At 42.1% G+C, this 57,671-nt stretch carries 48 protein-coding genes and 6 tRNA genes (1 of these 54 running past the window's edge); 39 read left to right on the top strand and 15 right to left on the bottom strand.

All coding sequences use genetic code 11. From position 1 onward, the window contains the following. From ABMY41_RS03040 to ABMY41_RS03030, 3 genes are all read right to left on the bottom strand, one after another. A protein-coding gene (locus tag ABMY41_RS03040) for a sensor domain-containing diguanylate cyclase (protein WP_349274114.1) crosses the window boundary here: on the bottom strand, positions 1–56 show its 5' end (the start). Its footprint begins 886 nt before the window's first position; only the first 56 of its 942 coding nucleotides appear in the window; its start codon is at positions 54–56; the stop codon falls past the left edge of the window. Positions 57–386: 330 nt separating this feature from the next. Then, the gene (locus ABMY41_RS03035) at positions 387–704 is read right to left on the bottom strand and encodes a helix-turn-helix transcriptional regulator (RefSeq protein ID WP_063527559.1); all 318 of its coding nucleotides are present in this window, start codon (positions 702–704) and stop codon (positions 387–389) included. A gap of 3 nt (positions 705–707) precedes the next feature. After that, a complete protein-coding gene (locus tag ABMY41_RS03030; RefSeq protein WP_130166543.1) occupies positions 708–1,112 on the bottom strand; it encodes a hypothetical protein in 405 nt (134 codons plus the stop codon). 338 nt (positions 1,113–1,450) lie between these two features. On the opposite strand from ABMY41_RS03030, the gene cysE reads away from it, so the two are divergent. Together cysE and ABMY41_RS03020 are read left to right on the top strand one after the other, a co-directional pair. Then, complete coding sequence (cysE, locus tag ABMY41_RS03025) at positions 1,451–2,275, top strand: serine O-acetyltransferase (protein WP_054560835.1); 825 nt, start codon at positions 1,451–1,453, stop codon at positions 2,273–2,275. 86 nt (positions 2,276–2,361) lie between these two features. Further along, complete coding sequence (locus tag ABMY41_RS03020) at positions 2,362–2,952, top strand: hypothetical protein (RefSeq protein ID WP_175080302.1); 591 nt, start codon at positions 2,362–2,364, stop codon at positions 2,950–2,952. Between the two features lie 11 nt (positions 2,953–2,963). Here ABMY41_RS03020 and xseA read toward each other — a convergent pair whose 3' ends face one another. After that, positions 2,964–4,298: an exodeoxyribonuclease VII large subunit gene (gene xseA / locus ABMY41_RS03015; RefSeq protein ID WP_349274113.1), complete on the bottom strand. Its 1,335-nt coding sequence runs from the start codon at positions 4,296–4,298 to the stop codon at positions 2,964–2,966. A gap of 134 nt (positions 4,299–4,432) precedes the next feature. Here xseA and guaB point away from each other — a divergent pair, with 134 nt between their 5' ends. From guaB to rimI, 5 genes are all read left to right on the top strand, one after another. Beyond that, entirely contained in the window at positions 4,433–5,902 is a 1,470-nt protein-coding gene (gene guaB / locus ABMY41_RS03010) for an IMP dehydrogenase (protein WP_054551225.1), read from the top strand. Between the two features lie 100 nt (positions 5,903–6,002). After that, positions 6,003–7,580 carry a glutamine-hydrolyzing GMP synthase gene (gene guaA, locus ABMY41_RS03005; RefSeq protein ID WP_175080299.1) on the top strand — a complete coding sequence of 526 codons (1,578 nt, stop codon included), beginning with the start codon at positions 6,003–6,005 and terminating at the stop codon, positions 7,578–7,580. A 146-nt stretch (positions 7,581–7,726) separates the two neighbouring features. Further along, positions 7,727–7,803 (top strand) — tRNA-Trp (locus ABMY41_RS03000). Between the two features lie 68 nt (positions 7,804–7,871). Further along, positions 7,872–8,174, top strand: coding sequence for a hypothetical protein (locus tag ABMY41_RS02995; RefSeq protein ID WP_175080297.1), 303 nt, complete (start codon positions 7,872–7,874; stop codon positions 8,172–8,174). Continuing rightward, on the top strand, positions 8,161–8,607 hold the full coding sequence (rimI, locus tag ABMY41_RS02990; RefSeq protein ID WP_252948980.1) for a ribosomal protein S18-alanine N-acetyltransferase: 447 nt from the start codon (positions 8,161–8,163) through the stop codon (positions 8,605–8,607). Before ABMY41_RS02995 ends, rimI begins: the two co-directional genes overlap by 14 nt. On the opposite strand, the gene ABMY41_RS02985 is transcribed toward rimI, so the two are convergent. After that, positions 8,604–11,258: a hybrid sensor histidine kinase/response regulator gene (locus tag ABMY41_RS02985; RefSeq protein ID WP_252948979.1), complete on the bottom strand. Its 2,655-nt coding sequence runs from the start codon at positions 11,256–11,258 to the stop codon at positions 8,604–8,606. The two genes, rimI and ABMY41_RS02985, sit on opposite strands and share 4 nt — an antisense overlap. Positions 11,259–11,509: 251 nt before the next feature. Here ABMY41_RS02985 and prfC point away from each other — a divergent pair, with 251 nt between their 5' ends. The 4 genes from prfC (at position 11,510) to ABMY41_RS02965 (ending at position 16,803) form a co-directional block, all read left to right on the top strand. After that, on the top strand, positions 11,510–13,093 hold the full coding sequence (gene prfC, locus ABMY41_RS02980) for a peptide chain release factor 3 (RefSeq protein ID WP_349274112.1): 1,584 nt from the start codon (positions 11,510–11,512) through the stop codon (positions 13,091–13,093). A 61-nt stretch (positions 13,094–13,154) separates the two neighbouring features. After that, complete coding sequence (gene argS, locus ABMY41_RS02975; protein ID WP_349274111.1) at positions 13,155–14,897, top strand: arginine--tRNA ligase; 1,743 nt, start codon at positions 13,155–13,157, stop codon at positions 14,895–14,897. A gap of 493 nt (positions 14,898–15,390) precedes the next feature. Next, positions 15,391–16,029, top strand: a complete 639-nt coding sequence (gene pdxH, locus ABMY41_RS02970; RefSeq protein ID WP_055020972.1) for a pyridoxamine 5'-phosphate oxidase — start codon at positions 15,391–15,393, stop codon at positions 16,027–16,029. Beyond that, positions 16,030–16,803, top strand: a complete 774-nt coding sequence (locus tag ABMY41_RS02965; RefSeq protein ID WP_349274110.1) for a TatD family hydrolase — start codon at positions 16,030–16,032, stop codon at positions 16,801–16,803. Here ABMY41_RS02965 and ABMY41_RS02960 read toward each other — a convergent pair. Further along, a complete protein-coding gene (locus tag ABMY41_RS02960; RefSeq protein ID WP_054560826.1) occupies positions 16,770–17,390 on the bottom strand; it encodes an AhpA/YtjB family protein in 621 nt (206 codons plus the stop codon). The genes ABMY41_RS02965 and ABMY41_RS02960 overlap by 34 nt on opposite strands. Before the next feature lie 125 nt (positions 17,391–17,515). Here ABMY41_RS02960 and serB point away from each other — a divergent pair, with 125 nt between their 5' ends. Then, positions 17,516–18,535 carry a phosphoserine phosphatase SerB gene (gene serB / locus ABMY41_RS02955; protein ID WP_252948977.1) on the top strand — a complete coding sequence of 340 codons (1,020 nt, stop codon included), beginning with the start codon at positions 17,516–17,518 and terminating at the stop codon, positions 18,533–18,535. Here the strand turns inward: serB and ABMY41_RS02950 are convergent. Beyond that, complete coding sequence (locus ABMY41_RS02950) at positions 18,518–20,998, bottom strand: PilZ domain-containing protein (protein WP_252948976.1); 2,481 nt, start codon at positions 20,996–20,998, stop codon at positions 18,518–18,520. The two genes, serB and ABMY41_RS02950, sit on opposite strands and share 18 nt — an antisense overlap. 353 nt (positions 20,999–21,351) lie before the next feature. On the opposite strand from ABMY41_RS02950, the gene radA reads away from it, so the two are divergent. Together radA and ABMY41_RS02940 are read left to right on the top strand one after the other, a co-directional pair. Then, on the top strand, positions 21,352–22,737 hold the full coding sequence (gene radA / locus ABMY41_RS02945) for a DNA repair protein RadA (RefSeq protein ID WP_175081021.1): 1,386 nt from the start codon (positions 21,352–21,354) through the stop codon (positions 22,735–22,737). A gap of 50 nt (positions 22,738–22,787) precedes the next feature. Continuing rightward, on the top strand, positions 22,788–23,720 hold the full coding sequence (locus ABMY41_RS02940) for a hypothetical protein (RefSeq protein ID WP_252948975.1): 933 nt from the start codon (positions 22,788–22,790) through the stop codon (positions 23,718–23,720). 27 nt (positions 23,721–23,747) lie between these two features. Here ABMY41_RS02940 and ABMY41_RS02935 read toward each other — a convergent pair whose 3' ends face one another. Further along, positions 23,748–24,086 (bottom strand): BON domain-containing protein, encoded by a 339-nt coding sequence (locus tag ABMY41_RS02935; RefSeq protein WP_175081023.1) that lies wholly within the window; start codon positions 24,084–24,086, stop codon positions 23,748–23,750. A gap of 221 nt (positions 24,087–24,307) precedes the next feature. Next, a complete protein-coding gene (gene srmB, locus ABMY41_RS02930; RefSeq protein WP_349274109.1) occupies positions 24,308–25,540 on the bottom strand; it encodes an ATP-dependent RNA helicase SrmB in 1,233 nt (410 codons plus the stop codon). A gap of 76 nt (positions 25,541–25,616) precedes the next feature. Here srmB and ABMY41_RS02925 point away from each other — a divergent pair, with 76 nt between their 5' ends. Then, positions 25,617–26,315 carry a methyltransferase gene (locus ABMY41_RS02925; RefSeq protein ID WP_349274108.1) on the top strand — a complete coding sequence of 233 codons (699 nt, stop codon included), beginning with the start codon at positions 25,617–25,619 and terminating at the stop codon, positions 26,313–26,315. A gap of 3 nt (positions 26,316–26,318) precedes the next feature. On the opposite strand, the gene ABMY41_RS02920 is transcribed toward ABMY41_RS02925, so the two are convergent. After that, entirely contained in the window at positions 26,319–27,002 is a 684-nt protein-coding gene (locus ABMY41_RS02920) for a hypothetical protein (RefSeq protein ID WP_287245111.1), read from the bottom strand. A gap of 57 nt (positions 27,003–27,059) precedes the next feature. Beyond that, positions 27,060–27,494: a hypothetical protein gene (locus tag ABMY41_RS02915; RefSeq protein ID WP_175082923.1), complete on the bottom strand. Its 435-nt coding sequence runs from the start codon at positions 27,492–27,494 to the stop codon at positions 27,060–27,062. Positions 27,495–27,598: 104 nt separating this feature from the next. Between ABMY41_RS02915 and ABMY41_RS02910 the strand changes: the two genes are divergently transcribed. Beyond that, positions 27,599–28,027, top strand: a complete 429-nt coding sequence (locus ABMY41_RS02910) for a DUF2147 domain-containing protein (protein ID WP_175081026.1) — start codon at positions 27,599–27,601, stop codon at positions 28,025–28,027. A 42-nt stretch (positions 28,028–28,069) separates the two neighbouring features. On the opposite strand, the gene fldB is transcribed toward ABMY41_RS02910, so the two are convergent. Further along, entirely contained in the window at positions 28,070–28,591 is a 522-nt protein-coding gene (gene fldB / locus ABMY41_RS02905; protein ID WP_054551247.1) for a flavodoxin FldB, read from the bottom strand. Between the two features lie 92 nt (positions 28,592–28,683). Here fldB and xerD point away from each other — a divergent pair, with 92 nt between their 5' ends. The 19 genes from xerD to ABMY41_RS02810 all read left to right on the top strand — a co-directional run bounded on the left by xerD (position 28,684) and on the right by ABMY41_RS02810 (position 45,900). Beyond that, positions 28,684–29,607 (top strand): site-specific tyrosine recombinase XerD, encoded by a 924-nt coding sequence (gene xerD / locus ABMY41_RS02900; protein WP_289097737.1) that lies wholly within the window; start codon positions 28,684–28,686, stop codon positions 29,605–29,607. 59 nt (positions 29,608–29,666) lie between these two features. Further along, a complete protein-coding gene (gene dsbC / locus ABMY41_RS02895) occupies positions 29,667–30,401 on the top strand; it encodes a bifunctional protein-disulfide isomerase/oxidoreductase DsbC (RefSeq protein ID WP_287245118.1) in 735 nt (244 codons plus the stop codon). A 77-nt stretch (positions 30,402–30,478) separates the two neighbouring features. Next, positions 30,479–32,200 carry a single-stranded-DNA-specific exonuclease RecJ gene (gene recJ / locus ABMY41_RS02890; protein ID WP_289097735.1) on the top strand — a complete coding sequence of 574 codons (1,722 nt, stop codon included), beginning with the start codon at positions 30,479–30,481 and terminating at the stop codon, positions 32,198–32,200. A 143-nt stretch (positions 32,201–32,343) separates the two neighbouring features. Further along, a protein-coding gene (gene prfB, locus ABMY41_RS02885) for a peptide chain release factor 2 (RefSeq protein ID WP_105181232.1) occupies positions 32,344–33,442 on the top strand; the annotation gives its coding sequence in 2 pieces (ribosomal slippage) (positions 32,344–32,418 and positions 32,420–33,442; 1,098 coding nt in all). A 26-nt stretch (positions 33,443–33,468) separates the two neighbouring features. Then, positions 33,469–35,004: a lysine--tRNA ligase gene (gene lysS / locus ABMY41_RS02880; RefSeq protein WP_054560811.1), complete on the top strand. Its 1,536-nt coding sequence runs from the start codon at positions 33,469–33,471 to the stop codon at positions 35,002–35,004. A 252-nt stretch (positions 35,005–35,256) separates the two neighbouring features. Continuing rightward, complete coding sequence (locus tag ABMY41_RS02875) at positions 35,257–35,454, top strand: hypothetical protein (RefSeq protein ID WP_055020963.1); 198 nt, start codon at positions 35,257–35,259, stop codon at positions 35,452–35,454. Between the two features lie 112 nt (positions 35,455–35,566). Beyond that, positions 35,567–35,659, top strand: a tRNA-Ser gene (locus tag ABMY41_RS02870). A 38-nt stretch (positions 35,660–35,697) separates the two neighbouring features. Next, positions 35,698–35,774: transfer RNA gene (locus tag ABMY41_RS02865), tRNA-Arg, on the top strand. Between the two features lie 81 nt (positions 35,775–35,855). Continuing rightward, positions 35,856–35,932: transfer RNA gene (locus tag ABMY41_RS02860), tRNA-Arg, on the top strand. 141 nt (positions 35,933–36,073) lie between these two features. After that, a tRNA-Arg gene (locus ABMY41_RS02855) sits at positions 36,074–36,150 on the top strand. A gap of 98 nt (positions 36,151–36,248) precedes the next feature. Next, positions 36,249–36,325: transfer RNA gene (locus ABMY41_RS02850), tRNA-Arg, on the top strand. A gap of 398 nt (positions 36,326–36,723) precedes the next feature. Beyond that, positions 36,724–37,971, top strand: a complete 1,248-nt coding sequence (locus tag ABMY41_RS02845) for a hypothetical protein (RefSeq protein WP_349274106.1) — start codon at positions 36,724–36,726, stop codon at positions 37,969–37,971. Between the two features lie 21 nt (positions 37,972–37,992). Beyond that, positions 37,993–39,369, top strand: coding sequence for an SH3 domain-containing protein (locus tag ABMY41_RS02840; RefSeq protein ID WP_289098808.1), 1,377 nt, complete (start codon positions 37,993–37,995; stop codon positions 39,367–39,369). Positions 39,370–39,377: 8 nt separating this feature from the next. Then, positions 39,378–40,490, top strand: coding sequence for a dipeptide epimerase (locus ABMY41_RS02835; protein WP_175080990.1), 1,113 nt, complete (start codon positions 39,378–39,380; stop codon positions 40,488–40,490). Then, positions 40,487–41,236: a L,D-transpeptidase family protein gene (locus ABMY41_RS02830; RefSeq protein ID WP_175080989.1), complete on the top strand. Its 750-nt coding sequence runs from the start codon at positions 40,487–40,489 to the stop codon at positions 41,234–41,236. Before ABMY41_RS02835 ends, ABMY41_RS02830 begins: the two co-directional genes overlap by 4 nt. An 80-nt stretch (positions 41,237–41,316) precedes the next feature. Continuing rightward, positions 41,317–42,885: a sodium:solute symporter gene (locus tag ABMY41_RS02825; RefSeq protein ID WP_349274104.1), complete on the top strand. Its 1,569-nt coding sequence runs from the start codon at positions 41,317–41,319 to the stop codon at positions 42,883–42,885. After that, the gene (locus ABMY41_RS02820) at positions 42,886–43,797 is read left to right on the top strand and encodes a BadF/BadG/BcrA/BcrD ATPase family protein (RefSeq protein ID WP_287244612.1); all 912 of its coding nucleotides are present in this window, start codon (positions 42,886–42,888) and stop codon (positions 43,795–43,797) included. Further along, positions 43,787–44,722, top strand: a complete 936-nt coding sequence (murQ, locus tag ABMY41_RS02815) for an N-acetylmuramic acid 6-phosphate etherase (protein ID WP_054560801.1) — start codon at positions 43,787–43,789, stop codon at positions 44,720–44,722. The genes ABMY41_RS02820 and murQ overlap by 11 nt, the downstream gene beginning before the upstream one ends. Beyond that, positions 44,722–45,900, top strand: a complete 1,179-nt coding sequence (locus ABMY41_RS02810) for a DUF1343 domain-containing protein (RefSeq protein WP_349274103.1) — start codon at positions 44,722–44,724, stop codon at positions 45,898–45,900. The genes murQ and ABMY41_RS02810 overlap by 1 nt, the downstream gene beginning before the upstream one ends. An 82-nt stretch (positions 45,901–45,982) precedes the next feature. Here ABMY41_RS02810 and ABMY41_RS02805 read toward each other — a convergent pair whose 3' ends face one another. Beyond that, the gene (locus ABMY41_RS02805) at positions 45,983–46,828 is read right to left on the bottom strand and encodes an SIS domain-containing protein (protein WP_289098815.1); all 846 of its coding nucleotides are present in this window, start codon (positions 46,826–46,828) and stop codon (positions 45,983–45,985) included. A gap of 365 nt (positions 46,829–47,193) precedes the next feature. On the opposite strand from ABMY41_RS02805, the gene ABMY41_RS02800 reads away from it, so the two are divergent. From ABMY41_RS02800 to ABMY41_RS02785, 4 genes are all read left to right on the top strand, one after another. Then, entirely contained in the window at positions 47,194–50,049 is a 2,856-nt protein-coding gene (locus tag ABMY41_RS02800) for a TonB-dependent receptor (protein ID WP_287242743.1), read from the top strand. Positions 50,050–50,125: 76 nt separating this feature from the next. After that, a complete protein-coding gene (locus ABMY41_RS02795; RefSeq protein WP_289098816.1) occupies positions 50,126–51,622 on the top strand; it encodes a tryptophan halogenase family protein in 1,497 nt (498 codons plus the stop codon). A gap of 20 nt (positions 51,623–51,642) precedes the next feature. Then, on the top strand, positions 51,643–54,081 hold the full coding sequence (gene pbp4b, locus ABMY41_RS02790; protein WP_349274102.1) for a penicillin binding protein PBP4B: 2,439 nt from the start codon (positions 51,643–51,645) through the stop codon (positions 54,079–54,081). Positions 54,082–54,175: 94 nt separating this feature from the next. Continuing rightward, entirely contained in the window at positions 54,176–55,552 is a 1,377-nt protein-coding gene (locus tag ABMY41_RS02785; RefSeq protein WP_054560796.1) for a Na+/H+ antiporter NhaC family protein, read from the top strand. 342 nt (positions 55,553–55,894) lie between these two features. Here ABMY41_RS02785 and ABMY41_RS02780 read toward each other — a convergent pair whose 3' ends face one another. After that, entirely contained in the window at positions 55,895–57,031 is a 1,137-nt protein-coding gene (locus ABMY41_RS02780; protein WP_349274101.1) for a PQQ-dependent sugar dehydrogenase, read from the bottom strand. Positions 57,032–57,232: 201 nt separating this feature from the next. Continuing rightward, the coding region (locus tag ABMY41_RS02775) for an IS3 family transposase (protein ID WP_349274100.1) at positions 57,233–57,671 on the bottom strand (439 nt) is incomplete at its 5' end.

Below are 57,671 nucleotides of genomic sequence, written 5' to 3'. Positions count from 1 at the left end.
ATATGTTTTGAGATCGTATCGAGTATTGATTTTAGAAACTCTTTTGATTCAACCACATTAGTTCCTAGCCATTATCACTTTTTTAAGATTAGCAATAAATGCTGGGTTTTCACCGTGGTTTACATAAAAAACAATTAATAAGGTATTGTCTTTTACTTATAGCTTGGCTATTAGAAAGTAGATATCTACAGGTATTTGTAGGTGCTGATATGAAAAAACTGCCAGCACCTAGCTCAACGCTCAGTTCTGACAGTTATATTTTATTTATATGCTTAGAAATGCTAAAGCATTGCGCCAATTTTAACTGCTAGCGCAAATAGCATGGTTGCTATTACAAAGCCTATAAGTGTAGCGTAGCCGCGTTGTTCTTTAGTCATCTATCACTCCTAAAAAATAACAAATACCGTTGCCATACCAAGGGCAAAACTGACAAACGAAGAAGCCGCTACTATTGCAGCGAGATTTTGCTTACTCACTGCATGTGTTGTGCTTTGTTCTGATACTTCGTCATCGAGCTTAATAAGCTCACCTTGGCGCACTTCAAAAACTGCGCATAGGCTCATGGTGGTTTCTTTTGATGCCGCACCTTCTTTTTCAACTCGTTGAATGGTACGTAGGCTTACATCACAGGCATCGGCCAATTGCTGCTGCGTCCAATCGAATTTAAGTCTAAGTGCTTTTATTGTATTGGGGTTCAGTTGCATTACTTACTTCCCAAGAAATGGTTCAATAAAAGTAACAACTGCATAACCCGATATTGCCCCACCAAGAAAACAGCCTAAGGTAACCAAAGCTACTTGTTTTGGATTATCAGTAAGTGAGGTTTGTGTGCTCTGTTTAACTAATTTGTCAGCTTTATAAAACGAACATTCAAGCTTGCCTGTGAGTATATTTTTCATCTCGAATTTGACTGCATAAGTATTACCTTGGTAGCTAAAGTCATGATGACTTTTAAAACCGAAGCTGCGTTTTTCACTTACCAATTCGTCGTTTACATATACTTTTTCTTTACCGCTCATGATGTGACCAAAGCAAGCGATTTGGTTGTCACCATCTTGAAAGTAAAATTTATAACCTAGCTTGTGTGAGTTTAGTACGTCGTTTTTCATCATCGTTTCCTTGTTAAGTTGATGATGTAAATTTAATGATTATTTTTGTTTTTTACGCCGTCAGCGATATGCCAGTTCCTATTTTGGCATATGACAGGCAAGATGTCATATCTGTTTTGTCATTGAAAAATAAGCACTTTAATTAAGTTGCTCGGCTAGAGTTAGAATTTGCTACTGTCATATGCGATTGGCAAAAAAGCACAGCAAAAAGAGTAAAAATAGGTATTGTTACTCTGGTTATTAGATATAACCAGAACAAATAAACAACGGGTTAGTACATCTTGCTACAAATCCGTTAAACTTAAGGCTTAGCAGTTAGGTACAACCAGAAAGGCAATATTATGCGTCATGAAATTTGGCAAAAGCTTCGAGATGAAGCAAACGAAGTCGTTTCCCGTGAACCGCTTTTAGCAAGTCACGTTTATTCGTGCGTGTTAAATCATGAATGCTTAGGTTCGGCGCTGAGCTTTATTGTGGCAAATAAACTTGCAGATGCGGTGGTATCAGCATTTACTATCCGTGAATTGTTCGACCAAGCCTTTGTTAAATGTGATCTAATGCTGACGCATGTGGCTCATGACATAAAAGCAGTTAAAGATCGCGACCCTGCGGCCGATAGTTACTTAACTGTTATTTTGAACCTTAAAGGCTTCCATGCAATACAAGCACACCGACTCGCAAATTGTTTATGGCAACAAAACCGAAAAGAGCTTGCTCGCTTCATTCAGAGCAGAACCTCAGAAGTATTTGGCGTTGACATCCATCCTGCTTGTAAAGTTGGTCATGGTATTATGTTTGACCATGCAACTGGGATTGTAATAGGTGAAACAGCAGTTATTGAAGATAACGTATCGATTCTACAATCTGTAACCTTAGGTGGTACAGGTAATGAGCAAGGTGACCGTCATCCAAAAATTCGCGCCGGTGTATTGATTGGTGCGGGTGCAAAAGTACTAGGTAACATCGAAGTGGGAGAGGGGGCACGTATTGGTGCAAACTCTGTCGTGTTAAGTGCGGTTCCAGCACACACAACTGTGGTTGGGGTACCTGCTAAAGTGGTCGGCAAACCGAGCTGTCCCTGTCCAGCAGAGAGCATGAACCAAAACTTTTTAGATGATGGTACGACTACCGCTAGTAATGCCTCCCACACCAGTGCTATGTTGTAGTTTTACACTTTAAAAGAGCAATGGAATTGTCTAAATTATCCTTCGGATTAGCTGTTACAGCGTCATTTATTTGTGGCGCTGTCGCTATGTCACTTTTTCAATCAGACCCACAACAACAGCCGCAAACTTATCAGCAACAGCTTGTTGAAGAGCAAATAGCTCAAGCACCAGAGCAGCAAGCCACTGCTATAGCGCCTGTTATTAATAAACAAGTCGCTGAAGTCAATTCAAATAGTTCAGCAGCTGTTAGCAAAAGCGAGCTTGAGCAACAAGTAGCAGAGCTGAAGTTACAAGTCGAAAACCAACAAGCAGTGATTGCCAGTTACCGATCAAGCGCGATACCTCCGCAGCAAATCGACTCACACCTGGATGAACTTTATACCTTGTTAGAAGAGCAATCTCGGGATGAGGCTTGGGCCTACCAAGTTGAAACAGCTATGAGTGATTTTTTAATCATGGCCGATTTACCAGTGCAACCACAGCTTAGTGTCTCAACATGCAAAAGCTCTGTGTGTCAGTTTAAGCTATTGCAACCAGAGGATGTTGATGATTTGCCAAGCCATTATTGGCGTAATATGACCGATAAAATGATGGAGCAAAGCTGGTGGAAACAATTCAAATTTACCTCCACCACCTCAAGTGACGATAGTCTAACAATCATCGCAAGCACGCAGTGATATCAAAGATATCAAAAAACTTTTGATTGTAGCTGCCCATCTGCAAGCTCGGTGGTTATAAGCTCACCAGAACTTACATCGTTAACCGATTTCACTACGCCACCTTGTTGGTTTTTAGTAATACTATAACCACGCGATAACACACTGAGTGGGCTCACAGAATCTAAACGGCTCGCTTGTAAAGAAAGCTGGTTTCGAGAACTTGAAAGTTGCTGTTGCATCGCTTGTGTGAGGCGGGCATGCAATTGAGCCAGTTGATGCTCGCTTTTCGCTAACTGCTTTTCAGGAGAACGTTGCATTAAGCGTGGTGTTAGGTTGGCAAGTACTCGCTCATATCGCTGGATTTTGCCACTCATTGCGCTGTGTAAGGCCAAACTAAGCTCATCTAGTTTTTGCGCTTGTTGATTGAGTTGATTACGGGGATGGCATAGCTGCAAGCGATGCTCAAATTGAGTGGCAGTACTGCGCTTTACAGCTAAAGCGTGTTTAAAGGCATGATTTAAGTGCCTAACTAACTGCGTAACTTTGTTATGTAGCTCTTCGGTATTTGGACTAACTAGCTCTGCGGCTGCAGAAGGTGTTGCGGCGCGAATATCGGCAACATAATCACTAATTGTGGTATCGACCTCGTGACCAACAGCGCTAACAATAGGTAAGCGACTTTCAAAAATAGCGCGAGCTAGTTGCTCATGGTTAAAACACCACAAATCTTCTAGTGAACCACCACCGCGACCTAATATAAGCACATCTACTTCGTTACGCTGATTGGCGATGTTTATTTTTTCTATTAATTGGCTGTGTGCATCTGCGCCTTGCACCATAGCTGGGTAAATCACGACTTCTAGCTGCGGAGCACGGCGTTTAAGTACCGTTAGAATATCGCGTATAGCCGCACCAGTGGCTGAGGTGATCACCCCAACGCGATTAATATTGGTTGGTAATGGTTTTTTATGGGCTGAGCTAAATAGACCTTCGGCAGCTAAGCGCATTTTTAGCGCATCGAATTCTTGTTTTAATAAGCCTTCGCCAGCAGGGGCCATATGCTCAACAATCAGCTGATAATCACCACGAGGTTCATATAAAGATACGCGGGCACGCACAGTTACTTGTGCACCATTGCTCGGGCGAAAAGTTTGGCCGCGATTATTGCCGCGCCACATTGCCGCTTTTACCTGTGCTCGGTCGTCTTTTAAAGTGAAGTACCAGTGTCCAGATGCAGGGGCTATAAAGTTAGAAATTTCACCATTTAAGATAAGCGATGAAAAGCCTTGTTCTAAAACATGGCGAATTTCCTTATTTAGGCGCGAGACCGTGTAAACAGGCTGTGTTGATTGCGTAAAAGCCATTAAAAACCCCAGTAAAAAATTCTCTGTGTACTTTAACACAAATAAATGAATAATTTTATTTACTCGTGCTCACAACGCTGATAAAATTTGGCCGCAATTCCTTATACTCAGATCCACATGTGAGAAGTTGCACTATGCTAAGAATCGCTAAAGAAGCTCTTACCTTTGACGACGTACTTTTAGTACCAGGTCATTCTACTGTTTTGCCACACACGGCAAATATTTCAACTCGCTTAACGCGTGGTATCAATCTTAACTTGCCGCTAGTTTCAGCATCTATGGATACTGTAACAGAAGCACGCTTAGCGATTGCTTTAGCGCAAGAGGGCGGTTTAGGTTTCATCCACAAAAACATGACAATTGAAGAGCAAGCTAAAAACGTTCGTAAAGTTAAAACTTACGAAGCTGGCATTGTTTCTTTCCCTGTTACTGTGACTGCGGATCTTACAATTGCTGATGCTATCGCGCTTTCAGAAGACAAAGGTTTTTCAGGTTTCCCTGTAACCGACGCTGACAATAACCTTGTTGGTATTGTGACAAGCCGTGATATGCGTTTTGAAACGAAACTTGAGCAACCTGTTTCTACAGTAATGACGAAAAAAGAATCGTTAGTGACTGTTAAAGAAGGTGCAGACCGTGATGAAATCTTAGGTCTAATGCACGAGCACCGTATCGAAAAAATTCTCGTAGTTGATGATGCATTTAAACTCAAAGGCATGATCACTGTAAAAGATTATCAAAAAGCACAAGACAAGCCGCATGCATGTAAAGACGAGCAAGGTCGTCTACGTGTAGGTGCAGCTGTTGGTGTTGGCGCGGGTACTGATGAGCGTATCGCAGCACTTGTTGAAGCAGGTGTTGACGTATTACTTATCGATACATCACATGGCCACTCACAAGGTGTTATCGACCGTGTTGCACAAACACGTCAAGCATACCCAGATCTACAAATCGTAGCAGGTAACGTTGCAACAGCTGAAGGCGCGATTGCTCTTGCTGATGCGGGTGTTGATGCTGTTAAAGTTGGTATCGGCCCTGGTTCTATCTGTACTACTCGCATCGTAACAGGTTGTGGTGTTCCACAAATTACTGCTATTTCTGACGCAGTTGAAGGCTTAAAAGGCCGTGATATTCCTGTTATTGCTGACGGTGGTATCCGTTTCTCTGGTGACATCGTAAAAGCACTTGTTGCTGGTGCATCATGTGTAATGGTGGGTTCAATGTTAGCCGGTACTGAAGAAGCACCGGGTGAAGTTGAGCTATATCAAGGTCGTTACTACAAATCATACCGTGGTATGGGTAGCCTTGGTGCTATGGACCAAAAAGAAGGTTCATCAGACCGTTACTTCCAAAAATCGAACGAAGCAGACAAGCTTGTTCCTGAAGGTATCGAAGGCCGTGTTGCTTATAAAGGTCCTATCGCGACAATCATTCACCAACAGGTGGGCGGTCTTCGCAGTGCAATGGGCTTAACAGGCTGTGCAACAATTGAAGAGTTAAATACTAAACCTCAATTTGTTCGCGTAACTTCAGCTGGTATGGGTGAGTCACACGTTCACGACGTGCAAATCACTAAAGAAGCGCCAAACTACCGCTTAGGTTAATTACCTTAAGGTATTGAAATTACATGGGCTAGCATCTGCTAGCCCTAATTTATTGATCATCTCCCTTTGGGAGAGCAGTTCCTGACTAACGAGATACTCCATGAGCAAAGACATTCACGATTCACGAATTCTCATTTTAGATTTTGGTTCGCAATACACACAGTTAATCGCACGTCGTATACGTGAGATTGGTGTTTACTGTGAGCTATGGGCATGGGATGTAACTGAAGAGCAAATCCGCGAATTTAATCCACAAGGTATTATTTTGTCGGGTGGCCCTGAGTCTACAACACTTGAAAACAGCCCACGTGCTCCTGAGTATGTATTTAACGCAGGCGTTCCAGTACTTGGTATCTGTTACGGCATGCAAACAATGGCAACGCAACTAGGTGGTAGCGTACACAGCTCTGATAAGAAAGAGTTTGGTTATGCGCAAGTTGAAAAAGTAGGTAACTGTGCGTTATTCGATGCTATCGAAGACCACATTACTGACGGCGGTGCAGGCGTACTAGACGTTTGGATGAGCCACGGCGATAAAGTGATGGAAGTACCAGAGACTTTCAAAACAACTGCTAAAACTTCAACATGTCCACATGCAGCAATGTCTTGGGAAGAAAAACGTTTTTACGGCGTACAGTTCCACCCAGAAGTAACTCATACTCACCAAGGTTTACGTTTACTTGAGCGCTTCGCGATTGATATCTGTGGCTGTGAAAAGCTATGGACACCAGCTAAAATCATCGACGATGCTATTGATCGTATTAAGGAAACTGTAGGTGATGACGAAGTTATCTTAGGTTTATCAGGTGGTGTTGATTCATCTGTTGTTGCCATGCTTATTCACCGTGCAATCGGCGACAAGCTAACGTGTGTATTCGTTGATAACGGTCTTCTTCGTTTAAACGAGGGTCAGCAAGTTATGGACATGTTCGGCAATAAGTTTGGCCTAAACATTGTTAAAGTAGATGCTGAAGATCAATTCTTAGCAGATCTTGCTGGTAAACATGACCCAGAAGATAAGCGTAAAGCGATTGGTCATACCTTCATTAAAGTTTTTGACGAGCAAGCTAAAAAGCTGAAAAGTGCTAAATGGTTAGGTCAAGGTACTATCTACCCAGACGTAATCGAATCTGCTGCATCAGCAACAGGTAAAGCACACGTAATCAAGTCTCACCACAACGTAGGTGGTTTACCAGACGATATGGAAATGGGTCTTGTTGAGCCGTTACGTGAGTTATTCAAAGATGAAGTACGTAAAATTGGTCTTGAGCTTGGTCTACCATACGACATGCTTTACCGTCACCCATTCCCGGGGCCTGGTTTAGGTGTTCGTGTACTTGGTGAAATCAAGAAAGAGTACTGTGACTTACTACGTCGCGCAGATGCTATCTTCATTGAAGAGCTACACAAAGCAGAGCTTTATCACAAAGTAAGTCAAGCCTTCACTGTATTCTTACCAGTTAAATCGGTAGGTGTAATGGGTGATGCGCGTAAATACGACTGGGTTGTATCGCTACGTTGTGTAGAAACAATCGACTTTATGACGGCACGTTGGTCACACTTACCTTATGAGTTCTTAGGTGTGGTTTCTAACCGTATCATCAACGAAATCGATGGTATCTCACGTGTTGTTTACGATATTTCAGGTAAGCCACCGGCAACAATCGAGTGGGAATAATTTTATTATTCTGACCTGAATTGGTACAAAAACGGCGAATTAGCTTGCTAATTCGCCGTTTTGTTTATTTAAGAAGCAGTTAAACTAAAAACTGTGTTTTTTTACTTTACCTTTGAAAAAAGCTCTATATAATTCGTCGTCATTGCAGGGGCGTAGTTCCAATTGGTAGAACAGCGGTCTCCAAAACCGACGGTTGGGAGTTCGAATCTCTCCGCCCCTGCCATTTCTTCCTTCTTTACTTTAATCGCAAATCTCCCTATATTACTTGCTCTTAATCATGATTGAGTTGTTATGAATCCAAGTTACGCTGCGATATTCTCTGTACAATCTTTAGAGTTGAATCAACACTATCGAACTGCGCCTGATACTTCTGGCGAACAGATACCAAACACTCAACAAGAAACACTGACGCTTCCGTTACAGTTTCACCAAGACCTCGAAAAAGCATTTGCGCCGTTAGTTATTACTCAAATCGTTAAAACAGCAAATATTAGCTGGCAAGAGGGTTGCTTAGGCTTACCAAGCGATAAGCTCAATGGCGAACAGAAAAAACAACTTTGGTCTTTAATCGGTGAACAACTTGATAAGCTTTAAACCTGTAGATGCAACCTATATTAGCCAGTTAATGGCTATCGAAAACGCCTGCCATAGTCACCCGTGGACAGAGAAAACTATGCTGTCGTGTTTAGCTGGGCGTTATTTTAACCTAGCCGCTTTTCAAGGTGATGAGATGCTAGGTTTTTATATTGGTGAACAAGCGGGCCCAGATTACACTTTAATGGATATTTGTGTTGCGCCGAAGTACCAAGGGCAGGGCATTGCTAAGCAGTTGTTAAATGCATTTATTGAGCACGGCGAGCAGTACCAAGCTGAAAACCTATTCTTAGAAGTGCGTGAGTCGAATGCACCCGCTATTGGCCTGTATGAAAGTGCTGGCTTTGCACATATGTCGGTGCGTAAGAACTATTACCCAACCGCGACAGGCAACGAAGACGCTATTTTGATGGGTATGAGCTTTAGCCTTTAAGATGCTTCTTCAAGGGCATTGATAAGTGCATCGTAGCATTGTTCAACTTGCTCTGTTTGATTACTGCGTAGCGCATTTTCAAGCTGACCTGCAGTCTTGTGAATAGCTTCAAAACTAAAACACCCCGCACTGCCTTTTAAGCTGTGTGCTAATGAACGTAGCGCTTCCCATTCTTTAGCGCGATACAACTGCACGACTTGGCTTAAATAATCAGGTAGTTTTGAGCGATAGTTGTCGTTAATCTGTTGGAACTTTTCACTTTTTAGTAAGTTTTCCCACTTGTTTTGACTGTCTTTTTCAATGTGTAAGTAGCTTACAAGCACTTGCTCTAGAGCATCTTTGTCGATTGGTTTGGCGAGTGCTTCATCACAGCCAGCCTCTATGTAGGTGTCAACATCAGTTTTCATTACATTGGCTGTAAGCGCAATGATAGGGCCATCATAGGCTGCGTGACGTAGCATTTGCGTTGCTTCTAAGCCGCCCATGACAGGCATCTGCATATCCATGATGATCAGCTGATAATCATTTACCAATGCCATTTCTACTGCTTCAGCCCCATTTTTCGCGATGTCAGGCTCAAGCCCCCAAGTTTGTAACAGTAGTTTGATCAGTAACTGGTTATCTGGGTTATCTTCGGCTACCAGAATATTGGCATCAAAGCTATTCGCTGCGAATGACAGCTGAACGTCTTTACTTGGTGAGAGCTGCTCATAGCTATGAATAAAGCCTTCATTTTGTAACTGCTCGGCATTTAAATGAGCAGCAACTTGTATGGTAAAACAACTGCCGTTTCCAGGTTCACTAATAAGCTGTACATCACCACCCAATAACTGGGCTAAGTTCTTCGATATACACAAGCCAAGACCCGTACCACCAAAGCGGCGAGTTGTCGTCGCATCGGCTTGTTCAAACGGTTTAAATACCCGCTCAACTTCGCGCTCAGACATACCGATACCGGTATCTTGAATCGCAAATTGTAAATGTTGTTTTTCGCTGTTGTAACTAATATCAATCGAGATACTGCCTTTCTCAGTGAACTTAACTGCATTACTGGCAATATTGATCAAGATTTGTTTTAAACGTGTGGTATCGCTATTAATAGTTTTGGGTATTGGTAGCTTGTAGTTGATATTAAACGCCAGTTGCTTCTCATTAGCCAGTGGTCGAATAATCGAATCAATATCATGAATAAGCTGCACTACATTACATGGCCCGCGCTCAACGGCGAGTTTTTCAGCTTCAATTTTTGATAAATCAAGAATGTTATTGATGAGCTCAAGCAAGTGCTTAGAGTTACGTAAAATAGTGCTTAAATGCTGCTCATCATTCACCGCATCTTTGTTGTGCAGAAGTTGCTCTGTGAAGCCCATAATTGCGGTAAGTGGAGTACGAATTTCATGACTCATATTCGCTAAAAAGCGGCTTTTCAGTTGGTTTGCTTGCTCAGCTTGCGCAATTGCTACTTCTAGCTTGCTATTCATTGCTTCGAGGGCTTTAGTACGGCTTTCAACTTTTTCTTCTAGGTGATGTTTATATTCTTCAAGCTCGTCTTGGTAATGACGAATTTGGTTCACCATGTGGTTAAAGTCGTTGAAAAGCACACCTACTTCATCATTTGTATGGGCGGGCAAATACACCGATAAATCACCATCACCAACTCGGTGACTTGCAGCCCCTAATAATTCGACTGGGGTAAGTAGTAAGTTGCGCACCACAATGTAGATCAAAATAGGCAGTGAAATTACTGAAATAATAACAATTAATGCAGTAATTAAACTGATGGCTTTACCAGACTGATATAGCAAATCTTTGGGAGTGGTAGAGATAAAATAATCACCGTCGGTCATTTGTACCGCGTAGATGATGCGCTCTTCTTTGTCGATACTCGACAGCTCAATACTGGCTAGTTTGCCGTAATCGGCCAAACTCTTAATTTGTTCAAGCTCGTATTCACTTAGGTAACTGCCGCGTAGGTCATAGTCCGAGCTAAATAAAATTTGCCCTTTAGTGGTCAAAAACAAATTTAGAGTGTTATTAAATGGCGCTTCTAAAATACTGGCATTTAATATCGATGGTTCAACATGAACAACAATAAACCCAAGTTGCTGCGGCTGTTTTAAGTAGTAATCGATATTATAAATTGGGTGCACAAAGTACAGGCTAGTTGAGCCATCTTCTTTGGAGATCATAAATTGCTGTTGGCGCAAATTTGATTGCAGTACTTGATCAAAAAACGGGTAACTTTTCGGCGCAGGGGTTAATTGGCTTGAATAAAATGCATCGCTTTTACCGTCTGGGGCAACATAGTTAATACTTACAATGTCAGGATAAGCTTCTGAATAGCTTGCAAATACATTCATTAACTCGCCAAGGCGTTCAATGTATTGGTTTTTTGATTCAGGTTCGCGGGCTAAAAAGTCTGCCAATACAGGGGAAGTCGAAAGCAACCGGGTAATCGAGTGAAATGAGTCAATGTAATTGAAGATTTTTTGCTGCTGTTGCTCAACAAAGCGACTGACAATCAGCTCAGCTTGTTTTTTTGTTGAATTGGTCACATTGGTTAACGTAAAGCCACCTAAAAACAACAAAGGTAAGATCACTAATGGTGTGATATACCATAATAATCGAATACTGAGCTTACTGGTTTTCATGACCTAAATTGATATCCCTCCGTGCAATTTATCAATAGTATGCGTTACAACTTGATTACACAAGCTTAGCAAAAAAGTGAACAACGAAAATCCTCAACGAAAGGTGAATAATTACTTACAATCGCTGCTTTTTTGGCTAAGACAAACAAGGTATAATGCTCGGCAATTCTATTTTATTTTTACAGTGCGCACCGAGCTTTATAATTTATAAGGCAGTTAAGTGCGCTTTGTTATGACTAAAAGCAGCTTACATGTCTAATTTAACTACCGAAATTAATAAACGACGCACCTTTGCGATCATCTCGCACCCGGATGCGGGTAAAACCACTATTACAGAAAAAGTTCTGTTATTCGGACAAGCGATTCAAAAAGCCGGTACCGTAAAGGGTCGTGGCTCAAACCAGCACGCAAAATCAGACTGGATGGAAATGGAAAAAGAACGTGGTATCTCGGTAACTACGTCTGTTATGCAATTTCCTTACAACGAGCGTCTAGTTAACTTACTTGATACTCCAGGACACGAAGACTTCTCTGAAGATACTTACCGTACACTGACTGCGGTTGACTCATGTCTAATGGTCATCGACGCAGCGAAAGGTGTTGAGGATCGTACTCGTAAATTAATGGAAGTAACACGCTTACGTACCACACCTATCGTAACTTTTATGAATAAGTGTGACCGTGATATTCGTGATCCAATGGAGTTATTAGACGAAGTTGAAACTGAGCTAAACATTGCCTGTGCGCCGGTAACTTGGCCGATTGGTTGTGGTAAAGAGTTTAAAGGTGTGTACCACATTCACCGTGAAGAAACGATTTTGTACAGCACAGGTCAAGGCCACACAATTCAAGAAGTGCGCGTTATTAAAGGTTTAGATAACCCTGAGCTTGATACTGCGATTGGTAGCGAACTTGCTGAGCAGCTTCGTGAAGAGCTAGAGCTTGTCATTGGTGCATCACACGAATTTGATTTAGATCTGTTCTTAGCTGGCGAATTATCACCAGTCTACTTTGGTACAGCACTTGGTAACTTTGGTGTTGACCATGTTCTTGATGGCTTAACTGAGTGGGCTCCTGCGCCATTACCACGTGAAACAGAAGACCGCCAAGTTGCGGCAACAGAAGATAACTTCTCTGGTTTCGTATTTAAAATCCAAGCGAACATGGACCCTAAACACCGTGACCGTATCGCCTTTATGCGTATTGTATCTGGCAAATATAGCCAAGGTATGAAGATGAACCATGTGCGTATTGGTAAGCAAGTGAGTATTTCTGATGCGGTAACCTTCATGGCCGGTGACCGTGAGCGAGCGCAAGATGCTTACGCAGGTGACATCATTGGTTTACATAACCACGGTACAATTCAAATTGGTGATACCTTCACGCAAGGTGAAAAAATGAAGTTTGGTGGTATTCCTAACTTCGCACCAGAATTATTCCGTCGTATTCGCTTAAAAGATCCATTAAAACAAAAGCAATTATTAAAAGGCTTAGTTCAGCTATCTGAAGAAGGTGCTGTGCAAGTATTTAGACCGCTTATCAATAACGACCTTATCGTAGGTGCGGTCGGTGTACTACAGTTTGATGTGGTTGTTGCACGCTTAAAAGCAGAATACAACGTTGATGCGATTTACGAAGGTGTGAGTGTTAACACTGCACGTTGGGTAGGCTCAGACGATACCAAAAAGCTTGAAGAGTTTAAGCGTAAGTGCGAAAGCAACTTAGCGCTTGATGGTGGCGATAACCTTACTTATATCGCGCCAAGCCGTGTAAACCTAAACTTGTCGATGGAACGCTATCCAGATATCAAGTTTAACCATACGCGCGAAAACTAATACGCTAAGTCTGCTTCAAATTTAAGTGCCCGTACAGCGGGCCATAAAGGTAAAAATTACAATGAATATTCGTACTCTTTTAATCGACAAAGCAATTGCTGCTATGGTTGCAGCTGGGTTACCTGAAGACACTAATCCAGCGGTAACACAAAGCACACGTCCACAGTTTGGTGATTACCAAATCAATGGCGCAATGGGCGCGGCTAAAAAATTAAAATCAAACCCGCGTGAACTTGCACAAAAAATTATCGATAACCTAGACCTTGCAGATATCGCTGAAAAAACTGAAATCGCGGGCCCTGGTTTTATCAATATTCACCTAAAGCCTGAGTTTTTATCAGCTAGCTTAAAAGCAGCAAACGAAGACGAAAAGCTAGCAGTTGCGCCTCATGCAACAGCGCAAAAAGTGGTTGTTGATTACTCATCACCTAACCTTGCAAAAGAAATGCACGTAGGCCACTTACGTTCAACCATCATTGGTGATGCAGTTGTTCGTGCTCTTGAGTTCCGTGGTGATGAAGTTGTTCGTCAAAACCACATGGGTGACTGGGGTACTCAGTTTGGTATGTTAATCGCGCACTTAGAAGATCAAATCAATCAAGGTGTAGATTTAGAGTCTGTAGCGCTGGCCGATCTTGAAACCTTCTACCGTGATGCGAAAAAACGCTTTGATGATGAAGAAGGGTTTGCCGACAAAGCCCGTAATTACGTTGTTAAATTACAAAGCGGCGACGCACACTGCGAAAAGTTGTGGAAGTTATTCATTGCCACTTCTGTAAAGCACTCTGAGGAAGTTTATAAGCGTCTAAACGTAACACTTACGCAAGATGACATCATGGCCGAAAGTGCTTACAACAGCGAACTTGCAAACATCATCGCACTATTAAAAGACAAAAACATTGCCGTTGAGTCTGACGGTGCGCAAGTGGTGTTCTTAGACGAGCTTGCTAACAAAGACGGCGAGCCTTCAGTATTTATCGTACAGAAATCAGGTGGTGGTTTCTTATATGCGACAACTGACTTAGCTGCTTGTGATTACCGCTCAAATAAACTGGGTGCGGATCGCATCTTAATCTTTGTAGATGCACGTCAAAGCTTACACTTCAATCAAGTTGAGCTAACAGCACGTAAAGCAGGTTTATTACGTGATGAAACAAGTTATGAATTCTGCCCATTCGGCACCATGATGGGTGAAGATGGTAAGCCATTCAAAACTCGTACTGGCGGTACCGTTAAACTTGCTGACTTACTTGAAGAGTCTATCACTCGTGCCGCAGCTAAGCTTGCTGAGCGTGAGTCAGACTTAAGCGACGAAGAGCGTAGCGAAATTGCCCGTAAAGTAGGTATTGGCGCAGTAAAATATGCAGATCTCTCTAAGCACCGTACTAGCGACTATATCTTTAACTGGGACACTATGCTGAGCTTTGAAGGTGCGACAGCGCCTTACCTACAATATGCATACACACGTGTTCGCAGTATTTTCCGTAAATCAGGTATCGATGCAGCGTCATTAACAGCAGATATTGCAATCAACGAGCCACAAGAAAAAGCGCTGGCACTTAAACTTCTTCAGTTAGAAGAAGTACTCGATCTAATGATCAGCGAAGCGACACCGCACGTATTATGTGGATACCTATACGAACTAGCAAGCCTATACATGACGTTCTACGAAGCATGCCCTGTTCTAAAAGAAGGTGTAGAGCCAAGTGTTCGTGACAGCCGTTTAGTACTGTGTAATTTGGTTGCGAAGACACTGAAATCAGGATTGGATCTTTTAGGTATCGAAGTCATGGAGCAAATGTAATCTGCTTCGTGTAGTTCGCTTTGACTACGTTGTCGTGCTTTTTTAACCGAAGTCACATACAAAACACGTATGCTCCTTGGTATAAAAAAGCACATCGCCTTGTCAGCACTCCTACACTTGCAGAACGTTTAAGAACCCTTAGGGATAAGTCGGTTTTCCGCCTTGTCTTAGGCTAAACTACTTAGGTGAATTCTGCTTCGTAGGTTGGGTAGAGCGCAGCAAAACCCAACATAAATCGAAGGCCCTAGACTCTAGGCGCTAGGGGAGTAGCTTGTAGAACCTAGAGCATCGAACCTAGAACCTAGCTTCGTAGGTTGGGTAGAGCGTAGCGAAACCCAACAAAATTGACAGCTCAATAACCTTGATTAATCTTTAGCTGATAGCTGATAGCTGATAGCTGATAGCTGATAGCTGATAGCTGATAGCTGATAGCTGATAGCTGATAGCTGATAGCTGATAGCTGATAGCTGATAGTAGCGATAGAGGGAATTTTATGAAACTTGAAGATATTCGCCGTGAATATTTACAGGATGGTTTATCTGAAGACATGCTTGATGCGTCTCCAATCAAGCAGTTTGAAAAATGGCTTGAGCAAGCTGTTGCCACTAATTTGCCTGATCCTACGGCGATGGTCGTCGCAACGGTTGATGAACATGGTCAGCCTTCGCAGCGTATTGTGCTGTTAAAGCATCTTGATGAAAATGGCTTTGTGTTTTTTACCAATACCGGCTCGCGCAAAGCGCAGGAGCTTAAAGGTAATAACAAAATTTCTCTGCACTTTCCGTGGCACCACATGGAGCGACAAGTCATTGTCTATGGTGAAGCTAAACCATTACCAACAACGGCTGTGGCTAAGTACTTTTTATCGCGCCCTAAAGAAAGCCAGTTAGCTGCATGGGCATCTCAGCAAAGCCGTCCTGTGTCATCGCGTAAGGTGCTAATGGAAACATTTGCGAAAATGAAGCAAAAGTTTTCTGAGGGTGAAATTCCACTGCCTGATTTTTGGGGAGGCTATTGTGTTGAGCCTACAAAAATCGAATTTTGGCAAGGTGGGGCACACCGCTTACACGATCGCTTTATGTATCAACGCCAAGCCGACGGTAGTTGGCAGTTTGGTCGTTTAAATCCGTAAATGCGTTTTATCGATTCCCACTGCCACCTTGATTTTAGCGAATTTGATGAAACTCGCACAGAGCTCATCAAAGCATGCAAGCAAGTAGGGATTGAGCATTTTATTGTGCCGGGTGTGAGCTTGGCACAATCTACAAAACTATTCTCTTTTGCTAAATCAGAGCCAAGTATTTCAATTGCTTTAGGCTTACATCCTTATTTTTTATCTGATCACCAAACTCATCATCTCGCTGAACTGGAGCAGTTAGCGAAAACCCATTCAGGGCAGTTTATTGCCATCGGTGAGTGCGGTCTTGATCGCAGTATCGACAACCTCGATAAACAAACGCAGCTTTTTGAAGGGCAGATAGAGCTTGCCAACCAACTCGCTTTACCACTGATTGTACATCACAGACAAAGCCATGACTTAATTGCTCGCTCATTTAAGCGCTGCAAGCCAAAGTATGGAGGTTTTATTCATGCCTTTTCAGGTTCAGAGCAACAAGCTCAGAGTTATATTAAACAAGGGTTTAAGCTTGGTGTTGGGGGCGTGATTAGTTACCCGCGCGCTGCTAAAACTCGTAAAGTTATCAGCACAATTGAACCCCAGTATTTAGTGCTTGAAACCGACTCGCCATCAATGCCGCTAGCTGGTTTTCAAGGGCAGATTAATACACCACTAAAGGTGCGCGATGTGTTTGCTCATCTATGTGAGCTTAAAGGCGTTACAGGCGATACAAAGCAGAAATTGGCTGCTGAACTTTATGATTCTTGCTCTGCGCTTTTTTTGATGTAACGGTTGATTTGCCAGTGTTTTAAGCCGCGTCCTAGTTGCCAAGTAAAAATACAGGTGATCACTAACATTAATAACACTTGGCGACCTAAATCATGAAAACTACTGTGACTGGTCGCAATAGATGCCTGCGTTAAATAGGTAATCGACACAAAGCCAATTGGCCTTTCATCATCACTTATCACCGGCTCTACAAATGGGGTTTTAAGCTTGCTGATACCCGGCGTTGAATCGGGTAATAAACCAAAAGTGTGGTGGCTTTGCCAATTATCGCTGGCCGCAATTTGAATACCTTGCTGATCGTAAATCGTTGCCGCTAACACATATTCATCTTCAGCAATATGATTACATAGTGCATTTAACTCGGGTTTGTTTTTTTCTTGCAGCGGGGTTTTGGCATTCAGTGCCATAAACTTGGTTAAGCTTATCGCTGTACTATCAGCGCTATCATAAAGTAATTGGTGGCTTTGAAAGCTACTATTCATGGCAACCCAACTTAACAGCACAAAACAGGCTGCAGCCAAGCTTAAGCGCACAACACGTTGGCGATAAGTGGCTGAAAAGGGAATTTTAAGTTGGTTATTTTTCATAGTCACCGTATACGTTACTGACAGCTTTTAAATTTGATGGTACAACATGATAACTTTAACAGCCCCTTGAGTGCGAGTAGCAAATGCACGACCAAGGACAGACATAAGTCTAATGTGGAGCCACTATGTCACAGCTTAGCTTAGCTGCTACACCTTCAGCAAATTTAGCAGAACAAATCAGCCTAAATTGCTGGTATAAAATTGAAAACAAACACCTTATTACAACAGACTTTACGCCAAAAGCAAACCAAGGCGTGTTCAGTGTTGCCTTTGGTAATGAGCTTAATGCTGAGCAATTACTAGCGATTAGCGATTTTTTAGCGGCGCAAGGGTTTAGTAATTTATCGCTTTGTTGTTATCAGCCAGTCGCAGACATGCCAGTAGCGTGGAGCTTTCATAGCGATACAACAACTGCACTAAGTCCATTGGTATTAGTTGAGTTTGCTAAGCAATTGGGTATTCAACTGGTGCAATTAACTAATCCACCCACGGTGAATGAACCAGGTTTATTGCTGATGGATATGGACTCAACAGCCATTACTATCGAGTGTATCGACGAAATTGCGCGTCTTGCCGATGTGTATGATGAAGTTGCCGCTGTAACTGCGCAAGCAATGGCCGGTCAGCTGGACTTTGCACAAAGCTTAAAGCAGCGTGTCGCAAAACTAGAAGGTATCGATGTAGACTTAATTGATGGCTTAAAAGCGCGTTTACCGCTTATGCCGGGCGTGAGTGAATTATGCCAATACCTAAAAGCGCATAACTGGCATTTAGCAATAGCATCAGGTGGTTTTGTGCCATTTGCTGAGCAAGTACAGTCACTGCTTGATTTAGATGAAGTGCATGCCAATACCCTTGAATTTAAAGATAACCGTTTAACAGGCAAGGTCATAGGCACGATTGTTGATGCTGAAGAAAAAGCCCGTGTACTTAAACGAATCGAACAAAAGCTTACCTTAAACAATCGCCAAACTGTTGCTATGGGTGATGGTGCGAACGATTTGAAAATGATGGCTGCGGCAGGGCTTGGTGTTGCTGTGCATGGTAAACCTAAAGTAGTTGAGCAAGCACAAACTGCAATTAATGAAGGCTCATTACTGCAAGTTGCTTACTTACTCTCTCTACCGTTAGATTACTCGCTTTAACCAAGTTGCTTTGCGTTTACTCATTTCATTGATCAGCCTTTGGTCAATATCAAAATGGGTAAGCGCTTCTTCGGTTATATCAATTAAATCACCCACACCAGCTACTGCCCATAGTGCTTCTTCTAAGTCTTTTGCTTTATGTAATGCATACTGACTAATGTATTTGAGTTCATTCGCTAAGTAATCAATATCTGGGCGACCAGTTCGTGATACATATAAACGAAATACAAAGACTAAATCGTTTTTCAGCGCTTTTTTCACAAACAAAGTTTGTGGTTTGTAATCATCTTCACTAATACAGCGGCTGGTAATTGCATCGCTTATTTCGGCTTGGCGCGGATCAAAGCGAACAAATAGGGTAAATGGCAGAGGTGGATCTTGGCGACTACGGTCTTTGATCAACGGGGTGATCACTTCTGTAATTTGATCCGTTGATAAGAATCCGTCGATGCTGGTTGTTTCGTTCAATAACGCAAAATTTTGTAGTAGTACATGAAGTGGGCTTGGATATAAGCCTTGGCCAATAGCGCCAGCTTTAAAGTGGGCAGCTTCTTTATGTAAATAAAACGGGAATTGGCATACGCTTTTGGTCACCATATTTCTGAGTGCAGTTGATAGCCCCGGAATTTTAGGGGTTTCTTCACAAACACGTAATTTGTCTTTGTTGTTATCGATTAATACGGTGAAAAACTTAATCGCCATATGCGGTAAGTCACCAACTTTATGCACTTTTAAATTTACCGTTGTCAGTGATTTACTTATAGCCATTACTTCATAAGCCAGATTTGTTAAATCGTGCTTTTTGGTAATTTTTTGCAAATCAGGCAAGTTTAGTTTGATGATATCGCCTTTTTTGAACTCAACCGGTTGGTCGCATTCAATTTGCAAGCCCATCACAGATAAATCACGAGTATGGCCTGTAATTGATTGCTCATGATGTTCAATGCTGATAGCTGTTTTGTATAAATAGCGTTTATGAGCACGAAGGTTCACATACTCAAGCGCCACAGGCTCTAAATGAGGAGGCGTTTTATGCTTACTGTGACCAAACTGTTTAAGTTGGTTTACCGCATCTTTATTATAATCAAGCTGTTGGTATGTTTGTTGTTCAAACTTAGTACCCACCGAGGTCAAAATCAGTAGATATTTAACATCTTTAATCAACCCCTGCACCCGTGGTGTCGGTGGCTTATTTAGTTTTTCGATGTTTTTACCAGCACTACTAGGTAGAGATAGCGGAATATACGAATCTTCCGGGTGGCTTGGCATCAACTGAAGCTTAAAGCATTGCCAGCTGTCTTTTTGGCTACCAAAGCCGAGGAACAAATTTCTCAGTTGTGGTTGGCTATCAAGCTCAGTTCGCGTAGCTGAGTAGTAATAAATTTTGCCAGCAACGGTATGAGTGAAGGTGTACAGGTATTCTTCTTTTACCGCATCTGGTGAACTGAGCAAGTGACCTAGGCGTTGCTGATTGATAATGCTATATAAGCATGACAACTTACGTTCATCACAAAAATAGCGCTGAATAAAAATGTTATTTTCTGTGGTTAACGCAAGGCTAGGATATAGTTTGTCGCCTTGTAAGCTTAAAAATGTATAAAATGAGGTAACACGTGGAATGTAGTATTGCTCGTAGCCTTTTGATACAACCGCATCTAAGGTATTGTCTAAGTTCACTTTATAGCGACGTTTATTACCGTGAATAAAGCTTTCTAAGAACTCATCAAACTTATCATTATTTTCAATAAAGGTGCGCTTTAAGCGTACATGGTTGTATTCACGGGATACTTTTTCTACCGCAACTACTTCATATTGAATTCCGTTTTTTAAGCCAAGTTCAAAATCTTGCTCTAGGCCAACTAAGCGCAGACCAATTAATTGGCCTTTTTTAACTTTATACCGTGGTGCTAACTTGATTTTAGCGCCACTTAAAGAGATATCAGAGGTAGAAGCGGCAACCTTATTGTCTTTATCTAGTTCAACGGTAATTTTAATTGAGTAGTTCATCCGCTCTTCGCGGCGACTTTCATAAGATGCAAACTTAATGACCTTAGCAGACTGCTCTGTCGTGCTACTATCGTCAGTTAAAGCTTGTTCAGCGGCTTTTTTTTGCATTACGCGGTGATTGTTTTCGGTATTCATTACCGCTTCGTAAACGGCAAGGGTGTAACCACCGTGGCGCTTTATAGCATCTTCAAACACTTCAATGGCTGTATCGTCCATAAAGTGTTGCTTACCATCATATTCGTAGGGTTTGACTTGGCCGGTTACCTGGCCACGTAAATCAATAAAGCGTGCTACAGGCTGAGATAAGCGCGACATTTCCATTTTGATCAGAAACTGCTCTGGCTTTGTTAAGCTAGCTGTTTTTGATTTAAACAGTTTGTCGAACTGGGGAGTGCCTAAATGTGCCTTTAGTTCTTCAACTAGGCTTTCATATTTAAGCAGTATGTCTTCAGCCATTTATAAAACCATCACCGTCTATCTAAAAAAGTAGGTATACTAGCTGGCTATTGAAAGCCAAAGCAGTGTAACTAGTTTTTTATTTTATTAGTTATTGTTATATGTATTCGCCAATTAAATGGCAAGCACTGTAAAGTTTTATTTGTAAGCAAGAACTGTGCCCTTAACCATTTCTTAATTAAGCACTTAGCATGATTAAGCGTTTTTCATGGGGCAAGTTACAGCATATTATCTTTTGTGACTACAAAAGTGACTCTAGTTTAATTACCTGAGTCATATGTTTTACTTTAGCTATTATATGCTTGAAAATACAGAAATAGTCACAAAACAGCGACCAAAATAGGTAAGGCCGAATGGCAAAATCAGCAAAAATCGAATTTGTCTGCACTGAGTGCGGCATGAACTATCAGCGCTGGCAAGGTCAGTGTAAGTGTGGAGCGTGGAATACGCTGGCAGAATTTAAGCCTTCAGCGGGGCAATCAAAGCAAGCGGCAAGCCGTGCGGCAGTGGCAGGTTATGCTGGTATCGCAAGCGGTGGTTCAAAGAAAATCAATGAAGTGGCGACCACTGAGGCCGAAAAACGCCTCACGGAAATTGGTGAGCTAGACAGAGTATTGAGCGGTGGTGTAACCACAGGCTCTGTTAACATTATCTCAGGCGACCCTGGTGCCGGTAAAACCACCTTGCTATCAGATTTAGTCGCACGTATGTCAAAGCTAATGCCTTCTTTATACTGTACAGCTGAAGAGTCTCTATCGCAGTTTAAAAATCGTGTGAATCGCTTACGTTTAGATTACAACGAAGATGAGCTTTACTTGCTGTCTGAAACCAGTGTTGAAGCCATCATTGAAGAGCTTGATAAAAACAAAATTAAGTTCGCGGTTATTGACTCAATTCAGGCCGTGGTAACAGAAACGGCAAATGGTAGCCCAGGCTCGCCATCACAGGTTAAAAGTGCAGCGCAAGCTTTAACACAATACTGTAAGCAAAATGATGTCACTATGTTCATCATTGCTCATGTAAACAAAAATAACGAAATTGCTGGGCCGCAAACACTTGTGCATATCGTTGATGCTTTATTGCATATCGATACCAATGATGGGCAAATTAGAACCTTACGTGCTAATAAAAACCGTTTTGGCGATATCGACACTGTGGGTATTTTTAGAATGTGTGAGCGCGGAATGCTTAGCGTTGATAACCCAAGCGAAATCTTTTTATCTGGTTCTAGTACCGAGTCTCCGGGCTCTGCTATCACTTGTATCCGTAAAGGTAACCGTAACTTACTACTCGAAATACAATGTTTAACCACAGAAACCGAAGCTGAATTCCCGCAGCGCGTGTGTGTTGGTCTAAATATGAACCGTATCAAGATGCTAACGGGTATTTTACGTAAGCACACAAAAACAAAAATCTTCCACGATACTTTTTTCAACATTGTTGGTGGTTTAAAAATCGATGAGTCAGAGACTTGTATCGATTTAGCATTGGTTACAGCACTTTTAAGCAGCTTGAACGAATTTGTTGTACCGCGTACCACCTGTATTATGGGTGAGCTAAGTTTAAATGGTGATGTAAGACCAATCGACAGCGGCGTACCTCGAGTTAAAGAAGCTGCGCAACACGGTTTTACTGAGATCTTTATTCCATATCGTAATTACCATAAATCAATGGAAGGCCTTGGGGCTAAGATCACCCCAGTAAAAACCGTGCATGAGCTATTGTCGTTAATAAACTAAATACAATTTGATACACTGATAAAAAATTTACACCAATTAAAGGAAATAAAATGAAGAAGTTAATTATTGCAGCGGTTGTTGCTGCGGCTGTCGGTGGCGTAGCTTACGCAAATTACGCAGCTACACAGGAAGTGAAAAAGGTGGTTGATAAGCAAATCAGTGCGTTATCAATCCAAAGCGGTGTAGAAATTAAATACAGCGATATCTCAGCTAGTATTTTTGATAGCAGCATGCAGTTATCTGATATCACGGTTTCAAATAGTTTAAGCAATGAGCCTGTCGCAACAATCGATAGCATTGATGTGTCGGGTTACGAAGTAGATGCCGTGCCGCCTCATACTGGTTTTGTTATGAAGAACTTTCGTTTTAGCGATGAATTTTTAGCGCAGCTGCCAGAAAATTCTAATAACAAGCTAGCATCAACAAGCTATAACGTTGACTCATCGCTTGATTATAATAAAGCTTCAGGCGACAGCGACTTTGCTCTTAAAGTGACTGCAAATGAGGTGGCTGACGTTAACTTTAATCTTGGTTTAGCTAAAACCACAGCGCTGATGGAAGCATCACTCGCTGTGAGCCAGATGCAAAATGAAGCAGCTGATGGTCAGCTTACTTTAGAGCAGCAGCTACAACAGCAATCAAAGATGATGGCAGCACTCACGCAGTTAGAGCCACGTAGCATCAATATGTCGATTGCTGATGAAGGTGAGCTTAAAGCGGTTGTTGATAGCTTCTTAACTGCGCAAGGCATGACTCATGAGCAATTTAAGCAAGTCGTTGCTATGCAGTTACAACAAGTGCCAGTAAGCGAAGAACTTGCAACAGCGATTAATAACTTTGTGAATGGTTTATCGTCTTTCTCAGTGTCAGCTAAATTACCAGAAGGTAAGACTATGATGGAGATTAATCAGCAAATTCAAATGCTGATGGGTCAACCTGAAGAGCTTGCGAAATTCATCAACCTACAAGCAAGTGGCGAATAATCTCAAGCCTCTTTTGTAAACCTAACCTTAAAGTGACGAGTGATTTAACTTACTCACTTTAAGGTTGTTTTTTATCTGCATCACACCTTGGCTGTGTTCTAAAAATTTCTGTGCTAAAGCGCGTTGAAAGCCTGTTTCTGCAGTACCTTTCAGTTCAACAGTTTCACCTTCAACAATCACTTGTAAGTTTTCAATGTGAAAGTTAGGGTTACGAGTTAACTTCTGCAATGCCATTTGCTGTAAGCGCGGTTGCGCAGATGTGCTTGTTGTTAGCACACTAGTATTGGCGCTCACAGTCGTTGCGCAAGCAAGTAAAAACATACAACTCAATAAAGTAAGTACTACGGTTAATTTGAAGCGGCTCATACAATTCCCTCGTTAATCTAGTCTGCTGTGAACTATTGCTGAACCTGTTACAATTATTATTCCAATATTTAAGTTGCTGAATTTTATTGTTTTATTTTTATTGGTGTGATGGGTGGGTAATAAAGTGTGAACTAATTACACAGTTAATAAGTAAAAAGGGTATGGCACAAAAATGCCGAGACAAGCTCGGCATTTTCACAGTAATGATGTTAAAGTTAAAACTACTTTTTCTTCTTCGTTTTAGCTTTGGCTTTTTTCTTTGCCTTCATTTTTACTGGATCTTTTTTCTTTTTAGATGGGATCTTCGCTTCTTTGTGCTGTGGCTCAAGCCCTTTAATTACTCGGCGTTTCAATTTTTGCTCAATGTAGCGCTCAACCTTACCAACAATTGCCACGTCATGAGCTTCAATAAATGAAATCGCAATGCCTTTTTTACCTGCACGACCAGTACGTCCAATACGGTGTACGTATACGTCTGCGGTACGTGGCATATCAAAGTTGATAACATGGCTGATATCAGCAACATCAATACCACGAGCAGCAACATCCGTTGCAACTAAGATATTGTTGCGACCAGAGTGAAAGTTCTCCATCGCTTTCATGCGCTTGTCTTGTGGCATTTCACCGCGTAACCAAGCAACACGAAGGCCTTCGTTGTTTAACTCACCAACTAATGTTTCTAGGCGCTCACGGGTTTTTACAAACACAATTGCTTTATGAATGTTGTCACCATTTAATGTTTCAACCAACATTTTTAGTTTGTGATCGTAGTCATCCGCAAGGTGAACCCATTGGTGGATTTTGCCTTTCTCTTTGCGTGAAGATTCGGCTTCAAGCAGTGCAGGGTCGTTTAAGATACGTTCTGCAAATAATTCAACGCTGTCACCTTCAAGGGTCGCTGAGAATAAGAAACATTGGCGGCGGTTACGTGCTTCATCACAAATGCGTAGCATTTCTTTACGAAAGCCCATGTCTAGCATGCGGTCAGCTTCATCAAGAATAAGCATTTCAACGTTTTCAGCATGGAAGTTCTCTGTTTCAAGGTACTCCATTAAACGCCCAGGTGTGGCAATGAGAATATCGTTATTGCTTTCGAAAATTTCTCTGTGTGTCCCGTAGTTTATACCACCTGTTACAACTCCAATTTTAAGATGAGTTTGTGCTGCGAGTAATTCACATTGCTCATGAATTTGATAAGCAAGCTCACGGGTTGGTGTCATGATCAATACGCGCGCAAAGCCAGGATCGCGACGTGGGAAATCAAGCAAGTATTGAATTGCAGGGATCAAAAACGCGGCTGTTTTACCCGTACCAGTAGGGGCAGATGCCAAAATATCACGACCTTGAAGAGCTTCTGGGATCGCTTGTTGTTGAATACTGGTTGGCGTATCAAAACCCATTTTATTAATGGCATTTAACAGCTTGTTATCGATATCAAATTCAGAAAATTGCATAGAGTGACATAAATAGAGGACAATTGAGCCTAATTATACGCGTTAACGCGGCTGTGGTGAATGAAAAGGTGAAAAAATGTCAGGCTTTGTGTTTAAACAATTTACGGTAACGCAAACGCGCACGGCGATGAAAGTATCGACTGATGGTATTTTGTTAGGGGCGTGGGCTGATGTAAGTGGTGCTAAGGGCATTTTAGACATTGGCACAGGCACAGGGTTGTTGGCGTTAATGGTAAAACAAAGAGCGCCTGAAGCAAAAGTAAGTGCCATCGAAATTGACGCGGGTGCCTGTAATGATGCTCGAGAAAACTTTGCGGCTAGCCCATGGCCTGATATAAACCTTTTCGAAGGTGCTTTGCAGTCGTTCAACGCAGCAGAGTCTTTTGATGCGATCATCACCAATCCACCGTATTTTAATGCGAGCCTAAAAGGTGATAATCATGCTCGAAATACAGCCCGCCATACTGACGGCCTTAGCTTCAGCGAATTAATAGCAGCGTGTACTAGGATTAGCCACGGCAAAACGCTTTTGAATGTGATTTTGCCCTGTGTAGAGGCAAAACAATTCATTGCGGTAGCAGAGCAAGCAGGCTGGTACTTAAATCGCCATTGCTTGGTACGTACAACCGAGAAAAAACAACCAAGTCGTAGCCTGTTGTTACTCAGCCAAAACAACGGCGAATGTGATACATCATCGTTAACCATACATGCAGCTGATGGTAGCTATAGCCAAGATTATAAAGAGCTCTGTAAAGCTTTTTACCTAAAGATGTAATGGTTATTCAGCTATGCTCGCTTCAAGGCCATCTTCACTTAAAAGTAAAGTGTATGACTGCCCATATGATGCGTTGCAGATTGAGACTGGTTCATAAACTCGCTTATCTTCATCATTGAGCTTTGATACTTTTAAATCATCAGCGCAGTCATCAATGTGGTACCAATAACTTAATTGATTTTGATATAAATTGACGATTTGCTTTTCAACTTTTAAGCGAAGGTTTTCAGTTGCGAGAATACGTATAGCAAAAAAGTCATCTTTATCATCATTAGCTTTTTTTACTAGAGTTAAACGAAGCTTTTCTTCATTTTGCCAAGCCATAAAATGATAAGGTTGATTTTGCTCTACCTGATACATCTGTGTGGCTGAGTTAGTTATGTCGCCGTGATCGACTACATAAAATGAAATACGGCTACGTTCATTGTGAGCATGTGTTACATCAATGGGAAGTGATTGCGATGCAAGCGTGTCAACATAGTATTGAGAGTCTTTAACTTCTTGAGCATCACCAAACAGGTCAGTGTTTGCCATGTAATAGTCCACTTCTAAATCAGTGGTATTGACGAGTGTGTAATTGTTCTCATACATTTCATCGCCAAAGTTATGAGTTTCTTCAACTTCTAATTCATCACAACCAGTTAGCAAAATACTTGCGGCAATCATTATAGGTAGCGCACTTTTCATTGTTATTCCTTTTACAAATGAAGGAGCTGATTAGCATACTTATAAGTTATTGTACCTTTATTGGTTGTTAAATTGTACCGGTGGCTGTAATTGCATGACTTCATCAAGCTGAATTTGTTGCACATATTCAAGCTCTAATAGGGCGTCTAACACGGCTTTACTGTGCGACTTTTCTATTTCGGCACTGCAAAAGTCAATAATGCTAAAGCGGCGTTTTATCAGCAGACCGTTGATTTCAGGTAAAGGATGTGTGGTTTCAATTAGCACGCGGGTCGTAGGGCAGGGGTCGGCATAGCCTGAACGTAATAACTTTTTTAAATTAAACAAGTTATCATCGAGCCGACCCAGCTCAATGGCGGCTTTAGCGCTATCAGGAATAAATAATGGCTCAGCAAAGCGATTTATTTTTATTTCGCCCGTGGCGTTAATTGTAGCTACCTGATTACTGTCGTAACTGACAATATCACCGGTAATTAATGTGAATTGACTCATTGTGTTCCCTCGCAATGTTGTGTCGATTTCGGAGCTTAGCAAAATGGTGTGTTTGGTTAAGCCCTGATATAGTGCCAAAGTCTTAAGTTTTATACGAGTTTTTTATGTTCCGTTTATCAATTGTTTTATCTACCTTATTATTTTCTCAGTTGAGTTTTGCTGCATTGACGCCTGTGGGTCTTTGGAAAACTATTGACGAAGAAACGAATGAAGCGAAATCTTTAGTACGTATTAGTGAGCAAGATGGTGTGTTGGTTGGCAGTGTTGAAAAAATCCTTAACCCAGCCAAGCAAGACGCAATCTGCGAAGAGTGTAAAGGTGATAAGAAAAATCAGCCTATTTTAGGGTTAAAAATTATAGAAGGCGCTACAGATGCTGGCGATGGTAGCTGGCAAGAGGGTGAAATTCTAGACCCAAACAATGGTAAAACCTATACCCTTAAACTAACACCACAAGAACAAGGTAAGGTGCTTGAAGTACGCGGCTATATTGCATTTTTCTATCGTAATCAATATTGGCAACGTGTTGAATAACCATTAAAAAGCCAAGCGATGCTTGGCTTTTTTATTCATGACTTACAAGCTTTCGCTGTACTCAGTCATGACTTGTTCAACCCAGCTTGCGATACGCTCATCGCTAAGCTCGTATTGACTGTCCTCATCAAGGGCTAAGCCAACAAATTGTTTGCCATCTTCAGTGAGTGCTTTTGAAGCCTCAAATTCATAACTTGCATCGTTAGGCCATTTGCCTAGCAAGGTAATGCTTTGATCACAAATTTCATCGTGTAACATGCCAAGTGCGTCTTGGAACCACTGACCATAACCTTGTTGATCGCCCATACCAAACAGAGCCACGGTTTTGCCGTTTAGGTTAACATCTTTAATGTCGTCCCAGATTGATTCCCAATCTTCTTGCAACTCACCAAAATCCCAAGTTGAAATGCCGAAGATCACGAAATCAAATTGCTCTGCATTTTTTAATGGCTCATCTTTGATATTGTGAAGGCTCACGATGTCGTGACCAATAATATCGCGAATTTTCTCTGCCGCTATTTCTGTGTAGCAGGTTGTAGAACCATAAAATAAACCAATCTGCATCGTATTTATCACTGTGTATTTGCCTGATATGATAGGCGTAAGTTTACCGTAAGGTATAATCAATTGATACCTTGATAAGGATGAGAGTACGCGTGGCTGATAATAATTCACAAGCCCAAAAAGGTGTAATAACAGCAAATAACGCCGAACATTTAGAGTTATTTTTAGATACGCTGTATCTTGAGCAAGGAGTCAGCGAAAATACACTCGCAGCTTATCGCAGTGACCTTGAAAAGTTTTGCCAATTTTTAAAAGATAAAGACCTACTAGCCGTTCGATCTGATGATATTGAAGCGTATTTAGCATACCGTGTTGATTTAGGGCTGAAGTCGCGCAGCACCGCGCGAAGCATCAGTGCACTTAAGCGTTTTTATCAGTATTTTGTACGCGAAAAAGCCATTGTTGATTCGCCGATGGTCAATATTGCTCAGCCAAAAGCAGGGCAGTCATTACCAAAAACGCTGTCAGAAGCCGAAGTCGAAGCTCTGCTTGCAGCCCCAGACATAGAAGATCCTATGGGGCTTCGCGATAAAGCCATGCTTGAGCTGTTATATGCCACAGGGCTTCGTGTGACTGAGCTGGTGGGACTCAGAATGGAGCAAATTAATTTGCGCCAAGCGGTGGTCTTTGTAAAAGGTAAGGGTAACAAAGAGCGTTTAGTTCCCTTAGGCGAAGAAGCTATGTACTGGCTTGAGCAGTTTTTAAAAGTGGGTCGTTCGCAAATGATTAAACATGCCACTGACTTTGTGTTCCCATCAAAGCGCGGGATTGGCATGACACGACAAACTTTTTGGCATCGCATCAAACACTATGCTATTTTGGCATCAGTTGAATCGCCGTTATCACCGCATACGCTTAGACACGCGTTTGCAACGCATTTGCTTAATCATGGGGCGGACCTTAGAGTCGTGCAAATGATGTTAGGTCACAGTGACTTATCAACAACACAAATTTATACCCATGTAGCGAATGAAAGATTGAAGTCGGTACACGAGCAACATCATCCACGTGCTTAGTGCAAGATTTTTAAAGATGTACCGGTCTATATAAAAAATGATCAGGATATAGGATATTTATGAAAAAGTTAGTTTTAGCCACAGCACTACTAGGCACAAGCTTAAATGTGTTTGCCAATGGCGTATCAACAACAGATGCTGCTGATGCCCCTATTATTGCTAAGTTTGCTGAGTTAGGCGTAACCGTTAAGCAAATCAACCAAAGCCCAGTGGCAGGCCTTAAAGAACTAATTACTGATAAGGGTGTACTGTACGCAAGCCCTGACGGTCAATTTCTAATGCAAGGAACACTGATTGACCTTAATAACCGAGTTAATCTAACAGAGCATGCACTGAGCGATGTACGTAAAGAAGGCATTGCTGAGTACGAAGACTCAATGATCGTTTACAAAGCGAAAAACGAAAAGCATTCAATCACAGTCTTTACCGATATTACCTGTGGTTACTGCCGTAAGTTACATCGTGAACTTGATGATTTCTTAGATGCGGGTATCACGGTTAAATACCTTGCTTTCCCACGTGGTGGTTTACGTGGTAAAGGTTACCAAGATCTAATGAATGTATGGTGTGCTAAAGACCCTGCTGAAGCGTTAACTGAAGCAAAAGCGGGTGCAGAAGTCGCAGACGTGCCAGGTTGTAACGCACCAATTGCTGAGCATTACCAACTAGGTCAAAGCTTTGGTATGTCGGGTACTCCAGCAATTATTTTAGAAGATGGCACCATGATCCCAGGTTATCAATCAGCTGCGCAGATCAGCCAAGCGCTTGATGCCTTACCAAAAACATCTTCATAATTGATTTTTTAAACGAAAAGGCCTATTTGTCGTAGGCCTTTTTTATTTGTATTAAGCAAAGAAGTACCATTTCCGACATGGAAAAAATAATTCAAGCTCGTCCTCATGTTGATGATTCGCATCTACCACACCATTTACACCCTGTAATTAAGCAAATATATGCGACTCGACAGGTGCAAAGTGCCACCGAACTCGATAATAGCGCTGCGACATTACATGACTTTAAGTTGTTTAAAGATATCGACAAAGCTGTGGTGCTATTGCAACAAGCCCTCGCGGCTCAAAGTCGCGTGTTAATCGTCGGTGACTTTGATGCCGATGGCGCAACCAGCACAGCAACCTTAATGCAAGGTCTTGCGATGTTTGGCTTAAAGAATCTTGATTACTTGGTACCTGACAGATTTAGCCTAGGTTATGGCTTAAGTCCTGCGCTTGCTGAGCAAATAGTGGCTATGCAACCCGAGCTTGTGATCACTGTTGATAACGGTATTTCATGTATCGATGGCATTGCAATTGTAAAGCAAGCAGGTATTAAGGTGCTGGTAACTGATCACCATTTACAAGGTGAAGCCCTGCCAGATGCTGATGCCATCGTGAACCCGAATCGTCATGACTGTCAGTTTCCATCGAAATCAATAGCAGGGGTTGGAGTGGCTTTTTATCTGCTTATTGCTTTACGTAGCCACTTACGTGAACAAGGGTATTTTCAGCATCAGCCAATGCCAAATTTGGCTGAGTTACTTGATATTGTAGCCCTTGGTACCGTTGCCGATGTGGTCGCTCTTGATGCCAATAACCGTACCTTAGTTTATCAAGGTTTAGCACGTATTCGCAGTGGTAAAACACGCCCAGGTATCAGTGCCCTAATCGAAGTGGCAAATCGTAATGCTGCCCGTTTAAGTGCCAGTGACTTTGGCTTTTCATTAGCGCCACGCTTAAATGCAGCAGGGCGTCTTGATGATATGAGTTTAGGTATAGCCTGTTTGTTATCAAGCGATATAAACCAAGCACGCCGAATTGCCGGTGAGCTCGACAGCCTCAATCACGAGCGCCGTGAAATAGAGCAGGGCATGCAAACTGAAGCACAAGCGGTGCTTGACTGTTTAGCATTTAAAACTGAGTCAGTGCCTGATGCCATTTGTTTATATCAAGCTGATTGGCACCAAGGTGTGATTGGTATTTTGGCTGGTCGATTAAAAGAAAAGTATCACCGCCCGACGATTATTTTTGCAGCGGGCGATAACGGCGAAATAAAAGGCTCTTGCCGCTCCATTGAAGGGCTGCATATGCGTGATTTATTAGAGCGAGTAAATACACTCTATCCGCATTTGATCAGTAAATTTGGTGGCCATGCTATGGCGGCCGGGCTGAGTATCAATGAGCAAAGTTTTACTGAATTTAAAACCGTGTTTGAGCAAATGGTAACAGACACACTCACTGAAGAGCACAAGCAAAGTATTTTACTTACCGACGGTGAATTACCTAATGAGTGCTTTTCGATGGAGTTTGCCAACTTACTAAAAAATGCCGGCCCCTGGGGACAGCAATTTCCTGAGCCAGTGTTTGAGCATGTGTTTGAGGTAATACAGCAGCGCATTGTCGGTGAAAAACATTTAAAACTGGTTTTAAAACATCAATCTGGACGATTAGTTGACGGTATTGCATTTGGTGTTGATGTGCGTGCATGGCCAGATACCGAAGTACGTTATGTGAAAGCTGCTTATCAACTCGATATAAATGAATTCCGTGGTAAATTCTCGTTACAGTTGATTATTCGAGAGCTACAAAAAGCGACATAAAAATATCGTTATAATCGACATAAAAGGCTAATAAAACGCTCGGTTTTTTGTTAAAATCGGGCGTTTTTAATATTTGTAGATAATTTACCGTATTTATTGTCGATATCGGTGCGCGGTAAATCAGCCATTTTGGAGTAATGTACATGTTTGAAGTGAATCCTGTGATTAACCAAATCAAGGAAATTCGCGAACGTACTGAACTGCTTCGGGGGTACCTTTGACTACCCTCTTAAGAAAGAGCGGTTAGAAGAAGTTAACGCAGAACTTGAAGATTCAGCAGTGTGGAATGAGCCAGAGCGAGCTCAAGCACTTGGCCGTGAAAAGTCGGCACTCGAAGCTATCGTTGAGACCATTGATAATCTAGTGTCAGGTACCGAAGATGTTGAAGGTTTAGTCGAGCTTGCTGTTGAAGCAGAAGATGAAGAAACCTTCGCAGAAGCCGAAGCTGAATTAGGCGATTTAAACGCACAGCTTGAAAAGCTAGAGTTCCGTCGTATGTTCTCAGGCGACCATGACCAAAACGATGCTTACCTTGATTTACAATCAGGTTCTGGCGGTACTGAAGCCCAAGACTGGTGCAACATGCTACTGCGTATGTATTTACGTTGGGGTGAAGCAAAAGGCTTTAAAGTTGAACTGGTTGAAGCAACTGATGGTGATGTGGCTGGTATCAAAGGTGCAACAGTGCGCTTTGTTGGCGAATATGCATACGGTTGGTTACGTACAGAAACAGGTGTTCACCGTTTAGTGCGTAAGAGCCCGTTCGACTCAAGTGGTCGTCGTCATACCTCATTTGCATCGGCATTCGTTTACCCAGAAATCGACGATAATATTGAAATTGATATTAATCCGGCAGACTTACGTATTGACGTTTACCGCGCATCAGGCGCCGGTGGTCAGCACGTAAATACAACAGAATCTGCGGTTCGTATTACTCACATACCAACTAACACTGTTGTACAGTGCCAAAATGAGCGTTCACAGCACAAGAATAAAGACCAAGCAATGAAGCAGTTAAAAGCGAAATTGTTTGAGCTTGAAATTCAAAAGCAAAATGCTGAGAAACAAAGCCAAGAAGATGCTAAATCTGATATTGGCTGGGGTAGTCAAATTCGTTCATACGTACTTGATGACTCGCGCATTAAAGACTTACGTACTGGCGTTGAAAACCGTAATACACAAGCGGTTCTTGACGGCGACTTAGATAAATTTATTGAAGCCAGCCTTAAATCTGGCCTATAACCACCAAGCTAAAAAAGAGCTAAAAAATGACTGATCAAATCCAAGACGAAAATAAGTTAATCGCTGAGCGTCGTGGCAAATTAGACGCAATCCGCGAAAATTGCCCAGCCAACGGTCATCCAAACCAATTCCGTCGTGAACATTACACGGCTGATTTGCAAGCTGAGTTTGGTGATAAATCGAAAGAAGAATTAGTTGCTGAGCAGCACGTTGTATCAGTAGCAGGTCGTATCCTTGCTAAACGTGGTCCTTTCCTTGCGTTACAAGACATGAAAGGCCAAATTCAAGCGTACGCATCAAAAGACGTACAAAAAGAATTAAAAGCAAAATACGGTCAACTTGATATCGGTGACATCATCGGTGTTAAAGGCGCACTTAATAAGTCAGGTAAAGGTGACCTATACGTAGAAATGACAGAGTACGAGTTACTGACAAAGTCATTACGCCCGTTACCAGAAAAATTCCATGGTTTATCTGATCAAGAAACTAAATATCGTCAACGTTATGTTGATTTAATTACTAATGAAGCGACACGTGAAACTTTCCGTATTCGCTCAAAAGTTGTTGAAGGTATCCGTCGTTTCTTAGCAGATCGTGACTTCATGGAAGTTGAAACGCCGATGCTACAAGTGATCCCAGGTGGTGCGTCTGCTCGTCCATTCGTAACACACCACAATGCACTTGATATCGACATGTACTTACGTATTGCACCTGAACTTTACTTAAAACGTTTAGTTGTGGGTGGCTTTGAGCGTGTATTCGAAATTAACCGTAACTTCCGTAACGAAGGTTTATCAACGCGTCATAACCCAGAATTCACAATGATCGAATTCTACCAAGCATACGCTGATTACATTGACCTAATGAACATTACTGAAGACATGTTACGTACTGTTGCGACAGACGTACTTGGTTCACCAATTGTTGTAAATACAACGAAAGATGAAAATGGTGAAGTGGTTGATTCAGTAGAGTATGACTTTGGACAACCGTTTACTCGTTTAACAATGAGCGAAGCTATCCTTAAGTACAACCCAGACTTTGATGCTGCGGTATTTAATGACCCTGAAAACCATTTTGAAGAACTTAAAGCGTACGCGAAGCAAGTACACGTTAAGATCCCAGAAAACTGCGTATGGGGCCCGGGTAAATTCTTATGTGAAATCTTCGAAGAGACAGCTGAGCATAAGCTAATTCAACCGACTTTCATCACCGCTTACCCGTGGGAAGTATCTCCACTTGCACGTCGTAATGATGAAAACCCATTTGTAACTGACCGCTTCGAATTCTTCGTTGGCGGCCGTGAACTAGCAAATGGCTTCTCTGAGCTTAACGATGCACAAGACCAAGCAGAGCGCTTTACTCGTCAAGTTGAAGAGAAAGACGCTGGTGATGATGAAGCGATGCACTACGATGATGACTATATCCGTGCATTAGAATACGGCTTACCACCAACAGCGGGTGAGGGTATTGGTATCGATCGTCTAGTGATGTTATTCACTGACTCACCAACAATTAAAGACGTGATCCTATTCCCACACATGCGTCCTCAAGCTGATTAATCAGCTAAAAGTCTTGAAAACGCCGCTTTTTAGCGGCGTTTTTGTTATCAGAAATTTCTGATTTTTATTGCTGTCAATTTTAATACTCAATTGTAATTAGCTGATCTAAAAAGAAATGCTGAATTAGTCTTCCAACAAAGTTACTAAGTTGTAAAATTTTTCTACAAATACAAAGGCCAATAGTATTATTTTTAGCCAAGATATGACATCATTGCGCAATTCTCGTTCAATGTATAAATGGACTTAATAATAATGACTAAAAAGCCTTCGCCGTTGCCTACAGATACGAACAAAAGCGAGCATCAACGTGAAGATTTTTATCGTGCTTGCATAGCCGAATTTCAACAATTGGGTTATCAAGATCAATACCTCGCAGAGTTAACTGATGAATTGATCCCATTGACGGGTCTTGAACCGTTGAGTGATAAAGAAAAAACGGCGAAAGGATAAACAAAAACAAGCTGTTTAGGCTCGTTATGGACAATCTATAACCATCTATACGATTTTCCTTGAAAAGTGTTTGACATATTTCCTGAAATCTTTATTATACGCCCCACAAGACGGAGAGGTGGCCGAGTGGCCGAAGGCGCTCCCCTGCTAAGGGAGTATAGGGTTTGTAGCTCTATCGAGGGTTCGAATCCCTCCTTCTCCACCATTTTTCCTAAAATGGCATGTCTTGAAGGTAATATGTGTGGACGCGTAGCTCAGCTGGATAGAGTACCTGGCTACGAACCAGGCGGTCGGAGGTTCGAATCCTCCCGCGTCCGCCACTTTTTACTTTAACTCTGCATCGAGTATAAACTTGAGTCTCTTGCTAAGAGAATAAATTAGCAATGTTCAAATGTGCGTGTGGACGCGTAGCTCAGCTGGATAGAGTACCTGGCTACGAACCAGGCGGTCGGAGGTTCGAATCCTCCCGCGTCCGCCATATTTGAAACTCACATCGAGTATAAAGATACAAATTTGGTCGGAGGTTCACTCTTTCAAGAGACGTCCCGCAACCGCCATATTTGAAACTCATATCGAGTATAAAGATAAAATCATTGCAAGATTATAAAATGTAACTTGCGGACGCGTAGCTCAGCTGGATAGAGTACCTGGCTACGAACCAGGCGGTCGGAGGTTCGAATCCTCCCGCGTCCGCCACTTTCTCTTAGAAAGTGACATAAGCCGACAAGCTGTCGGTTTTTTTGTGTCTTTAAGATACAGTCAATGCAAGACTTAAACATGCATCATCACACTGCGGACGCGTAGCTCAGCTGGATAGAGTACCTGGCTACGAACCAGGCGGTCGGAGGTTCGAATCCTCCCGCGTCCGCCACTTTCTCTCAATTAGAGTTAAAGTGTCATAAACCGACGAAAGTCGGTTTTTTTGTGCCTGCAATCCGCGTAGGAGCGACTTCAGTCGCGAGCATCACGCTTCCACACCCCAAATTAAACCCCAACTCAAAATGCAAAAATGCACCCCGTAGGCGTGAAACTTGTTTCGCGCGCATCAAGATGCATAGGGTTTTCAACATCTCACCTAAGCGATAGATTTTATCTAGTAAATTAATTTATAAGCCAGCTTCTTACAGGCATTAAAACCGAGTTAATTTGCTTCATGGTCAATTTGTGTTAGATTTAATAAAATATTCCAAAAATAATAACAAGTGGGAATTTTATTTTATGTATGCGAAAGGTGCATATCAAAAACGGCTGGCTATAAGTTGCGGCTTTATGCTTTTGACTGGTTGTGAAGCGAACACAGAAAAAGCCCCATTAACCGACCAACAATACTTTGAGCAAGTAATGTTAGCACCCGCTATTTTGCCAAAAGACTTATCTAATAGCGGCTGTTTATCACTCGAAAATGAAAGCAATCTGCAAGGTTATAAATCAGCGGCTGAGGTTAATTACCAGCAGGCGGGTTGGCAAAACAGAGTTGCGGCCGATTGGCAGTATTTTTTAGCCCCAGAGCAACCGGGCAAGCTACTCCTAATTGATTATCAAGTTCGAGCAGGGCAATTAGCTTACCGGTATTTAAGTGACGGCAGCCATAATGAGTTATATGAACCTTGGAGCTCATCAAAAATTCAAGCGTTTAGCGGTGCGCTTTCAAAAGTAAGGCAATCCCACCCAGAGCTTGGTGCAGCTTCTTTTGCCGGCGATACTGCATTGGCTGATTTGATCAGCAGTATTAATAGTTACGAAGCATTTGGCAAAGCCGATGGTAATTCAAATGCGATAGCCAGTTATTTTGTCAATGTGGCAGGGCGCGAATACTTACGTGGGCTTTTTAATGATGGCTGGCTAAAACTACAGGATCAGCGTTTGCTATTTAACGGCGCATATGGCCCAGAGCAGTTTATGCCATCAGACGAATACTGGCATAACCCTACCAATAATGAGCTTGATGCAAAGATAGCTCGGTTCAAAGCAAGCAGTGATGATCCTGGCTATTTAGGGTATCGTTGTGAGAGTTGTGGTTTAACGGGCAACAAAGCAATGACCACACTTGCTCAAGCGGAATGGTTAAAACGTCTGGTTAGTCATCAGCGTGAACCAAGTACGCAAATGCCTTATTTACAAGCAACTGATGTTGATGTGCTACTTAATGGCACAGGCCATACAGATGAACATGCGCAAGTTGGCGGTATGATGGTAGGTATCAGTCATATCGTTACAAATGCATTAGCAAATGTTATTGCGCCAAATGATAGTCGCTCTGCAAAAGAAGTGCTCGATAGCGCAACGAATGGGCAGTGGCGTGTTTGGCAAAAAATTGGTTGGGGGCCAAGTGAAACACGCTCCACCACAGAAACCGTAATGTTGGCACATGTGTGTTTAGGCAATTACCAAGGTGGCCGTGAGTTTACGTTTAGTGTACAGCAGTCAACTTTGGGGGCTGACGAAGCCAATTTGCCAATAGTCGGTAAGCAAATGCAGCAAAAGTTGCAGCATGCTTTTACAAAATTATTAGATTAACGCGTTCAATAAGGTACAGCTATGCGTCGTTCAATTATCGCTTTATCAATTACTTTAGGGGTTGCTTTTAGTGCACCTATGCATGCTGAGGGTTGGCAATCAGATGTTATCGGGGTCACGCAGTCACAGCTTTCGCCCAGCTACTGGCTAGCACAAGGTGCATCGGCAAAAGTGATCATGACAGAGGCGCAAATTGCGGCCTTCAACGAGAAACTAGTAAAAGATAATAAATACATTGTTGATCCTCTGTCATTTCAACAATCGCTCAGTAAAGACGAGTTAACAAGCGCCATTCATTCGGCAAGTTCAATTCCAAAAAGCCCGCGCTTTTTTACCGACGGCCGCCAACTCACCGCGAAAGACTTTGCCAAATATCAGGAAAACTTAAACCTTAACAAGGTCGCAGATAACAATGAGGTACGTTTTGCTGTAGTCGTTAAGCGCACCGCATTACGTACTTTTCCAACCTGGGATCGGGTTTTAAATAGCGGCCTTGATCAAGACTTAGATCGCTTTCAAGAAAGCGGAATGTTTCCGGGCGAAGCGGTTGCTGTATTGCATCAAAGCGCAGATAAAAAATGGTTGTTAGTACGTGCTTACAACTACCTAGCGTGGACGCCTGCAGAAGATCTTGCCTTTGCTGATGCAGATAAAATAAAAGCCTATCGCGAACAAGATGACTTCTTGGTGGTAACCGGTGCAAAAGTAAATACTGCTTATGTGCCAAATGATGAAGGCCTCTCAGAAGTTCAGCTCGATATGGGAGTGCGCTTACCATTAGTTGATAGTGAGCAAGTACCGTATTTGCTCAACGGCCAAAACAGCTATGCTAGCCATGTTGTACAGTTACCTACCCGCGATGAGCAAGGCAAACTTGTTATTAAACCTGCAATGATAAGTAAAACTGCCGATGTAAATTTAGGCTACCTAGACTACAACGAGCAGAATCTCATTAAACAAGGCTTTAAGTTTTTAGGCGAGCGTTATGGTTGGGGTCATGATTATAATGGCCGTGACTGCACTGGGTTTGTTGGTGAAATTTATAAGAGCTTTGGCCTACTAATGCCGCGTAATTCAGGGCAGCAAGGCAGTAGTGAATACGGGCAAAATAATCGCTTTGATAAAAATACAGCGGCGGATGCTAAGTTGCCAAAGGTTAAAAACATGGCGATTGGCGATCTAATTTATATTCCGGGTCATGTAATGATGTACCTAGGGGAGCATCACGGTGAGCCTTATGTTATTCATGACGTTAAAGGCTTAGGTTATAACAAAGGCGATGGTAGTTTTTATAGTAGTGCCTTGAATGGGGTGTCGGTCACGCCATTATTGCCACTTAGATTATCTCAAGAAACCAGCTACTTAGATCGTATTTATAACATTAAGCGTATTCGCTAGAGGCCATTATGAAAATTAAAGCTGTTCGCTTTGCAAAGCTCAAAGTGCCATTAGTTACTCCATTTAAAACAGCACTAAGAGAAGTCAGTTTTATCGAAGACTTAGTGGTTTTAATCGACACCGAATGTGGCCAAATTGGCTATGGCTCTGCGGCTTCAACACCGGTTATTACAGGCGATACCCATCAAGGGATGATAGCGGTCATTCAGCAGTTTATTGCCCCTAAATTAGTGGGGCAAGAAATCGAAAACATTAATCAGCTTACCCACATTATTCAATCAACGGTGGTTGGTAACAGTAGTGCAAAGGCGGCGTTAGAGCTGGCGGTTTACGACTTGTGGGGCAAGCTCTATAAAGCGCCTTTATATAAGTTACTTGGCGGTGGGAAGTCAGCGCTGAAAACCGATATCACCATAAGTGTCGATAACATAGATAAAATGCTCAGTGATTGTCAGCGAGCGGTTGAGCAAGGTTTTGATGTATTAAAAATAAAAATCGGCAATAACCTTAATCAAGATATTGAACGAGTAAAAGCAATCCATGCTGGGTTTGCCGCTAAGGCGCAGCTGCGTTTAGATGTAAACCAAGGTTGGAATGCCAAACAAACTGTGTTTGCGTTGCAACAACTTGAGCAATCAGGTGTGGTATTAGAATTGGTTGAGCAGCCGGTAAAAAGCAGTGATATTCAAGGTCTCAAATATATTACTGAGCGAGTGAACACCCCGATTATGGCCGATGAAAGCGCCTTTTCACCGAAGCAAGTGATCCAACTTTTAGAGCTTGGCGCAGTTGATATTATCAATATTAAATTAATGAAAATGGGCGGTTTAAGCCGAGCTATTGAGATTGCTAATATCACAGCCCAATACCAAGCAGAGTGTATGATAGGTTGTATGCTAGAGGGCAGTATTGCCGTAGCTGGTGCTGCACATTTAGCCTCTGCCAAAGCACAGCAAATCAGTAAAATTGATTTAGATGGCCCAGCCCTTGGTCAGTATGACCCAGTGCAAGGGGGCGTTGAATTTAGCGGCCCACAAATACGCTTATCGGATGCCCCAGGTCTTGGCATTGAATCAATAACGGGGCTTGAACTAATCACAAATGGAGTATGGCCAGCATGAAAAAACTATTCAGTCTTATTGCAGTTATGAGTTTATCGGCTTGTGCCAGCAAAGAGTTACCTAAACCTGTTATTGATAACAGTCATCAACAGCTCGTGGTGGTGGTCGCTAATGATAGTGATGCCATTGATGCCACTCTTTATCGCTTTGAAAAAACCGCTGGCAGCTGGCAACAACAAGGTCAGCAACACGCGGTGGTATTAGGTCGAACTGGTCTTGCTTGGGGAGTGGGGCTGCATCCTGCACAACCTGGTCAGCAAAAACAAGAAGGCGATGGTAAAGCGCCTGCGGGTATTTTTGAGCTTGGTACTGCATTTGGTTATTTAGATTCATTACAAACTAACCTCAGTTATCAAGCAATGACAGCAAATGATTATTGTATTGATGTGAAAGGCTCACCGTTTTACAACCAGTTGGTTGATAAAGCACAAGTAGGTGAAGACGCCGTAAAAGACTCTTCAGAATGGATGCGTCGTGATATATACAGCCAAGATAACCTTTATAAAAAAGGCATTGTTGTTAAGCATAACCCAAGCAATATCAATGGTGCGGGTAGTTGTATCTTTATGCATTTATGGCGGGCGCCAAGTAAGCCTACAGCTGGTTGTACAGCAATGACAGAAAGCGATATGGATGTTCTACTTGCTTGGTTAGATGAGCGTAAAAAGCCGCTATTAGTCAGCTTGACCAAAGCGCAATATCAACAAAAGCAAAGTCAGTGGCAATTACCTAACTTAGCTAAATAAAAATAATAAAATAAAAGTATTTTAATTTTGTCATAATGATGGAATAATATATTCCATCAAGGTTTGGGTTAGGATAATAAATGAGTGCAAATTACGCTTTTCTCGATTGGCTCGTATTCGCAAGTTACGGTGCAATTTTATTGCTAAGTGGCTGGTGGTTTAATCGCAAACGCGCTAACTCAAGCCAAGATTTTTTTCTAGGCGGAAATAGCATGCCAACTTGGATGGTGGCTATTTCTGTTTTAGCGACTTCGCAATCTGCGGCAACGTTTATTGGTGGGCCAGATCAAGGCTATCAAGGTGATTTTTCATATATTGCGACCAATATCGGCGCGTTTATTGCGGCATTTATTGTATCGGCGTTTTTAATTCCAAAGTTTTACCAGCAAAAAGTGTATACCGTTTACGAACTGCTTGAAAAACGTATCGGACCAAAAGCTAAGCGCCGTAGTGGCTTGATGTATTTATTTGGCCGTGTGTTTGCCAGTGGCGCCCGTTTGTATATGGCAGCGATTGCTGTTGCGATGATTCTATATGGCAATATCGATGCCGACAGTGTGGTTATCGCGACTTTAGTACTGGCGCTTGCAGGTCTGCTTTATACCTTTTTGGGTGGCATTCGCAGTGTTATTTATTCTGATGTACTGCAAAGTATCGTTTATGTCAGTGCGGCTATTGCGGTTATTTGGTGCTTGCTGAGTCTTATTCCGGCTGATTTCTCAACCATAATTGCAACTTTGAGTGAGCCAAGTCCTGGTGCAGACTCAAAACTTGCGCTGTTTAAATTTGATTTAGATTTTGGTCCGTCAGGGGTCTTTAACATGGCCTCTGTGTTAACGGGGTTTGTGCTGTTAAATATCGCCGCATTTGGTTTAGACCAAGATATGACGCAGCGTTTATTAACCTGTAAAAACCCTAAAGAAGGCAGTAAAGCGTTATTACTATCGGTGGTGATGGTGATCCCGGTTATGGCTATTTTTATCTTTATTGGTTTGCTGCTTTATATTGTTTATCAGCAACCTGCACTAATGAATAACGAAGCTGGGCAAACGGTTGTACAAGAATTTAACGGCGAAAAAATCACTATCTTTATGTACTACGTATTAAACGAAGTACCAGCTGGGGTTAAAGGCTTAGTCAGCGTGGGTATTATTGCTGCGGCTATTTCTACTTTGAACTCTGGACTTAGTTCGATGTCTTCAGTCATCGTACAGGATATCTATCGCCCGTATTTAGAAAAACATAACAAGCAAGTAAGCGATCATCACTTTGTAAAAGCGGGTCGTGTAGGGATGGCACTGGTTAGCCTTGCCTTAGCGCTGATGGCTATTCTTTGTTATTTCTGGCAGCAATACAGTGATATGCCATTATTAAAATTTGCGCTAAGTGTAATGGTGTTCTCGTACAGCGGTTTGTTAGGTGTGTATTTTACTATCTTGTTCACCAAACGAGGCAGTGAAGGCTCAGTGTTAGCAGCGCTAATAGCGGGCTTTATGGTGACTTTATTAATGCAGCCGTACATGATTGACTGGTTACTACCCGAATCAATGCGCTTTTACTTAGGATTTACTTGGCAGCTATGCATAGGTACATTGCTCGCAACATTGGTGTGTTGCCTTGGTAAAGCGGCAGACGAGAAGAGTGCGTAAATGGCTGTACGCTATGTTTTAGCCATCGATGGTGGCGGCACCAAAGTGTTAGCAGAGCTAAAAGAGCAGGCAAGTGGCGCGACTTTTCGTGCCCAAGCGGGTTCGGCATCAATTTCGAATGATCTTGATTTAGCGTTAGAAAATATTGTTAAAGTGACCCGTGATGTTTGCCAGCAAAGTGGCGCAGATCCAAGTGAAATCGTCACCGTTATGGGGGTTGCTGGTGGCTCATCGCAGAGTCTTGCTGAACAATTAACAGTGATGCTCAAGCTGATTTACGAAATAGAATTTGCCAGTTTGCAAATTACCAGCGATGCAATTACGTCACTATATGGTGCTAATCTTGGTGACCCATGTGTGGTTATTGCTCTTGGCACCGGTGCTGTCGGGGCACGATTAAACGCACAAAAGCAAACTAAGTTGGTGAGCGGCTGGGGTTTTACCGTTGATGATTTTGGTGGTGGTGCACGTATCGGCCTGATGGCTGTGCAGCAACTATTAAACGATATAGATATTTACGATTTACCAAAAAGCCGATTAACGATTCGTTTGAGTGAGCAGCTAGGATGCACTCGTCAAACAATTAGTAGTTGGCTTAAACAAGCAAAACCCGCGGATTATGCAGCATTTAGCCCGTTGGTGTTTAGCTTACAAAACGACTGTGAGGCGGCAAAAACGGTATTAACAGAGCACACTCAATCGGTGGTTCGGTTAATAAATAAAAGCCGAGGTAACTCGCCGTTACCGGTGATTTTAATTGGTGGTTTGGCGAAAGTCAGCCAACCGTTATTGCCACTTGCCTTACAAAACGAGTTATCTCCTTGTAAGGGAGATTCATTAACTGGTGCCGCCATTTTAGCGGCAAAGCATTACCATGACATTATTGAAAAAGGACAACCCAATGAGCCCTGAGCACGTCTTTAAGCAACAACGTGAGTTACTCGAAGAGTTAAACGGTATTGTCTCTGAAGGACAAAACCCAGACACTTTGGATATCGATCTGCTCAGCTCCACTGAGATCCTCACTAAAATCAATAATGAAGATCACAAAGTAGCGGGTGCCGTGAAACTTGTGATCCCACAAATTAGTGAAGCTGTCGATCATGTCGTTGAAGCATTTCAACAAGGTGGCAGGTTAATTTACATTGGTGCTGGCACCAGTGGTCGTTTGGGTATTTTGGATGCGGTTGAATGTGCGCCTACTTATAGCGTAAGCGATCAGCAAGTGCTCGGTATTATTGCTGGTGGTGACACCGCGGTTAAAAAAGCCGTAGAAGGCGCTGAAGATAGCACCACGTTTGCTATTGAAGATTTAAAAAATGCCAATTTAACCAGTAAAGATGTCGTGGTTGGCATTGCCGCCAGCGGTCGTACACCGTATGTTTGCTCGGCAATTGAATACGCTAAATCACTCGGTTGTGTCACTGTGGGTGTCACTTGCAATCCTGATTCAGCAGTGATGCGTTTGCCACAAATCGGCATTTGCCCCGTGGTGGGTGCAGAAGCTGTAACTGGCTCTACACGTATGAAATCGGGTACTGCACAGAAGCTGGTGTTGAATATGCTAAGTACAGCCAGCATGATCCGCACAGGTAAGGTGTATAAAAACCTGATGGTTGATGTGAATGCCAGTAACGAAAAGCTGCACGCTCGTGCTATTCGTATTGTGATGCAAGCAACAGAGTGTTCTCAGCAGCAAGCCGTGGATGCATTAAAGCAAGCTGAGCAAAGTGCAAAACTGGCCATTTTAATCGTGTTAACCGGAAAACCAGCTCCTGAAGCAAAACAGTTATTGTCAAAAGCGGGTGGCTTTTTACGTAAGGCGGTTGAAGAATAATGCGTTTTTTAGCTGTTTTATTTGTTAGTTGTTTTGCGCTTTTGGGTTGCCAAGAAACACCTGCACAAGCGCCTAAAAATGCACAGCCTTTACAGGTGGGCGCGGCCAATTTTCAAGCTTATGTACCTGCATTAACTGGGAAACGTGTTGGCTTGGTAGTTAATCAAACATCAGTGGTGAATGGTCAACATTTAGTTGATGCATTACTTGATAAAGGCGTTGTGGTTAGCAAAATATTTGCCCCAGAGCATGGCTTTCGCGGCGACCATGACGCTGGTGCTCACGTTAAAAGCACAGTAGATGCTAAAACAGGTATCGATGTTGTGTCGATTTATGGCAGTAATAAAAAGCCAAGTCCTGAGATGCTTGCTGATTTAGACGTTATTATTTTTGATATTCAAGATGTTGGTGTGCGTTTTTACACTTATATCAGCTCAATGCACTACGTAATGGAAGCTGCCGCTGAAAATGGTAAACAGGTTGTGGTACTCGATAGACCAAACCCAAATATAGCCTATGTTGATGGGCCTATCCTTGACCCACAATTTCGCTCATTTGTTGGTATGCACGAAATACCTGTTTTACACGGTATGACAGTGGCTGAGCTTGCTCAGATGATCAAAGGCGAAGGTTGGATAAATGACGCTGATAAGCTTAAGCTGAGTGTAGTGCCTGTTGCGAATTATGACCGCACTATGGCTTATGAGCTACCAATAAAGCCAAGTCCTAACTTACCAAATGCCCAATCAATTGCGCTGTATCCATCATTGTGTTTCTTTGAAGCTACGCCTGTGACTATTGGCCGGGGTACTGATTTTCCGTTTCAAGTCGTTGGTTACTCGCCAGTTAAACTCGGTGAATTTAGCTTTACGCCAAGGGCGATTAAAGGCGCTTCAATGCACCCTAAATTCAAAGGGGTCGAAGTATTTGGTCAAGACTTACGAGATGCTGATATTCACGGCCTAGATTTAAGCTTGTTTATTTCGGCTTATCAAAAGCTAAGTGCGAATGAGCAAATGTTTTTTGAACGCGCAGATTTTATGGATAAACTTGCAGGGACTGATAAATTACGCTTAGCCATTGAAGCAGGCCAAACTGAGCAGCAAATAAAGCAAAGCTGGCAAACCGACTTAAGTGCTTTTAAACGCAAGCGCTCCTCATATTTGCTGTACCAATAATAACTAGATAATTAGCTAACTAGATAAATAACAACGAGGCACTTGCCTCGTTTTTTAATAATTAAGTGTTAAAACAGCGAGTTTAGTTTTTCTTAAATTCACCAACAACTTCGTTAGAGTGTTCAAGTAGCTTGCGTCCTTGTCGGCTCGACTGTGTTAAGGCTATGAATAAAATATCAATTACAAAATCCTGTGCTGTACGCGCTAAGATTGACGATAAACGCACAGATTCACCTTCAGCTACCGAGTAAAGTTTTACGTCAGCTGAGTCAGCGACAAGACTGCTACCGAATTTTGTTACTGAGATTACAGAGCTTGCATTTCTCTTGGCGTGCTTTACAACTTCGGCAATTTCGCGTGTCATACCTGATTCACTTATTGCGATGACCAAATCACCTTTCGCAAAGGTTGCAACATACGCAAGTTGTGCGTGTCCATCAGGCTCTGCAATAGCAGGCATACCGAGTTTTTGTAATTTATAAGAAAAATCTTTTGCAACCAGCGCTGAGCCACCTAAACCGCAAATTAAAATGCGCTTTGCAGATTTTAATAGCTCTACCGCTTTTTCGACTGCCGGCGCTTCGTTGAGGTTTTTTGTTTCGGTTAACACCGCCAGTTTACTGCTTAATAGTTTTTCAGCAATTTGCTCTAGCGAGTCATTTAGGGTGATCTTGCCATGTAGCTTAGGTTCGTTAGTTTCTTCGTTAAGGGCATCAATCACCGCAAGTTTAAAAGCTGGAAAGCCTTTATAACCTAATTTTTGTGAAAACTTCACCACACTTGATTGGCTTACACCAACCACTTTTGCTAGTTCAACCGAAGATAAATTACGAATCGCATTCGCTGAATTTAACGTAAAGTCAGCAAGTTTTGCTTCACTGCTAGATAAAGATTGACGTAGTGCTTTAATTTTTACAAAAGTCGACATGGGGCTCACTTATTGTTCTAATTTTTTTCATTGTACCTTAATCAAATATATTAAGTAACTAATGAACCGTATGGTAAACATACTTCACTATAGTTTAACTTTAGAAGCTATCAATAAAATATTCTTTTATTTTATTCCTTCAGTTTTGTTAAATCTTAACATCTCTATTTTATTGATGTTTAGCTTTTTTCTTGTTAGGTATAATGTATTTTCAATGTGTCATTTGTTGTAAATATTTTATTTTAATTGTTCAAATGTTATGCTAGTGTTAACTCGGGCTCGTTAGGTTATCCAAGTTTTCCGTATTGGGTATAAAACTGGGCTACTAATAAAAATATGAAACGTTTGTACTCGGGGAATAGACGATGAAACTAAGTAAACTGACGTTGTGTATCACGTTAGCAACAGGCAGCTTTAGTGTGTTTGCTGCGCAACAAGAACAGAATAAATCAGAAGAAGTAGAGCGTATTGAGGTAACCGGTTCGAGTATTAAGCGAACTTCTCTTGAGGGTGATTTACCTATAACAGTTATCAGCAAAGATGAGATCGATGCGGCAGGTATTAGTTCTGCAGAACAATTAATGCTACAGCTCAATATTGCTTCAAACTCTAACGATGGTCTTGGCAGTAATGCAGGTATTGTTGGTGGTGAAGAGCGCGGTAATAATGGTGCGTCAAGTGCTAACCTTCGTCAACAAGGTGCAGGTTCTACACTAGTGCTATTAAATGGTCGACGAGTTGCAAGTCACGGTTTGAAAGGGGCTTCGGTTGATTTAAACTCTATTCCATTTGCCGCGATTGAGCGTGTAGAAGTATTACGTGATGGTGCATCTGCTGTTTATGGTACCGATGCTATCGGTGGGGTAATTAACTTTATTCTTAAAAAAGACTACCAAGGTGTTCAATTAAATGGGTTTACAGATATCACCGAAGCAGGCGGTGGTAACATCAGCCGCTTTAGCATTTTGGGTGGTACAGGTGACTTAAATAATGACGGCTATAACATTATGGCGACTTTGTCATACAAAAAGGTTGATATTCTCCATGGTGATGAACGTGACTTTACCAATACATTTCAACCGAACCGTGGACTTTCTCCCGATACTCGTGGTGCTCCATACGCATCGATAAATAATCGTGGCGGCGGCGATGATCCAACGAACCCAAATTATAACTTAATTGGTACTGGCTTAGTTAATCCAGAAACAGGCGAAGCAAATAATGTATTAAACGTATTAGCACTACCAGGTCAGCCTGGCTGTGATGCTATTGAAAATATGGGTGTAGACACGGGGGCACTTTGGAATCGTGGCAATGAAACACGCAGCTGTTCATGGGATTATCCTCGAGCGTCAGTACTTCAACAGCCAGTTGATAGCATTGATTTTGTATCTCGCGCTACCTTTATGCTTGAAGATGATACAGAATTATTTGCAGAACTTATCGGTTCAGAAGTAACTTCAAAGAAAGTATTTGAGCCTAATCAAATAACACCTTGGTCAATTGGTACTGAGGGGTATTATCCAAGTACTGGTGAGTCATATGATTATATCGTTGATGCGCTGTCGGATTATTATGGTGCTGATCAGCTTAATATAGGTGCACCGATTGCATATCGTTGGCGTTGTATGGATTGTGGTAGCCGAGAAATAGAGACGACCACCACTGCTTATAAATTACAACTAGGTATGGAAGGTACATTTGGCGATTGGGATTATAAAGCAGGCCTATCGCGCTCGACAAATGAAGCTGAGTCTGAATTAGGTGGAGGTTATCATTATACAGAGCTACTTGCCCAAGCTATAGGCAGCGGAGCTGTAAATCCATTCTTACTGCCTGGTGAGTCGCAAACACAAGCGGGAATGGATGCTATTAATGCAGCGTCGGCAAAAGGTGTTGTGCTTTATGGTGGTAAAACAACACTAACACAAATAGATGCTTCGATCTCAGGTGATACTGGGTTTGAATTAGGTTTAGGCGGCGATACTATTATGGTTGCAGCTGGTGTAGATTTACGCCGCGAAGCCTATGAGTTTAATGGTGACCGCCGTGCTGCTGAAGAACGCCCGACGATTTATGGCGCACCATTTGATAACGGTAATGAACTTGATGATGTTCACCGCGACATCAAAGCTGTGTTTCTGGAGGCATTAGTGCCAGTTACAGAGCAATTAGAAATTAACTTAGCAGCCCGTTACGACCATTACTCAGGGTTCGGTGGTACAACTAATCCAAAGATTGGAGTTAAGTACAAGCCATTTGATGAGCTACTTTTTAGAGGTGCTTACAGCACAGGTTTTAGAGCACCATCATTTAATCAGTTGTTTAATGGTGTCTCAGAACAGCCCTATACAGGCACGGATTTAGCCGATCCTGCGCTCTGTCAAGGCGGTGTTGTTGATGCGTCAGATCCTAATTGTCAACCTATCTCACCAGTACTAATCTATGGTGGTAAGGAAGACTTAGGGCCAGAAGAATCTAAGCAATCGAGCTTTGGTTTCGTTTGGGCGCCTAGCAGTGCATTTAGTTTAAACCTTGACTGGTGGGAAATAATCACCGAGGGGACTATTCAAACTCCTGTACGTCAAGACTTATTAGATAACCCAGATCTGTTTGCCAGTAACTTTATTCGAGATGAGTCTGGTGCATTAAGTGCTATCGACATGCGCTATATTAATGCCGGTGAACGAAATACCAGTGGTGTTGAGCTAGGTATGCAAATTAATGGTGAGCTAGGAGAAGGCCTGTGGGATATTCATTTTAATGGCAGTTACTTAATTGAGGATCGAAAGAAACTGCTTGATAATGTACCGTTTGGCGATAATTTAGTGGGTACTCACTCTCGTGGCAATATTCCACTTAGGTGGAAGCACTCGCTTGCGTTTAACTATGCACATGGTGATTGGCGACATAATGTAACGCAAATCTTCCGTGATAGTTATGAAGATGAGGTGCCAGCAGGTATTCAGTCGGGTGCAATCAGCATCAATGAGGTGGAAGATTATAGCCCAATGGTTTCGAGCTACTTAATTTATAATTACAGTGTTTCGTATACAGGCTTTAAAGATATAGGTTTAACCTTTGGTATTAAAAACCTTTTCGATCGCGATCCACCATTTACAGCTCATCAAAACGATTACTCACCGGGTGCTGCATTTGATCCGCGTGTAGCTGATCCACGAGGAAGAGCTTATACATTGAATGCTGAATATCGCTTTTAAAGTATAGTGATCACATAAGAGATAAGAGCTAACTTACTTAGTATGTAAGTTAGCTCTTTTATGTCGGAAGGAAGTTATGCAAGCGATTAAACATGTAGTTATAGCTGGCGGAGGATCGGCTGGTTGGATGACAGCGGCTGCTTTAAAAAAGGTGTTTGGTGCTAAGCTAACTATTTCATTAATTGAATCACCAAGCATTGGTACCGTGGCTGTTGGCGAAGCAACAATTCCTCAAATTCGTCAATTTAATCAACTATTAGGTATTGATGAAAATGCATTTCTTGCAGCTACAGCAGGCACATTTAAATTAGGCATTGAGTTTTTAGACTGGGGCAAACTAAAAAGTTCGTATATGCACCCATTTGGTCCATATGGTGTAAATTTAAATGGTGTGCAATTTCATCATTATTGGCTAAAAAGAAAACAGCAGGGTAGTGACTGTGCCATACTCGATTACTGTTTAGAGGGCTGTCTTGCTAAGCAAAATAAATTTAATCGTAGTGCAGGACAAACTACAAAAGGTCCAACGCCAATCAATTATGCTTTTCATTTTGATGCTAAAAGGTATGCTCAGTTTTTACAAAAATACGCATTAGATATAGGTGTTAAGCACATTCAAGGTGCTATTTCTAAAGTTATACTCAATCAAGACACTGGCTTCATAGAGTCAGTTGCATTAAATGATGATACGCAAATAGACGGTGAGCTATTTATTGATTGCACAGGGTTCAAAGGAAAGCTTATCTCGGGTGCTTTACACGTTGGGTTTGAATCTTGGCGCCATTGGTTGCCGTGTGATAGCGCTATTGCCATTGCGGCGGCGTCTATTGATGAGTTAAAACCATATACTCAAGCAAAGGCACATAAAAATGGCTGGCAATGGCAAATTCCACTACAGCATAGAGTGGGTAATGGGCGTGTATTCGCAAGTGAATTTACCGATTCTTCAAGCCAAATGGATAAACTTCTAAGCAGTTTATCATCTACATCAATAAGTGAGCCAAACCAGCTTCATTGGCATAATGGTCGCCGTTTAAAAGCATGGCACAAAAACTGTGTTGCTATTGGGTTGTCTGCGGGGTTCCTAGAGCCATTAGAGTCAACTGGGTTGCAGCTAGTACAATCAGCTATTATGAGGCTTATCAGTTTGTTCCCGAGCAAGGGGTTTTCACAAGTTGATATTGATATCTATAACCGCTACACAAAACAAGAGATTATTTCAATACGTGACTTTATTATTGCTCACTATAAAGTGACGCAACGAAACGATAGTGAGTTCTGGCGTTATTGCAGTGCTATGGAAATACCTGATAGTTTGTCTGAGCGTATTGAATTATTTAGAAGTAATGGTCGAATATTTCGAGAAAATAATGAGCTATTTAATGAGTTAAGTTGGTTTTCGGTATTACATGGACAAGGTATAAACCCGCAAGCATATCACCCATTAGTTGATACGCTTGAAAGTGAACAACTTGAGCAGTACTTAATAAAAATCAAACAGATGATTAACCACACAGCAGCTTCGTTAACTTCTCATAGCGATTTTATTCAACGACACTGCGCTTCTTCTTAGATGGATAATTAAAATCTACCATGAAAACTATTTATTTTTATAAGTCTTTATTGCTATTGGCTTTTTGTCTCTTTTTACTCAGTTGCGCCAGTAATCCATATACCTATACACAATCGGCTAATTACAGTCATCGTGTTAAATTCTTAGTGATGCATTACACCGCCATTGATTACGAAAAATCAATGCGTGCTTTGGTGGATGAAGGGGGCTTAAGTTCACATTATTTATTACCAGAATCAGGCGATCCTAGTTATCCAAAAGATGAATTAGAAATTATTCAGCTAGTTGATGAAAAAGATAGAGCATGGCACGCCGGACGCAGTTTTTGGCAAGGCCGCGAAGATTTAAATGATCATTCTATTGGTATTGAAATTGTTAATGTACCAACCTGTCATATTCCTGAGCAAACTAAGCTTGCGATGGAAAATGACGCCAGTAAGTTATGTATTTTTCCAGACTATGATGCCAAGCAAATAGAGCTACTAATAAAACTTAGTAAAGATATTCTTGCTCGGAATCCTGATATTGGCCCAACTCAAGTTATTGGCCATTCTGATATTGCTCCAAGCCGTAAGAACGACCCCGGCCCGCGTTTTCCTTGGTATCAACTGTATAAAGCTGGTATCGGTGCATGGTATGAAAGCGACACCGTTGATAAATATTGGCAGCTATTTAGTGCATCAAAGCCTTCTGTTGAGTTAATGCAAAAAGCATTGCGCAGTTACGGCTATGAGGTGATTGCAACGGGTCAGCTTGATTCGCAAACGCTAGATGCTCTAAGTGCCTTTCAAATGCACTTTTTACCTTGGCATGTAAGCGGTAATAGTGATGCAAGAAGTGCCGCAGTGCTATTTGCATTACTAGATAAATACTTTCCTAAAAAGTTAGAGCGGTTATTTCAAGAATATCAGCAGCAACAGCAAGCGGTTGAGCCAGCGCCAAAAACACTGGCTAATGCACAAGTTATAGCGCGTATACCAGCACTTGATCCGAGTAGTCGCGCGCTTGTTAACGACCGAGGCACATTTACAGCCTATAAAGGTCGCGGTGAAATCATCATTGAAAACCAAGATGCAACCAGTGCTGATATTTTCATAAATGGTGAAAAAATTAATATTGCCTCACCATTAACAGCCGAAAAAATATATCAATACAGTTTGGCTAAACGCACCCGCGATGGCATAAATACGTATAAAGTAGAAAATGTACTGCCAGAAGGGGCAAGTTTAACCCTGCGTTTTCCTTACCCAACGCTTGATAAAAACAGCACTCAAAAGCGTTTTAGTGCTGTTGATGAATTAATTAATCAAGAGATTAAAGAGGGCTTTCCAGGCGCGGTTCTCGCCGTTGTTAAAGATGGCAAGTTGATTAAATTAAGCCATTATGGCGCAGCTAAAAAGTATCATGCTGATGGCAGTGAGCTTGCAAGCCCACAAGCTATGCAAAACGATACCTTGTTTGATATAGCCTCAAATTCAAAAATGTTTGCCACTAACTTTGCGCTGATGAAGCTTGCCAGTGAAGGGAAACTCGACGTAGAAAAGCCACTGTTTTATTACCTACCAGAATTTAGGGGCAGCGGCCGTGAACAGCGTTTAGTAAAAGATTTACTCACCCACAGTGCGGGTTATCCTGCGGTGGTTGATTTTCATCGTAAAGACAATAAATTTGGTGAGCGCTTTTTTTCTCAAAACAGCCTGCGTACTAAAAACCTGCTATTAACAGGCGTGCCTTTTGTGGCTGGTCGTAACGTAAAACACCTATATTCTGATATCGATTATATGTTGCTTGGTGTACTGGTAGAGCGTATTAGTGGTATGGCGCTCGATACCTATGTAGAAAGCCAAATTTATCAGCCACTTGGTTTAACACATACGGTTTATAATCCATTACAGAAAGGTTTTTTAGCTTCGCAAATTGCTGCCACTGAGATTAACGGCAATACCCGAGGTGGTCGCATCGAGTTTGAAAATATTCGAACCGATGTACTGCAAGGTGAAGTACATGATGAAAAAGCATTTTATGCTTTAGGTGGTGTAGCGGGGCATGCAGGGCTTTTTAGTACCGCCGGTGATTTGTCTGTGCTTATGCAGGTACTACTCAATGGTGGCGGCTACGACAACAAGCAAATTTTTACGCCACAAGTACTTGAGCAATTCACAAACTCCCAAGCAAGTGATGAGACCTATGGTTTAGGTTGGCGACGCGCGGGGCATCAAGCACGTAAATGGCATTTTGGCCCTTATGCCAGCCCGCGGGCTTTTGGTCATACCGGCTGGACAGGCACCGTGACCGTCATTGACCCCGAGTATGACCTTGCTATTGTGCTATTAACCAACGCGCGCCATACACCGATTGAAGGTTCACAAGAAAATTACCAGTTTGTCGGCAAGCGTTTCGAAACAGGTAAGTATGGCTCTATTATCTCGCTGATTTATGAGAGTATATTAAATCACTAGTCGAATTAAGTTGAGTTTGGTGGTAAAGCCATTAAGCTTAGCGAGTTTTCGCATAATAAAAATAAAATGTTGTTCTTAATTTAAAAGGGTTTTTATGTCTTGGTATTCAATTTTACCACCCTTGATTGCTATCTTAATTGTGTTTTGGCGCAAAGAAGTGATCATGGCGTTATTGGTCGCGGTTGCGTCGTCTGAGTTTCTACTTGCTCTGAATGGTGAAGGTAATACCTTGTTTTTCACCTTTATCAACACTATTGAGAGAGTCATTGAGGTTGCCAGCTCCCCTGGTAATAGCCGCATACTTATTTTTAGTATCTTAATCGGTGCTTTACTTGCCTATATTCGTGAATCTGGTGGTGTAGCCGCTACCGTTAATTTGCTGATGAACAAAGGGGTGGCTAAAAGTAAGCGCCAAGTGGGCTACTTAACCATGTTCTCGGGTATTGCGGTATTCATTGAATCGAACTTAAGCGTATTAACCTCGGGAATTTTATCGCGTGGTTTATTCGATAAGTTCAAAATGAGCCGAGCACGCCTTGCCTATATTATCGATAGTACTAGCGCACCTGTGTGTATTTTAATCTTGCTAAATGGATGGGGCGCCTACGTGCTCGGCCTTCTTGGCAACTACGAAATGGAAGAGTCTGCGGTTTCGGTATTGTGGGGCAGTATTGGCTATAACTTTTACGCCATTATCACTTTACTTATCGTGTTTTACACCATTACCTTTGACAAGGTACATGGCCCATTAAAGCAAGCAGAAGAAAACCTAGAGCAACAAGAAACCGAACTAACAGAGGAAGTAAAAGGCTCAAAAGCACGTTACATGCTTGTGCCACTTATTACCTTAATTGGTAGCATGGTTGGTTTTATGTTCTGGACTGGCGATGGCGATATTGCCAGCGGTAGTGGTTCTAAATCAGTGCTGTACGCAACTATTTTAGCTTGTGTTGTGGCTTACTTCTTAATGATTAGCTCGCGTGAATTTACACACCATAAGCTGGTAGATATTGGCTTTAAAGGAATGGGCGAGTTACTGCCATTAGTGTCTATTGTATTGCTATCACTCACGTTAGGCGCGAGCTTGAAAGACCTTGGTACCGGTGTGTTTGTAGCAGGCCTAGTAGGTGATTTCTTACCAATTTATTTAGTTGTGCCAGTGCTATTTATTACAGGTGCGGTTATTTCATTTACCACAGGTACCTCATGGGGCACTTTCGCAATACTTATTCCAATTGGTGTACCGCTCATTCAAGCTTTAGGTTTACCACCTTCATTGGTCATTGCTGCTATTTTAGGTGGTGGTGTGTTTGGTGATCACTGCTCGCCAATCTCAGATACCAGCGCGGTATCGGCCATTGCATCAGGGTGTGATCTATTAACTCACGTAAAAACCCAAATGCCATACGCCTTATTCGGCGGCGCATTAACCTTCATTGCTTACCTTGTAACGAGTATTATTGTTTTATAAGTAATAGCTGTAAGCTATAAGTAAAAAACCACAGAGAAGTCTGTGGTTTTTTATTGCTTGAATTTCGATGACTTGCATATTCAAGTCTGATAGCCGTCAGCCGTCAGCCGTCAGAAACCATCGCGCGAAAAAATTTCACGCCTACGGTATTCCTTTACTCTTTCCCCTTGTAACTCGCTACCTTGTATTAAATCTGATAGCTGACGGCTGAAAGCTTATGGCTCGTTGAACCATCGCGCGAAAAAATTTCACGCCTACGGTATTCCTTTACTCTTTGCCCTTGTAACTTGCTAACTCGCTAACTTGTTTTAAATCTGAGAGCTGACGGCTGAAAGCTGGAATCTATATTTTCGGTACAACCTTATAAACACCGACACCATCAACACCAAGGTATAAATCACCATTAGGGTGAGTGGCTAGGCTACGAACGCGACCTACACCTTCAAATACCTTGCTGTGGCCTGTTACTTTGTCACCATCAAGTTTCACCAAAACAAGGTGGCCAAACTTCATCGAACCTACGGCAATTTGGCCTTGCCACTGTGGGTATTTATCGCTGGTGATAAATTCCATTCCAGAAGGAGCAATTGAAGGCACCCAATACCAATCAGGTTGTTCCATTCCCTCGCGACTGGTTTCGTCGGTAATTTTTGTACCAATGTAGTTGATCCCATAAGTGATCTCAGGCCAACCATAGTTTGCACCTGCTTTAACTATGTTGATTTCATCGCCGCCACGTGGGCCATGTTCATGGCTCCAAATAACTCCCGTTTCTGGGTGCATTGCCATACCTTGTGGGTTACGGTGTCCATACGAATAAATACTTTTGTGAGTTGTTTTATGGTTATAAAACGGGTTTGATTTAGGGATAGAGCCATCGCTATTGATACGGTGAATTTTGCCAGCATCATAGTCTAAGCTTTGTGGGTGAACGTCTCTTTTGCCACGGTCGCCAATAGAGAAGTACAAGTAACCTTCTTTGTCGAACTCAATACGCGAACCATAGTGTTTTGTTGTTTCAATATTTGGCTCGCCATCAAACAATAATTGCTGATCGACAAGAGCCATATCTTTAAAGCGGGCACGCATAATCGAGGTATTGTAACCCTCACCATCGCCCTCATAGCCCGAGTACGAAAAGTAAATCCAACCATTGTCGGCAAAGTTCGGATCAAGTTCTATATCTAATAAGCCTCCTTGACCTTCATCATGTACTTTAGGTGTGCCTTTAACTGCTTGCTCAACGAGTTTGCCATCACGAATCAATCTAAGCTCGCCACGTCGATCAGTAACGAGTAAGTCACGCTCGTTAAGCCAAGCCATACCCCAAGGAATTTGAATTCCTTCGCTTACTAATTCTAGTTTGTAGTTATTAGCGCTGGCATCCAGAGGAATCTTTTGCTCCGGCTGAGCACATGCTTGCAAGCTCGACAAGCTAATTGAGGCAATGATTAAACTGTTAAACAAAGACCCTTTCATGGTAACTCCATAATATTTAAACACGATGTTACTAGCCTAGCTGGTTCAGCATTAAATTGTTATTAACATTAGAGCAATGTGCGATTATTGGTAGGAAAAGCGAGGTAAAGAGCGGAGTATTAGCCGTCAGCCGTCAGCCGTCAGCCGTCAGCCGTCAGCCGTCAGCCGTCTGATCTGACCCCGATAAAGTAGACACGGGGTTTAATTAAGTTGTTCGTACTGCATGGGACTTTTATACCCTAGGGTGCCATGCCTTCTTATTGAGTTGTAGTATTTTTCAATATAAAAATACGTTTGTGTTGTCATTTCACTACGACTCAGTTCATTTAAGTTCTTTATCCACTCCTTTTTATACTGCGCGAAGAAGCTTTCTGAGCATGCGTTATCCCAGCAGTTCCCTTTTCTAGACATACTCACTGTGACACCTCTATTAGTTAACCACTTCACTGTTTCCTTTGCGACATACTGAGCTCCTTGGTCTGAATGAAAGAGCAAGTTCGAACCATCAGGTTTGCGTGCTGACCATGCTTTTCTCAGTGTTTTAATAACTAACTCGGCGTTGTTTATCCGGCTTGTTACCCAGCCAACAACCTTACGAGAGTACAAGTCAAGGATGACGCATAAATACTGCCAACCATCT

Source organism: Pseudoalteromonas sp. BZA4, from assembly GCF_040104395.1.
Lineage (GTDB): Bacteria > Pseudomonadota > Gammaproteobacteria > Enterobacterales > Alteromonadaceae > Pseudoalteromonas.
This window is presented reverse-complemented; position numbering and strand designations above follow the sequence as displayed.

Excerpts from the sequence above, each read along its gene's own strand:
- ABMY41_RS02950 (WP_252948976.1), bottom strand. The coding sequence starts at position 20,998 with ATGGCTGAAGACATACTGCTTAAATATGAAAGCCTAGTTGAAGAACTA.
- ABMY41_RS03035 (WP_063527559.1), bottom strand. The coding sequence starts at position 704 with ATGCAACTGAACCCCAATACAATAAAAGCACTTAGACTTAAATTCGAT.
- pbp4b (WP_349274102.1), top strand. The coding sequence starts at position 51,643 with ATGAAAACTATTTATTTTTATAAGTCTTTATTGCTATTGGCTTTTTGT.
- ABMY41_RS02800 (WP_287242743.1), top strand. The coding sequence starts at position 47,194 with ATGAAACTAAGTAAACTGACGTTGTGTATCACGTTAGCAACAGGCAGC.
- serB (WP_252948977.1), top strand. The coding sequence starts at position 17,516 with ATGTCACAGCTTAGCTTAGCTGCTACACCTTCAGCAAATTTAGCAGAA.
- ABMY41_RS02805 (WP_289098815.1), bottom strand. The coding sequence starts at position 46,828 with ATGTCGACTTTTGTAAAAATTAAAGCACTACGTCAATCTTTATCTAGC.
- ABMY41_RS02910 (WP_175081026.1), top strand. The coding sequence starts at position 27,599 with ATGTTCCGTTTATCAATTGTTTTATCTACCTTATTATTTTCTCAGTTG.
- xseA (WP_349274113.1), bottom strand. The coding sequence starts at position 4,298 with ATGGCTTTTACGCAATCAACACAGCCTGTTTACACGGTCTCGCGCCTA.
- radA (WP_175081021.1), top strand. The coding sequence starts at position 21,352 with ATGGCAAAATCAGCAAAAATCGAATTTGTCTGCACTGAGTGCGGCATG.
- ABMY41_RS02810 (WP_349274103.1), top strand. The coding sequence starts at position 44,722 with ATGCGTTTTTTAGCTGTTTTATTTGTTAGTTGTTTTGCGCTTTTGGGT.
- ABMY41_RS02935 (WP_175081023.1), bottom strand. The coding sequence starts at position 24,086 with ATGAGCCGCTTCAAATTAACCGTAGTACTTACTTTATTGAGTTGTATG.
- ABMY41_RS02920 (WP_287245111.1), bottom strand. The coding sequence starts at position 27,002 with ATGAAAAGTGCGCTACCTATAATGATTGCCGCAAGTATTTTGCTAACT.
- ABMY41_RS02825 (WP_349274104.1), top strand. The coding sequence starts at position 41,317 with ATGAGTGCAAATTACGCTTTTCTCGATTGGCTCGTATTCGCAAGTTAC.
- ABMY41_RS02840 (WP_289098808.1), top strand. The coding sequence starts at position 37,993 with ATGCGTCGTTCAATTATCGCTTTATCAATTACTTTAGGGGTTGCTTTT.
- prfC (WP_349274112.1), top strand. The coding sequence starts at position 11,510 with ATGTCTAATTTAACTACCGAAATTAATAAACGACGCACCTTTGCGATC.
- lysS (WP_054560811.1), top strand. The coding sequence starts at position 33,469 with ATGACTGATCAAATCCAAGACGAAAATAAGTTAATCGCTGAGCGTCGT.
- ABMY41_RS02940 (WP_252948975.1), top strand. The coding sequence starts at position 22,788 with ATGAAGAAGTTAATTATTGCAGCGGTTGTTGCTGCGGCTGTCGGTGGC.
- ABMY41_RS02830 (WP_175080989.1), top strand. The coding sequence starts at position 40,487 with ATGAAAAAACTATTCAGTCTTATTGCAGTTATGAGTTTATCGGCTTGT.
- ABMY41_RS02835 (WP_175080990.1), top strand. The coding sequence starts at position 39,378 with ATGAAAATTAAAGCTGTTCGCTTTGCAAAGCTCAAAGTGCCATTAGTT.
- cysE (WP_054560835.1), top strand. The coding sequence starts at position 1,451 with ATGCGTCATGAAATTTGGCAAAAGCTTCGAGATGAAGCAAACGAAGTC.
- ABMY41_RS03030 (WP_130166543.1), bottom strand. The coding sequence starts at position 1,112 with ATGATGAAAAACGACGTACTAAACTCACACAAGCTAGGTTATAAATTT.
- ABMY41_RS02915 (WP_175082923.1), bottom strand. The coding sequence starts at position 27,494 with ATGAGTCAATTCACATTAATTACCGGTGATATTGTCAGTTACGACAGT.
- ABMY41_RS02795 (WP_289098816.1), top strand. The coding sequence starts at position 50,126 with ATGCAAGCGATTAAACATGTAGTTATAGCTGGCGGAGGATCGGCTGGT.
- srmB (WP_349274109.1), bottom strand. The coding sequence starts at position 25,540 with ATGCAATTTTCTGAATTTGATATCGATAACAAGCTGTTAAATGCCATT.
- guaA (WP_175080299.1), top strand. The coding sequence starts at position 6,003 with ATGAGCAAAGACATTCACGATTCACGAATTCTCATTTTAGATTTTGGT.
- recJ (WP_289097735.1), top strand. The coding sequence starts at position 30,479 with ATGGAAAAAATAATTCAAGCTCGTCCTCATGTTGATGATTCGCATCTA.
- fldB (WP_054551247.1), bottom strand. The coding sequence starts at position 28,591 with ATGCAGATTGGTTTATTTTATGGTTCTACAACCTGCTACACAGAAATA.
- pdxH (WP_055020972.1), top strand. The coding sequence starts at position 15,391 with ATGAAACTTGAAGATATTCGCCGTGAATATTTACAGGATGGTTTATCT.
- ABMY41_RS02985 (WP_252948979.1), bottom strand. The coding sequence starts at position 11,258 with ATGAAAACCAGTAAGCTCAGTATTCGATTATTATGGTATATCACACCA.
- ABMY41_RS03020 (WP_175080302.1), top strand. The coding sequence starts at position 2,362 with ATGTCACTTTTTCAATCAGACCCACAACAACAGCCGCAAACTTATCAG.
- ABMY41_RS02925 (WP_349274108.1), top strand. The coding sequence starts at position 25,617 with ATGTCAGGCTTTGTGTTTAAACAATTTACGGTAACGCAAACGCGCACG.
- ABMY41_RS02845 (WP_349274106.1), top strand. The coding sequence starts at position 36,724 with ATGCTTTTGACTGGTTGTGAAGCGAACACAGAAAAAGCCCCATTAACC.
- argS (WP_349274111.1), top strand. The coding sequence starts at position 13,155 with ATGAATATTCGTACTCTTTTAATCGACAAAGCAATTGCTGCTATGGTT.
- guaB (WP_054551225.1), top strand. The coding sequence starts at position 4,433 with ATGCTAAGAATCGCTAAAGAAGCTCTTACCTTTGACGACGTACTTTTA.
- murQ (WP_054560801.1), top strand. The coding sequence starts at position 43,787 with ATGAGCCCTGAGCACGTCTTTAAGCAACAACGTGAGTTACTCGAAGAG.
- ABMY41_RS02875 (WP_055020963.1), top strand. The coding sequence starts at position 35,257 with ATGACTAAAAAGCCTTCGCCGTTGCCTACAGATACGAACAAAAGCGAG.
- dsbC (WP_287245118.1), top strand. The coding sequence starts at position 29,667 with ATGAAAAAGTTAGTTTTAGCCACAGCACTACTAGGCACAAGCTTAAAT.
- ABMY41_RS02785 (WP_054560796.1), top strand. The coding sequence starts at position 54,176 with ATGTCTTGGTATTCAATTTTACCACCCTTGATTGCTATCTTAATTGTG.
- ABMY41_RS02820 (WP_287244612.1), top strand. The coding sequence starts at position 42,886 with ATGGCTGTACGCTATGTTTTAGCCATCGATGGTGGCGGCACCAAAGTG.
- ABMY41_RS02780 (WP_349274101.1), bottom strand. The coding sequence starts at position 57,031 with ATGAAAGGGTCTTTGTTTAACAGTTTAATCATTGCCTCAATTAGCTTG.
- ABMY41_RS02960 (WP_054560826.1), bottom strand. The coding sequence starts at position 17,390 with ATGAAAAATAACCAACTTAAAATTCCCTTTTCAGCCACTTATCGCCAA.
- ABMY41_RS02995 (WP_175080297.1), top strand. The coding sequence starts at position 7,872 with ATGAATCCAAGTTACGCTGCGATATTCTCTGTACAATCTTTAGAGTTG.
- ABMY41_RS02965 (WP_349274110.1), top strand. The coding sequence starts at position 16,030 with ATGCGTTTTATCGATTCCCACTGCCACCTTGATTTTAGCGAATTTGAT.